Source organism: Mucilaginibacter yixingensis (assembly GCF_041080815.1).
Classification (GTDB): Bacteria; Bacteroidota; Bacteroidia; order Sphingobacteriales; family Sphingobacteriaceae; genus Mucilaginibacter; species Mucilaginibacter yixingensis.
Map to the genome: position 1 here is coordinate 1,384,115 of NZ_CP160205.1, position 57,671 is coordinate 1,441,785.

49 protein-coding genes and 1 riboswitch (2 of these 50 running past the window's edge) are annotated in these 57,671 nt (G+C 46.6%); of the genes, 25 read left to right on the forward strand and 24 right to left on the reverse strand.

The genetic code is table 11. The features are described from left to right. The 3 genes in view from ABZR88_RS05680 to ABZR88_RS05690 are tightly spaced (at most 31 nt apart) and all read left to right on the forward strand, a layout consistent with a single transcriptional unit that may run on beyond the window. Positions 1-1,278 carry the 3' portion of a glycosyl hydrolase 115 family protein gene (locus ABZR88_RS05680; protein WP_245917029.1) on the forward strand. The gene continues 1,605 nt to the left of window position 1, outside the view, so the window shows 1,278 of its 2,883 coding nt (coding positions 1,606-2,883); its start codon lies beyond the left edge, outside the window; it ends in the stop codon at positions 1,276-1,278. Between the two features lie 4 nt (positions 1,279-1,282). Then, a complete protein-coding gene (gene uxuA / locus ABZR88_RS05685; protein WP_107828381.1) occupies positions 1,283-2,479 on the forward strand; it encodes a mannonate dehydratase in 1,197 nt (398 codons plus the stop codon). Between the two features lie 31 nt (positions 2,480-2,510). Next, on the forward strand, positions 2,511-2,975 hold the full coding sequence (locus ABZR88_RS05690) for a hypothetical protein (protein WP_107828380.1): 465 nt from the start codon (positions 2,511-2,513) through the stop codon (positions 2,973-2,975). Positions 2,976-2,997: 22 nt separating this feature from the next. Here the strand turns inward: ABZR88_RS05690 and ABZR88_RS05695 are convergent, their stop codons facing one another. Beyond that, positions 2,998-4,533 (reverse strand): lipase maturation factor family protein, encoded by a 1,536-nt coding sequence (locus tag ABZR88_RS05695; protein WP_107828379.1) that lies wholly within the window; start codon positions 4,531-4,533, stop codon positions 2,998-3,000. Positions 4,534-4,697: 164 nt separating this feature from the next. On the opposite strand from ABZR88_RS05695, the gene ABZR88_RS05700 reads away from it, so the two are divergent. Next, on the forward strand, positions 4,698-7,088 hold the full coding sequence (locus ABZR88_RS05700) for a PAS domain S-box protein (protein ID WP_107828378.1): 2,391 nt from the start codon (positions 4,698-4,700) through the stop codon (positions 7,086-7,088). Between the two features lie 11 nt (positions 7,089-7,099). Here the strand turns inward: ABZR88_RS05700 and ABZR88_RS05705 are convergent, their stop codons facing one another. Continuing rightward, positions 7,100-8,305: a dipeptidase gene (locus ABZR88_RS05705; protein ID WP_107828481.1), complete on the reverse strand. Its 1,206-nt coding sequence runs from the start codon at positions 8,303-8,305 to the stop codon at positions 7,100-7,102. 299 nt (positions 8,306-8,604) lie between these two features. Continuing rightward, complete coding sequence (locus tag ABZR88_RS05710; protein ID WP_107828377.1) at positions 8,605-9,492, reverse strand: dienelactone hydrolase family protein; 888 nt, start codon at positions 9,490-9,492, stop codon at positions 8,605-8,607. Positions 9,493-9,773: 281 nt separating this feature from the next. Between ABZR88_RS05710 and ABZR88_RS05715 the strand changes: the two genes are divergently transcribed. Both ABZR88_RS05715 and ABZR88_RS05720 read left to right on the forward strand, forming a co-directional pair. Then, positions 9,774-10,067, forward strand: coding sequence for a DUF3861 domain-containing protein (locus tag ABZR88_RS05715; protein WP_107828375.1), 294 nt, complete (start codon positions 9,774-9,776; stop codon positions 10,065-10,067). Between the two features lie 10 nt (positions 10,068-10,077). Further along, on the forward strand, positions 10,078-10,317 hold the full coding sequence (locus tag ABZR88_RS05720) for a hypothetical protein (protein ID WP_107828374.1): 240 nt from the start codon (positions 10,078-10,080) through the stop codon (positions 10,315-10,317). A 126-nt stretch (positions 10,318-10,443) separates the two neighbouring features. Here the strand turns inward: ABZR88_RS05720 and ABZR88_RS05725 are convergent, their stop codons facing one another. From ABZR88_RS05725 to ABZR88_RS05745, 5 genes are all read right to left on the reverse strand, one after another. Further along, the gene (locus tag ABZR88_RS05725; protein ID WP_107828373.1) at positions 10,444-11,169 is read right to left on the reverse strand and encodes a LytTR family DNA-binding domain-containing protein; all 726 of its coding nucleotides are present in this window, start codon (positions 11,167-11,169) and stop codon (positions 10,444-10,446) included. Then, positions 11,166-12,233 carry a sensor histidine kinase gene (locus tag ABZR88_RS05730; RefSeq protein ID WP_107828372.1) on the reverse strand — a complete coding sequence of 356 codons (1,068 nt, stop codon included), beginning with the start codon at positions 12,231-12,233 and terminating at the stop codon, positions 11,166-11,168. Before ABZR88_RS05730 ends, ABZR88_RS05725 begins: the two co-directional genes overlap by 4 nt. A gap of 385 nt (positions 12,234-12,618) precedes the next feature. Next, positions 12,619-13,503 (reverse strand): sugar phosphate isomerase/epimerase, encoded by an 885-nt coding sequence (locus ABZR88_RS05735; protein ID WP_211309791.1) that lies wholly within the window; start codon positions 13,501-13,503, stop codon positions 12,619-12,621. A 162-nt stretch (positions 13,504-13,665) separates the two neighbouring features. Then, a complete protein-coding gene (locus ABZR88_RS05740; protein WP_107828371.1) occupies positions 13,666-14,706 on the reverse strand; it encodes a PmoA family protein in 1,041 nt (346 codons plus the stop codon). 11 nt (positions 14,707-14,717) lie between these two features. Continuing rightward, positions 14,718-16,073 (reverse strand): Gfo/Idh/MocA family protein, encoded by a 1,356-nt coding sequence (locus tag ABZR88_RS05745; RefSeq protein WP_107828370.1) that lies wholly within the window; start codon positions 16,071-16,073, stop codon positions 14,718-14,720. Positions 16,074-16,380: 307 nt separating this feature from the next. Next, positions 16,381-16,581: riboswitch (cobalamin riboswitch) on the forward strand. Between the two features lie 104 nt (positions 16,582-16,685). On the opposite strand from ABZR88_RS05745, the gene ABZR88_RS05750 reads away from it, so the two are divergent. Continuing rightward, positions 16,686-18,722, forward strand: coding sequence for a TonB-dependent receptor (locus tag ABZR88_RS05750; RefSeq protein ID WP_211309790.1), 2,037 nt, complete (start codon positions 16,686-16,688; stop codon positions 18,720-18,722). Beyond that, positions 18,719-19,876 (forward strand): YncE family protein, encoded by a 1,158-nt coding sequence (locus tag ABZR88_RS05755; protein WP_107828369.1) that lies wholly within the window; start codon positions 18,719-18,721, stop codon positions 19,874-19,876. The genes ABZR88_RS05750 and ABZR88_RS05755 overlap by 4 nt, the downstream gene beginning before the upstream one ends. A 181-nt stretch (positions 19,877-20,057) precedes the next feature. Here the strand turns inward: ABZR88_RS05755 and ABZR88_RS05760 are convergent, their stop codons facing one another. From ABZR88_RS05760 to ABZR88_RS05800, 9 genes are all read right to left on the reverse strand, one after another. Beyond that, a complete protein-coding gene (locus ABZR88_RS05760) occupies positions 20,058-21,134 on the reverse strand; it encodes a nitronate monooxygenase family protein (protein WP_107828368.1) in 1,077 nt (358 codons plus the stop codon). A 12-nt stretch (positions 21,135-21,146) separates the two neighbouring features. Continuing rightward, entirely contained in the window at positions 21,147-21,521 is a 375-nt protein-coding gene (locus tag ABZR88_RS05765; protein WP_107828367.1) for a nuclear transport factor 2 family protein, read from the reverse strand. 268 nt (positions 21,522-21,789) lie between these two features. Further along, positions 21,790-22,524, reverse strand: a complete 735-nt coding sequence (locus ABZR88_RS05770; RefSeq protein WP_107828366.1) for an SDR family NAD(P)-dependent oxidoreductase — start codon at positions 22,522-22,524, stop codon at positions 21,790-21,792. 5 nt (positions 22,525-22,529) lie between these two features. Beyond that, positions 22,530-22,748 carry a 4-oxalocrotonate tautomerase family protein gene (locus ABZR88_RS05775; protein ID WP_107828365.1) on the reverse strand — a complete coding sequence of 73 codons (219 nt, stop codon included), beginning with the start codon at positions 22,746-22,748 and terminating at the stop codon, positions 22,530-22,532. An 11-nt stretch (positions 22,749-22,759) separates the two neighbouring features. Next, positions 22,760-23,311: a YceI family protein gene (locus ABZR88_RS05780; RefSeq protein ID WP_107828364.1), complete on the reverse strand. Its 552-nt coding sequence runs from the start codon at positions 23,309-23,311 to the stop codon at positions 22,760-22,762. Between the two features lie 297 nt (positions 23,312-23,608). Beyond that, the gene (locus ABZR88_RS05785; protein ID WP_107828363.1) at positions 23,609-24,181 is read right to left on the reverse strand and encodes a Crp/Fnr family transcriptional regulator; all 573 of its coding nucleotides are present in this window, start codon (positions 24,179-24,181) and stop codon (positions 23,609-23,611) included. 66 nt (positions 24,182-24,247) lie between these two features. After that, positions 24,248-24,646, reverse strand: coding sequence for a response regulator (locus ABZR88_RS05790; RefSeq protein ID WP_107828362.1), 399 nt, complete (start codon positions 24,644-24,646; stop codon positions 24,248-24,250). A 266-nt stretch (positions 24,647-24,912) separates the two neighbouring features. Then, positions 24,913-27,255, reverse strand: a complete 2,343-nt coding sequence (locus tag ABZR88_RS05795) for a TonB-dependent receptor (RefSeq protein WP_107828361.1) — start codon at positions 27,253-27,255, stop codon at positions 24,913-24,915. Between the two features lie 277 nt (positions 27,256-27,532). Beyond that, positions 27,533-28,108 carry a hypothetical protein gene (locus tag ABZR88_RS05800; protein ID WP_146166520.1) on the reverse strand — a complete coding sequence of 192 codons (576 nt, stop codon included), beginning with the start codon at positions 28,106-28,108 and terminating at the stop codon, positions 27,533-27,535. Between the two features lie 556 nt (positions 28,109-28,664). Between ABZR88_RS05800 and ABZR88_RS05805 the strand changes: the two genes are divergently transcribed. From ABZR88_RS05805 to ABZR88_RS05865, 13 genes are all read left to right on the forward strand, one after another. Beyond that, complete coding sequence (locus ABZR88_RS05805) at positions 28,665-31,430, forward strand: TonB-dependent receptor (protein WP_107828359.1); 2,766 nt, start codon at positions 28,665-28,667, stop codon at positions 31,428-31,430. A gap of 48 nt (positions 31,431-31,478) precedes the next feature. After that, the gene (locus ABZR88_RS05810) at positions 31,479-33,038 is read left to right on the forward strand and encodes a hypothetical protein (protein WP_107828358.1); all 1,560 of its coding nucleotides are present in this window, start codon (positions 31,479-31,481) and stop codon (positions 33,036-33,038) included. Between the two features lie 101 nt (positions 33,039-33,139). Continuing rightward, positions 33,140-34,144, forward strand: a complete 1,005-nt coding sequence (locus ABZR88_RS05815) for a hypothetical protein (protein ID WP_146166519.1) — start codon at positions 33,140-33,142, stop codon at positions 34,142-34,144. A gap of 30 nt (positions 34,145-34,174) precedes the next feature. After that, entirely contained in the window at positions 34,175-35,347 is a 1,173-nt protein-coding gene (locus tag ABZR88_RS05820; protein WP_107828356.1) for a metallophosphoesterase, read from the forward strand. Between the two features lie 252 nt (positions 35,348-35,599). Further along, positions 35,600-38,722, forward strand: coding sequence for a SusC/RagA family TonB-linked outer membrane protein (locus ABZR88_RS05825; protein WP_211309789.1), 3,123 nt, complete (start codon positions 35,600-35,602; stop codon positions 38,720-38,722). 11 nt (positions 38,723-38,733) lie between these two features. Next, positions 38,734-40,308, forward strand: a complete 1,575-nt coding sequence (locus ABZR88_RS05830) for a SusD/RagB family nutrient-binding outer membrane lipoprotein (RefSeq protein ID WP_107828354.1) — start codon at positions 38,734-38,736, stop codon at positions 40,306-40,308. An 11-nt stretch (positions 40,309-40,319) separates the two neighbouring features. Next, the gene (locus ABZR88_RS05835) at positions 40,320-41,264 is read left to right on the forward strand and encodes a DUF4397 domain-containing protein (RefSeq protein ID WP_107828353.1); all 945 of its coding nucleotides are present in this window, start codon (positions 40,320-40,322) and stop codon (positions 41,262-41,264) included. A 172-nt stretch (positions 41,265-41,436) separates the two neighbouring features. Then, positions 41,437-42,486 carry an aldehyde reductase gene (locus tag ABZR88_RS05840; RefSeq protein ID WP_107828352.1) on the forward strand — a complete coding sequence of 350 codons (1,050 nt, stop codon included), beginning with the start codon at positions 41,437-41,439 and terminating at the stop codon, positions 42,484-42,486. Between the two features lie 18 nt (positions 42,487-42,504). Further along, a complete protein-coding gene (locus tag ABZR88_RS05845) occupies positions 42,505-43,290 on the forward strand; it encodes an AraC family transcriptional regulator (protein ID WP_107828351.1) in 786 nt (261 codons plus the stop codon). Positions 43,291-43,439: 149 nt separating this feature from the next. After that, entirely contained in the window at positions 43,440-44,732 is a 1,293-nt protein-coding gene (locus ABZR88_RS05850; RefSeq protein WP_107828350.1) for a nucleoside hydrolase-like domain-containing protein, read from the forward strand. 179 nt (positions 44,733-44,911) lie between these two features. After that, positions 44,912-45,289: a hypothetical protein gene (locus ABZR88_RS05855; protein WP_107828349.1), complete on the forward strand. Its 378-nt coding sequence runs from the start codon at positions 44,912-44,914 to the stop codon at positions 45,287-45,289. A gap of 93 nt (positions 45,290-45,382) precedes the next feature. After that, positions 45,383-47,845, forward strand: coding sequence for a beta-galactosidase GalB (gene galB, locus ABZR88_RS05860; RefSeq protein ID WP_107828348.1), 2,463 nt, complete (start codon positions 45,383-45,385; stop codon positions 47,843-47,845). An 80-nt stretch (positions 47,846-47,925) separates the two neighbouring features. Then, complete coding sequence (locus ABZR88_RS05865; RefSeq protein WP_107828347.1) at positions 47,926-48,633, forward strand: GDSL-type esterase/lipase family protein; 708 nt, start codon at positions 47,926-47,928, stop codon at positions 48,631-48,633. A 146-nt stretch (positions 48,634-48,779) separates the two neighbouring features. Here the strand turns inward: ABZR88_RS05865 and ABZR88_RS05870 are convergent, their stop codons facing one another. Further along, positions 48,780-49,001 (reverse strand): DUF2905 domain-containing protein, encoded by a 222-nt coding sequence (locus ABZR88_RS05870; protein WP_107828346.1) that lies wholly within the window; start codon positions 48,999-49,001, stop codon positions 48,780-48,782. Positions 49,002-49,145: 144 nt separating this feature from the next. On the opposite strand from ABZR88_RS05870, the gene ABZR88_RS05875 reads away from it, so the two are divergent. Next, positions 49,146-49,544 carry a cupin domain-containing protein gene (locus ABZR88_RS05875; protein WP_107828345.1) on the forward strand — a complete coding sequence of 133 codons (399 nt, stop codon included), beginning with the start codon at positions 49,146-49,148 and terminating at the stop codon, positions 49,542-49,544. Between the two features lie 63 nt (positions 49,545-49,607). On the opposite strand, the gene ABZR88_RS05880 is transcribed toward ABZR88_RS05875, so the two are convergent. Next, positions 49,608-50,768 carry a glycoside hydrolase family 27 protein gene (locus tag ABZR88_RS05880; protein WP_107828344.1) on the reverse strand — a complete coding sequence of 387 codons (1,161 nt, stop codon included), beginning with the start codon at positions 50,766-50,768 and terminating at the stop codon, positions 49,608-49,610. A 300-nt stretch (positions 50,769-51,068) separates the two neighbouring features. Between ABZR88_RS05880 and ABZR88_RS05885 the strand changes: the two genes are divergently transcribed. Continuing rightward, positions 51,069-52,304 (forward strand): carboxypeptidase-like regulatory domain-containing protein, encoded by a 1,236-nt coding sequence (locus ABZR88_RS05885; RefSeq protein ID WP_369434706.1) that lies wholly within the window; start codon positions 51,069-51,071, stop codon positions 52,302-52,304. Positions 52,305-52,816: 512 nt separating this feature from the next. Here the strand turns inward: ABZR88_RS05885 and ABZR88_RS05890 are convergent. The 3 genes from ABZR88_RS05890 to ABZR88_RS05900 form a co-directional block, all read right to left on the reverse strand. Next, positions 52,817-53,311: a hypothetical protein gene (locus ABZR88_RS05890; RefSeq protein ID WP_107828342.1), complete on the reverse strand. Its 495-nt coding sequence runs from the start codon at positions 53,309-53,311 to the stop codon at positions 52,817-52,819. A 168-nt stretch (positions 53,312-53,479) separates the two neighbouring features. Continuing rightward, positions 53,480-53,806 carry a helix-turn-helix domain-containing protein gene (locus ABZR88_RS05895; protein WP_107828341.1) on the reverse strand — a complete coding sequence of 109 codons (327 nt, stop codon included), beginning with the start codon at positions 53,804-53,806 and terminating at the stop codon, positions 53,480-53,482. Between the two features lie 199 nt (positions 53,807-54,005). Continuing rightward, positions 54,006-54,392 carry a hypothetical protein gene (locus tag ABZR88_RS05900; RefSeq protein ID WP_146166518.1) on the reverse strand — a complete coding sequence of 129 codons (387 nt, stop codon included), beginning with the start codon at positions 54,390-54,392 and terminating at the stop codon, positions 54,006-54,008. Positions 54,393-54,619: 227 nt separating this feature from the next. Between ABZR88_RS05900 and ABZR88_RS05905 the strand changes: the two genes are divergently transcribed. Together ABZR88_RS05905 and ABZR88_RS05910 are read left to right on the forward strand one after the other, a co-directional pair. Continuing rightward, entirely contained in the window at positions 54,620-55,939 is a 1,320-nt protein-coding gene (locus ABZR88_RS05905) for an MFS transporter (RefSeq protein ID WP_107828339.1), read from the forward strand. 18 nt (positions 55,940-55,957) lie between these two features. After that, positions 55,958-56,686, forward strand: a complete 729-nt coding sequence (locus ABZR88_RS05910) for a (Fe-S)-binding protein (protein ID WP_107828338.1) — start codon at positions 55,958-55,960, stop codon at positions 56,684-56,686. A 185-nt stretch (positions 56,687-56,871) separates the two neighbouring features. Here the strand turns inward: ABZR88_RS05910 and ABZR88_RS05915 are convergent, their stop codons facing one another. Then, the gene (locus ABZR88_RS05915) at positions 56,872-57,201 is read right to left on the reverse strand and encodes a hypothetical protein (RefSeq protein ID WP_107828337.1); all 330 of its coding nucleotides are present in this window, start codon (positions 57,199-57,201) and stop codon (positions 56,872-56,874) included. 148 nt (positions 57,202-57,349) lie between these two features. Next, a protein-coding gene (locus tag ABZR88_RS05920) for a hypothetical protein (protein ID WP_107828336.1) crosses the window boundary here: on the reverse strand, positions 57,350-57,671 show its 3' portion. The gene runs 275 nt beyond the window's last position; 322 of the gene's 597 nt are visible here — the last part of the coding sequence; its start codon lies off the right edge, out of view; it ends in the stop codon at positions 57,350-57,352.

Genomic DNA, 57,671 nt, shown 5'->3' on the forward strand with positions numbered 1-57,671 from the left:
TTTGGCGATCAGGCTCAGCGCCGGATGGATGCTTTTGAAGCGCTGGAAAAAGAAGTGAAAACGTTGCAGGCTTCCATACCTACCCAAAAGAAAGACTGCTTTTTTCAAACCGTTTATTACCCGGTAGTTTGCGCGTCGGAGATGAGCAAAAAGTTTTTGTATACCGATAAAGCTTTGCTTTACGGCAAGCAAGGCCGCATAAGTGCCGCTTATTATGATACGCTGGCCCGTGGCGCATACAATACCATTGCAGCAGAAACAGATTTTTATAACAAACAAATGAGCAACGGCAAGTGGCGCAACATGATGTCTATGGGTCCACGCAGTTTGCCGGTATATGCTCCTCCGGGTGCAAACCATCCAATAGCCAAACGGACTGATGTTATCGGCGTAAGCACAGAGGGTGGCGCAGTTGATTCACTCGCACATAACTACTCACTATCGTTACCGGGTTTTGATGGCATAGATGGCCAATCGCACTTTATGGATGTTTTTTTAACCCGTGCAGAAAATGTGCATTTCAGTTTAAAAACATCGGTGCCTTGGATAAAATCATCTGTAACAGCGGGCGATTTAGATCCATCGGCTTTAAAAAGTCAGCAGCGCATCTGGATAACGGTTGATCAGGCTAAACTACAGCCGGGCTTAAACAGCGGCGTGATAACTTTGCAAGCTGGCGCCATTAAATACACTATAAATGTTAGCGCAAATAATGCCGGCGCCCCTAAAGGCTTTACCGGATTTGTGGCTGCGGATGGCTATGTTTCTATGAACGCCAAACATTTCCAGGACGTGGGCAATGATGCTTTGCATTATTGGTCGTCAGTTGCAGGCTTAGGCGCAACAGATCAATCGGTAGAAGCATTGCCGCTTAATGCAAAAACCCGTTTAACGGATGACGGGTCTGCCGTTATTAAAAATCCTTCATTAAGTTATCGTTTTTATACACGAAGCGCTGCTCCTGCCGCTATCAATATCGTCACGCTGCCAACCTTTGCCTTAAACAGTAATTACGGCGTAAGGTATGGAGTTAGCATAGATGGTGGCCCGGTAAGCACATTAAACTTTAAAACGTTCGGTCGCAGTGAAGAATGGAAACAGGCTGTACTCAGCAACTCCATAACCCGCACTATTAAGCTGCCACAGCTGGGCGCCGGCGTACATACTTTGAAGATCTTTATGATAGATCCCGGAGTTATTTTAGATAGAATAGTTGTTAACCTGGGTGGTGCCGATGCTTACTACGGACTGTTACCCGAAAGCAAAATGATTAAATAAACAGATGATTAAAGATTTGCAACAAACGTTCCGCTGGTTTGGTCCTAATGATCCGGTGCCGCTGCATGCCATCAGGCAAACGGGCGTAAGCGGTATTGTTACTGCGCTGCACCATATCCCAACCGGCGAGGTATGGCCCATCGCCGAAATTCTGCGTCGAAAGGCTGAGATAGAGGCGCATCAGCTTAAGTGGGCTGTTGTTGAAAGCGTGAACGTGCATGAGGCTATTAAAATTGCCGGTCCGCTAAGGGAGGAGATGATCAAGAATTATCAAACTACTTTGCGCAACCTGGCCGAAGCGGGTATTAAAACCGTGTGCTACAATTTTATGCCTGTGCTTGATTGGACCCGCACGCATTTAGATTATCGTCTGCCCAAAGGCGTATCTGCTTTGCTATTTCATAAACCGGCATTGACTGCTTTTGATTTGTTTATTCTGGAGCGTCCGGAAGCGTTGGCCGAGTATTCTGAAAAAGAACAGGCCGCAGCCAAACAATACCTGAATAGTTTAACTGATGAGGAGAAAGAATTACTCATCAACACCATATTGGCCGGTTTACCCGGAACAGACGAGGTATTTACCATTGCCGAATTCAGGGAGCATTTGCATCGTTATAAAAACATTGGCCGGGATGAGTTGAAGCAAAACCTGGCTTACTTTCTGCAGGCGGTAGTACCTGTGGCAGAAGAGGTGGGCATTAACCTCTGCATTCACCCGGATGATCCGCCGTTTCCTATTCTTGGGCTGCCGAGAATAGCCTGTACAGAAGCTGATTTGAATGATATCATCAACATGTGCCCATCGCCAGCTAATGGTATCACCTTTTGCACCGGTTCTTTAGGCGCCCGGTTAGATAATGATCTCCCGGGGATGGTAGAGCGCTTGGGTAGTCACATTCATTTCCTGCACCTGCGCAATGTAAAGGTTGAAGCCGATGGTAGCTTTTTTGAGGCAGACCATCTGGGCGGCAGCACCAACATGTTTATGGTGATGAAAAATATTATTGCCGAACAGCAAAAACGCTCAGCATCAGGTCGGGCGGATGTAGCCATTCCTATGCGCCCGGATCATGGGCATAAAATCTGGACCGATTATGATTTTAATACCTATCCCGGCTACTCATTAATTGGACGCTTAAAGGGCCTTGCCGAGCTAAAAGGATTGGAAATAGGTATTAAAATGATGACGGCTGACAATTGATGATGGTTTAACGCGCTAAATAAATAAAGGTATGTTTAGTAAGAGGAGAATTGCAGGACAGCAGCCCGCCACCGGCAGGCAGATTGAGAGTATGAAACTTATTGGCGGCCGTTTATGTAATGTGCCATATCAATTGGCAGGTTATGAATTATTACAGTCGGTATCTACCGGGATTGAATATTGGGGATATCACAGCGTTCGCTCATCGGTATTTATACAGCCAAGATTGGGTAGCGCATACCTGGTTAACCTAAACCCTGATGATTTTGCGTTGCTGAAAAAAACACAAAAGCCGGACATGTTGGGCGGTGAGTTAAAAGTGCTATCTAAACATGATGTTGCCTTCGCTATCTCACCGCCAGATTTGCATGAACTGTCATCTATGTTCAACGCCATGAATGATTTTATCAAAAATAATCAAGACCGGTTGCTAACAGATATGCCCGATGTTTTGAACCAAAACCCGCTGGTTAAAGCGCGTTTGGTGATGGCGTGATAGGGTAAAGGCAATGTTTGTCTTATCGCAGCCATCCATTGTATTTTAAAAAATCAGTTAGCTGGGTATTCTTGACAGATAGTGGAGGCATCCACTCGCCAATCCGTTCACGGGTCCAGTATAATCCTTGGGGATTGCCGGGGCGCGCAAATTTGTATCGATACATTACGGCATGGATATAACGCGGCGGCGCGTTAGGGAAGGGGTTGCAGGCAAACAGTGCTAATGTTTGCCGGTCATTATGCAGCAGTTTCCAGGCCAGGTTGTAGGTCCAGGGGTACTGGTCTGCGGTAGACATAGAGGCAAACCACATTTGCCAGTCTAGCCGTAACTGATAGGGGGCAACCTGTGGAGGGCGTTGGTTTAATAATACTGGCAGGCCTTTGTACAAATATGGGCTCCAATGCGCCGTACTATCAGGATTTGGGTCTGATGTGCCTTCAAAAATTACATTGTACCGTTCCTGCCCCACACTGCCGAACGCACCGTAGGTGTTCACCAAATCCAGCGGATCAAAAGAAGTATTCATGATCTGTTGAGACGAAAGCATGTTGAGTGCGGGTTGGATGCTGAGCAAACCAACCACGGCTGTTACCACCCAGGAAGTAACCATCATTGGCCGGGATTCTTCGGCTTGTGCCAGCGCCTGCTCGGCGCTTTGTACCAATCGGGCTGGAAGTAATCGTGCCCAAAAACTATCATCAAAACAAGCCAGCGCAGGTATAATGGTGAGCCAGTTGAGGAAAGATAAGTTGCCACTTACCATAATGCTGAGTTGCAGCAGTATCATTATTGCTCCGGCAATATGTCGCGCCGGTTTAGGTACAAAGGCAAACCAGGGGGCCACTAACTCTGCCAGCCAGTTGAACCACACCCCAAGCTTTAACCAAATGCGCGGTAAAAAGTGGAATCCGCGTGTAAGTGGTCCTGGAATAGGCTGTGTTTCAAAGTAGTAGTATAGGGCGGTGCCCTCGCGCCAAATTCTATCGCCCCGCCATTTAATCATCCCGGCGCCAAACATGATGCGGAAGATAAGCCACCTGAATAAAATGATGATGAGCAACGGCGGCGGCCGTTTAGGAAAGGGCCGCAGATCTAATAGCGGACAAAGAAAAATGGCCAGAAAGCCCGTTTCTGTCAGTTGTATCTCCCAGCCGTAGCCATACCAATCTTGCCCCATGTGCACAATTGACATATACAGAAACCACAGCACGCCCATCAGCGGAGCGTTGGCGTAACCGGCTAAAACCACTAAAGAGAGGATGAACCCCAGCCAGGCCACAGTGAGTAAAGCGGTATCGCTATGCCATAGCCAAAAGATAGAAGGAAGCCGCACAAAGCCCATCCCCGCAGAGCCGAGCGAGTGGGTTACCTGTTTAAGGTAAATATCCAGCGGTAGTAACCCATGCGCACCAATCAGCGGCACTAATTGGTTAATAGCTACCAAAAAAGCTACGGCATAAACCAAACCCAGCAAACGTAAAATAACAAAGCGCGTAAGCCAGTAACTGGGCCTGGCGTCAGGTTGTCTGAATATGGTTGCGGCGCTGTTTATCATGGTTAAACGGGCTCTTATAAACACATCAATCTAACAGATAAAAAGTTGTTTTAAAAAATGTTTAAGCAGCGCAAAAAATCTAAAACAATTGCGCGGCTTGGCGTATTAATGCATATCAGTTAAGTTATTAACTTTAGCGTTTTCTTTTAACTGATCGTCAACCTATGGACCGAAAGTTCAACCGTAATCTGCAGCTGGGCTACGGAATTTCTATTGTTATGTTGCTGTTGGTAGGTGGCATATCTTACCTAACGGTGGTTAGCATGCTGCGCAGTAATGATGCCGTGCGTCATAGCAACAAAATTATCCGGAAGCTGGAAAATGCCATTTCGCTCATGAAGGATGCCGAAACCGGCCAGCGTGGTTACCTGCTCACCGGCAAAAGCGTTTTTCTTACTCCTTACAACGGCGCGCCAAAGGCCGCTTTGAAGCTGATTGACGAAGCAGCGGTACTTACGCGCGATAATCCGCAACAGCAGGCCAATATTGCCGGCATGCGCAGTGTTTTGCTGCAGCGGCTAACCATTCTGCAAGCTATGATTGATAAACGCCAGCGCGGCATGCCTATTAATGCCGCAGATCTTGATGCTGGCAAAGCCGCTATGGATGCGCTACGCAGTGCTACCGATAAAGCCGAGGCCGAAGAGCAGCGCCTGCTTAAACAAAGAACAGAAGTATTGAATCAGTACACTGCGGTAACTCCGCCGGTTATTGTTGTGGCTATTCTGCTGGCGGTAGGTATCGCACTTTCGTCCTATATCAAAGTGATGCGTGATATTGGTATAAAAGAAAGGCTGCGGGATGAATTGCAACTGCGTGAACAGGAGACAGCAGCATTGAACGAGGAGCTAACTGCCGCCAACGAGGAAATTACCGCTGCTAATGAAGAGTTGATGGCCATAAATGAAGAGCTGGAGGAGTCACGGGAAGAGCTGGAAAGCCTCAATGAGTCTTTGGAAATGAAAGTGGCCACGCGCACCAAAGCGCTGGCCGACAGCGAAGAAGAAACAGCCACCTTGAACGAAGAACTGACCTCAACCAACGAGGAATTGGCTGCTACCAATGAAGAGCTGCAGGCAACAAATGAGGAACTGGCCGAAAGTCAGGATCAACTTAAACAGGTTGTTGCCCAACTGACTACGGCTAAAAACCAGGCAGAGAAAAGCGAGCGCTTGTTTGTTACTATTGCCAGAAACATACCGGGCTCGTTAATATTAGTGATGGACCAGGCGCAAAAACTGCTGGCTGCTGAGGGCGATTTGATGGATCGTTTGGGTTTTCGCGAACGGCAGTTGGTGGGCAAGCATCTTTTTGAGGTGGCACCGAGTGATAGATATGCTGCCACCAAACCGTTTTACGACCGGATGCTGGCCGGCGAGCAGTTCAGGATGGAACGTAAAGGATCTGATGGTGCCGATTACCAGGTTGACTTTGTGCCGCTCTACACCGAGCACGACGAAGTTTATGCGGGCATGGTGCTGGCCCAGGACATTACCGATTTAAAAAAGGCCGAGGAGCGTAGTGCCAAGCTGGCCGCCATTGTTGAATCATCAGACGATGCCATTATCGGTAAAACGTTGGAAGGTACCATTACCAGCTGGAACCGTGGCGCCGAGCAGATGTTTGGCTATGACGAAGCTGAAATGGTAGGAGCGTCTATTTTTAAGCTGATACCTGAAGACAGACAGGATGAAGAGCCCGTAATTCTGGGTCGATTGAGCCGCGGCGAAAAGGTAGAACATTATGAAACCAAACGCAAAACCAGCGACGGCAGGCAAATTGACGTATCGCTCACTATGTCGCCCATTCGGGATGCCACCGGTACGGTGACGGGCATATCTAAAATAGCACGCGATATTTCTGAGCAAAAGCGTGATGAGCAGCGCAAGAATGATTTCATTGGGATGGCCAGTCACGAGTTGAAAACGCCTTTAACATCTTTATCAGCATTGATCCAGGTGCTTAACCTCAAGTTGCGCAGTAATGAGGACCCATTTGTGCCATCGGCCTTAGAAAAATCGCTGAACCAGGTGAAAAAGATGACCGGCATGATCAACGGTTTCCTGAATATCTCCAGGTTGGAATCGGGAAAACTACAGATTGATAAACATCCGATGGAACTGAATACGCTGATAGGTGAGATGATTGACGAAGCCCGTTTAACCATCACCTCGCATACCATCGTATTTAAACCAGGAGACAGGCTGATTGTCAATGCCGATAAAGATAAGATAAGTTCGGTGATCTCTAACCTGCTATCCAACGCCGTCAAATATTCGCCACGTGGTAAAATAATCACCGTTAAAGCCGGCCTGGTTGCCGACGTTATCCAGGTAAGCGTAACTGATGAAGGCATGGGCATCAAACCACAAGATATCAGTCGGCTATTTGATCGTTATTATCGCGTTAGCAGCGAGCACACGCGCAACATTTCAGGTTTTGGCATTGGCCTTTACCTGAGTGCTGAGATTGTTGAGCGCCACGGCGGCCGTATTTGGGTAGAGAGCGAAAAAGGTAGGGGATCTACATTTTACTTTACCCTACCCGTAGCCTGATTTGGTCGTCTTTATTTGGTTGCTGCATCAAACACCCGGCAAAAATTGCCGCCACCTATTTTGCCAATTTCATCGGCGTTAAAGCCTGTTTTCAGCAGCGTATCAACCACTGCATAATAAAATCCGGTGGTTTGATCCTGCCATGCACTGTTGGTGCGATCGCCCATTCGGCCACGATTGCCGTTACTATCACGATTGCCGCCTTCGTTGCCGGGACGATTGTTATTATTTCCATTACCATTACGGTCAGCGTTATTGCCGGGACGATAGGCCGGAGTGAGTTTGGTATCGGTACCAATACAAACATGGTCAACTCCAACCACATCTACCAGCGCACGTATGTTTTGTGCATAAGCCAGCGGCGTGTCTGCCAGGTGCGTCCACACGCCAATGATGCCGCCGGCACCAGCTACAATTTTTGCCTGCTCTTTACTAATTAGCCGTGGCCGCATCATGCGGGCCATGTTGGGATTGTTGCCCACCTGTGTATCCAGACCGGTGTGCGAGATCATCACCGGGTGCTGGGCTATTTTAAGCGCACCATCAATGGTTTGTCCATTGGCATGGGCAAGATCTACCAGTATGCCCAGCCGGTTACACTCCTTAAGCACCTGAGCGCCAAATGCCGTGAGGCCACCGTATTGCGGGGTATTGGTGTAAACATCGCCCAGCGGTGTAGAGGCATCGCTATCATGCAATAAAGTAAAATGCCGCAGGCCGCGATTGTAGGCGGTCGTCAGTCGGTCCAACTGCCCTTCCAAAAAATGTCCGCCTTCTACAGATTGAATAACCGTAGGTTGATGCTTTTTATGGGCCGATTTTAAATCGGCCAGGTTCAGCGCCCGTTTCATGTTGTTTTTGGCCAGTTGATGATCCATAGCAGAGAGACCGTTCTGGAAGCGCTCCCAGGCTTCGCCAGGGTTTTGCAGTTTTTGGTAATCAAGCGCAAAGGTCATACAGATGGCAGAGAGGCCCGAGCGTTTCAGTTCGCCGGCCAGGTCAAGATCTGGTCCGGGGATGGCATCGGCCGTTAGCGGCACATCAATGTGGTTATGAGTATCTATGCCAAGGGTTGAGGCCACAATGGCGGCTACCTTTGGGTCAATATCATCATCAATGGCCCAGGCACTTAAGGGGCTTAACATCATGGCAGCGCTGGTGCCGGCAAGGGCGGTTATAAAGTTACGTCTGGACCACGCGGTGGCGGATATTTTCATAGAAGCGTACGGCTGATTTTTATCTGTCAAAAAATAGTTCGGCAATGATACATAACAGCATCAAGGCAAAAACACATAGTGCATTGATGTAATTTTTCATGGTAGATGGTATTTGTAAAATATAATTAACGCACAATTTTATCAGCATAAAAAACGGAATAGACCAAATACTGAAGGACGTAGACCAAGCCGCAAAAATCGTCGACCTTATAAAAACAAAAAGCCCGGTCTTTGTTCAGACCGGGCTTATGTTTTATTTAAAAAAGGTTATTTAGCAATGGCCAAAGCAGGCTTTTGGTTTATTTCAAATACTCGTTAAAGAAATCGATAGTGCGTTTCCATGCCAGCTCAGCCGCTGCTTTGTCATAGCGTGGTGTGGTATCGTTATGGAAACCATGGTTAACGTTTTCGTAAACGTAAGCCTGGTATTTTTTGCCGTTTGCTTTTAACGCGTCCTCATAAGCAGGCCAGCCACCGGTAATGCGCGTATCCAGCGATGCATAATGCAGCAGGAGAGGAGCATGAATTTTAGGTACATCAGCCGCAGGTGGTTGCGCCCCGTAGAAAGGTACTGCCGCAGCCAAATCTGGCAATCTAACAGCCATTTGGTTGGCAATGCCGCCGCCAAAACAGAAACCAACCACACCTACTTTTCCGTTGCAGTCTTTATGATGTTTCAGGTAGTCAAACGCGGCTATAAAATCTTCCAGCATATCAGCGTTGTTGCGTTTGGCTTGTAACTCCCGGCCCGCATCATCATTACCCGGGTAGCCGCCTAGTGGTGTAAGTGCATCGGGTGCCAGGGTAATAAAACCGGCTAAGGCTGCCCTGCGGGCCACATCTTCAATATAAGGGTTTAGTCCGCGGTTTTCATGTACCACTATAATGCCGCCCAGTTTGCCCTTGGCATCTTTGGGTTTTGAGAGCAAGCCTTTGATAGAGCCGCCGCCTTTAGGAGATGAATAGGTAATATAGCCCGACTCCAAACGCGGATCATCCGCCGCCACCTGAATGTTGTTTTTATAATCGGGCATCAAAAAGCTCATCAGCGCGGGTACGGTCATCCCGCCAATGGCAAATACCGATAGTTTTTGCATAAACGCCCGGCGGTCAAGTCGGTTGTGGGCATAATCATCATAAAGGTCAAATACCTCCTGGCTAACGTCTTCTTTTTTTATTTGGCTCATGGTAAATGGTTTTTACCAAATGTAATGAATTAGGGTTGAAGATGATGTGGTTAACTATTACCATAGTGCGCTATGATTGCTGTTTCTGTCGATGGATTTGTGGGTTTGGTCTATTGCGTTTTTTTGCCGGCGATAATAAGCGCTTCTTTGCTTGTACAAATTGCCCCGCCTATGAAAAAGTATTTCAAAGCGCTACTAGCCTTAGTAGTGCTAATGGTTTGTATTGTTGCCGAATTGCTGATAGAATGTTAGCATCAGGGTAACAGAAAGTATTGATGAAGATGGAAAAGAAGACCAACAAATACCACCTCACGTTGCAACTCACCAGCTATGCTGATGGTTCAACGGAGCCGGCCAGGCAACTGGAACTGGATTTTGATAATCATGATGAGGTTTTTGGCATTATTGAACGTATCAAAGAAAAGAATCCCTTTGGCAACGAAGAACAGGCTGCTCAGTTTGCCCTTGGCCTGAAGCTATTTAGCGAGGTGAAATTGAAAAACCGACAGCATCCGCTGTTTGAGGAACTCAACGCAGTGTTCCCCGCATTTATGAAAAAGTTAAAAAGTTTATAATACCCCTGTTGTGATAACAAAAGCAAATCAGCCTGAAACAGAAACCGGCAAACGCCGCAAAATTTGCCAAACGTTTTTTATGCTTCCTGCTCCGGTTGATGCAGAAGCCTTCTGGCTGCAACTTAAAAATGATGGCATGGATGTAAGCCTGGGCCTGGTGCATAACACGCTAACCCTGCTTACAGACTATGGCTTTGCCGAGCGTAGCCGCGATGAGCAGACGAGGATTAGCTATTTCAGGCCGCTTTGATTTTATGCCATGTCATGCTGAGGAACGAAGCATCTCTGGTGCAAATCCAGGAGAATCGTCCTTAGAGATGCTTCGTTCCTCAGCATGACATAATGGTTAAACAGTCTTTGTGTCTTTATTTATCCATTACAACCACTTACTCAAAAACTCCTGCAAAGCCGGTTTGTACTGCTCGCCAATGGTAATCTCGGTTTCGCCTACGCGGATGGTGTGTTTGGTGATGGCGCTAATCTTATCAAGCGCTACAATGAATGAGCGTTGCACCCGCATAAAGCGCTGAGAGGGCAGTTTTTCTTCCAGCGATTTCATGGTCATTAGCGTTAAGATGGCTTTGCCCGTACTGGCCAGATGAATCTTCAGGTAATCTTTCAAGCCTTCTACGTAAAGGATATCATCCAGCGCAATTCGTACCAGTTGATATTCTACCCTAACAAAAATGTAATCTGCCTGAGGTAGTTCGGCAGGTTGCTGGCCGCGCTGACTGTAATAGGTAAGTGCTTTGTTTGCCGCGCGCAAAAAATCCTCATAGTCAAAAGGTTTTAGCAGGTAATCCAGCGCATCTACCCGGTAGCTGTCTACCGCAAACTGGTTGTAGGCAGTGGTAAAGATGATACGCGGCTGTTTAGGTTGATTGGTTTGATGCAGCAGTCGCGCCAGTTCAATGCCGTTCAGGTTGGGCATCTGTATGTCCAGAAAAATCAGTTGGATTTCCTGACTACCCAGTGCCTCCATGGCTTTTACGGCGCTGCTGTAAGTGCCTGCCAGGTTTAAAAAGGGCGTCTGGCTGATAAAGGTACTGATCAGGCCCAGGGCCAGTGGTTCGTCATCTATGGCAATACAATTCAGCTTCATGTAAGCATCAGTCTTAAACGTAAACAATATTCTTTCTTTATTTCATCGCGCTGGATGTTGAGCGAATGCCTGCCTGCGTAAAGCAGATCAAGCCGGCGGCGGGTGTTGGTCATCCCAATGCCTTTGCCCCCCAGTTCCGGTGTACTGTCGCTGCTCACGTGGTTAATCAGTGTGTTTCTGATCTCCAGTTCAACGCCATTCTTTACCTGTTCAATATCAATAGAAATGGTGCTGGGATGGATGTCGTCAACCCCGTGCTTAAAGGCGTTCTCTACAAACGGCAGCAGCAGCATGGGGGCAATGGTCATTTCTTCCACCTTTATCGGCATGGTGAAGTTAACGGTGGTATGGCTGTTAAGCCGCAGCTTCATAATTTCAATATAGTCGGTAATAAAAGCCAGCTCTTTGCTCAGCAGGGTGGTGTTTTGCTCTGTTTCATATAGCAGGTAACGCATCATGCGCGAGAGTTTGTGCAACACCTGGCGCGATGTTTCTACATTAACATAGGTAAGCGCATAAATGCTATTGAGTGTATTGAAAAAGAAATGCGGATGGATCTGTGCCTTTAAGAATGATAGTTCGGCAATGGTGCGCTGGCTTTCAAACTCGCTGCGTAATTGGGCATCATTGCTCCACCGCCGCACCATGGTGATACTGGTACTGATACCGAGGATCATGAGCATGGTAATAAACCCAAAATGATCCATATAAGGACTAGCGAATCGCTTGCGACCGAAGATAGTGGCCATGTGCTCGCCCACGTTTAACCAGATATCTATCCGTGCCAGCAAAAAACTTGATAATAATGATACAACCAGCAGTGTTAAAATAAATAAAGCTGTTTTGCCGCGTACCAGTAGCCGCGGCACCAATACCCCGGCATTAAAATAAAAGGCGACGATCATTAGCGCTATGTGTACGCTTTGTTTTATCCAGAACTCGCGCGGCAGGCTGTGCCCTGCACTGGCCAGCGGCGGAAACATCATCAGCACCATTACCAGCAGGCCCCAGAGCATGAGGTGCAAGAAAATAGTAATCAGTCTGTCTTTTGCGGTGGAAACCATTTTTTAAAGGTACAAAGTATTATAAGGCGGCAGGATGTTTAATCGTCGTTAGCGCTAAAAGTGCCGACAAAATGCCCGGCAGTGGATGGTTTTGTGGGGTTAACAGGAGGGGTTATCAATTTGGTCTATAGATTTTCCCATTCTGTCGATTGCTGTTTCTACCATTGGTCTGTTTTATCATCTTTGAGCAATACCCCGCGAATAACCAAAGTGTTAGCCGCTCCTTGAATAAGAAGTATGCATAAGGGCACGGGGCGCCCTTATGCATTATTTAAAAACAAGATTAATACACATTTATTGCACGTAACTTTTAAGGGAAATAAATTGAAAACGGCCCAGGTGTTTTACCGGGGCCGTTTCTGTTTAATTTAGTTTAATAGGTGCTTTACTTTTTAAGACTGTTGAGGTATTTGATGCTTTGCGGTACCTGCTCTGCAGATGCACTGCTTTCATCTTCAATATAATAATGCTCCACGCCGGCATTGCGCGCAGCTTTTAGTACGGCCGGGATGTTGATTTGCCCGGTACCTAAAACCACATCATTGTTTTGATCTGTCCCGCCGGAGTTATTGCCTGCTACGCCTTTCTTCAGATCTTTCAGGTGTAGTGCTTTAAACCGTTCGCCAAAGGTGTTGAGCAGTTTAGCCGGATCTTGCCCCGGGAAGAAGGCCCATAGAATATCCAGCTCAAAGTTTACATACTTAAAATCGGTGTTTCTGATGATGTAATCAAAATAAGTACCCACCTGCTCTGGGTAAGGCACAAACTCAAAACCATGGTTATGATAAATGAAGTTCAAGCCGTATTTATCTTTCAGTATCTTGCCTGCCTTGTTAAAGTCGGCTACGGCTTGTTTGGCGTTCTCTAACGTAAAGTTACCCTTGGTGTGGGGGATGCCTGCCACGCGGACATATTGCGCACCCAACGCTTTTGCTGCCGCAGCTACCTCGTCGGTTTTAGTGGTCAGGTCTTCATAGCTTACCCCGTAAGATGAGCAATGCAAGCCGCGTTCATCCAATAACTGACGCAGATGTTCCGGCGTTTGTTTAAACAGGCTGGAGAACTCAATATCGGTAATGCCATTGCCTTTTATCATGTCCAACGTTGCGGGCACATCCTTGGCAAACTGATTGCGATAGGTGTAGGATACAATGCCCGGCGCCTGAGGGAACAGTTGGTCTTTTTGCTGCGCTTGCGCACGGGTGGCCCAGGCACCTGATAGTAATGATAAACCGGCAATTAGCAATGCTTTACTTTTTTGTTTTTGCATACCAGATCACTTAATTATTTAGAAGATTGTCATTGCGAGCAGGGCCGTGAGTATGGTTTGAGCGCGAAGCAATCTCGTCGCATGCTCTATACCTGCGACGAGATTGCTTCGTCATCCTTACACTTCCCCTTCATATTCCTCGCAATGACAAAGTTATTACAACTACTTAGTCTTACCAAAGTTAGCTGCCATGGTATTCAACTGTGCAGAACTCAATGTTTTGCCACCATTGCTAATTACCACACGATACCTGAATGTTACTGATTCACCTTTCTTTAATGTTAGGTTTTTGGCTGATTTTCCGTTGGTGAAAATCTTTTCGCCTAGTGGATTGGCCGCAAACAGGCCGTAACCACGAGCGTGCCAGAAGGTAGGGTAGTTAGGGTTTTGCGGATGATCTATAATGGCAATACTCACCGAATCAGCCCCCATTTTACCAAATACTTTACACCAGGTGCCGCGGGTGCTCCATGCATCGTCGCCGGTTTTACCTTCGCTGGTGAGGTAATTGCCATTGGCTACTTTATCGGTGCCGCCTTTTACAATGGTAACATTACCTTTATCGTCTGTAAATTTTTGATCCTGAGCCGCAGGGATTTGCAATTCGTGCGCCAGGCGCAGGCCCAGCAAGCCATCTTTTGCATCGTTAAACACGGCATCCTGATCAGCTTTTAGGGTAGTGATACGATCAATAACACGTTGATTGGCATCGCCGCTAAACTCATAACGAGTGCTTTCTTCCAGTATCACATCTTTAGCCTGGTTGGTCCAGTTGGCGTGGTAAGCCAATACGCCGGTTTTGCCATTCTGGGTTTCGGTGATCTTATCGGTACGCACCCAGCCATATTGACTTTTCTTAGCCGCCGGGATAGCGTAAGAGTTGTTCCAGAAATCGAGCCCGTTCAGGTTCTCAAAATTAAACCACAAACCGATGTGGTGTGGGTGATCGGTGGGGTCGCCGGGTTTCGGGTTCAGCGGAAAACCACGAGTTACCACCGTACCGTTAGCGGTGCTGATAGGATAGAGCACCGGTTTTTCCAAACTATCGGGGTACATAAACGTGGTGAACAGCTTGCCGCCAATCATCACATCAATTTTTTTATCCTTAGCCGATTTTACCAGGTTAACCGTTTGTTGCGCCATTACAGAGGTACTGAGCGCGGCCATGGCAGCCGCGCAGCCTAATATTTTAAATTTGTTCATCGTTATTAAAATCAATATTTAAACACTTTGCCGCCTGCCATTACTTCCTGTGTTTTCTCGTCAAAGGTTGCTTTTTGGCCGGTGTGCACGGCGGCGTTGGTCATAATGGTGGCAATGCTGTGGCTATAGCCAGCCTCAACAGGGGCATGAGGTTGCTGGCGGCTGCGCACGCACTCCATCCAGTTGCGCACGTGGTTAGAGGTTAAAATATCGCCACCGGTATTGGCCGATGCTACTACCGCTTCGTTATTCGGCAGTTTTACTTCGGGCAGCAGGTTGGCTTTCATACCCATGGCTGCAGCCATCTTTTCGGTCAGGCCGCCTTTAGGGGATACAGTATTGGTGTTGAGATTCAGCTCGCCGCCGTTTGAGTAGTAGATCTCTGCCGGATGCTCGTCGCCGTTGTGCATGCGCGAGCCAAAGGTTACCTGAAAACCGCTTGATAGATCGTCCAGCGGACCGTAATCAAACGCGGCAAAAATGGTATCCCAGTTGCGTCGGCCATCTTTCCACTGGTAAATGCCGCCATTGGCAACCACGCTGCGCGGGTGTGCCAGACCGCTAAACCAATGCACGGTATCAATCTGGTGGCTCATCCATTGCCCGGCCAGGCCAGATGAGTACGGCCAGAACAAACGGAACTCCAGGTATTTACGTGGGTCAAAAGCCTCGTAAGGGCGGTTCATTAACCAGCGTTTCCAATCGGTGTCTTCTTCTTTTAATTTATCAAGCAGGTCAGGACGGCGCCAGCGACCGGGTTGATTTACGTTCCAGGTCAGCTCTACCATGGTAATAGGGCCAAATTTGCCCGATTTAATAAAATCTGCAGCGGCATGGTAGTTAGAACCACTGCGGCGCTGCGAGCCGATCTGCACAATCTTACCCGATTCTTTTACCGCTTTGAGTGCGTAGCGGGCATCCTCCATTGTTTCGGCAAACGGTTTTTCTACGTAGGCATCGCAGCCGGCTTTTACGGCTTCGGCGCAATGGCGGGCGTGCTGGAAATCGGCGGTGGAGATGAACACGGCGTCAACCGCTTTACTGTCGTACATTTCTTCATTGTTGCGAAAGGCTTTTACATCGTTCTGCATTTTATCCTTCCACATGGCGGCACCCTGCTCGCGGCGTAGCTTCCAGATGTCTGAAACGCCTACTACCTCAAAATTGAGTTCTTTGGCGTGATTCATAAATGCAGGCATGTGCGAGCTGCGGTGACGGTCTGAAAAACCCACTACACCCACACGCACACGGTCATTAGCACCAATAATGCGTTTGTAGCTTTTTGCGCTGAAGCCATTTTTGGCCAGCATTATACCGGCGCCAGCTAAGGCGGCCTGCCTGATAAATGTACGGCGAGATTGTTCCATCTTCTTTTTGATAGGTTTTAATAGATAATAAAGGAAATTGGTTTATACCGGCTTTAGGACCCCGGCCATTATTGATGAAAATATAGAAATTGAAAATCAATTACAAGCGTAACAATGATGATATAAAGTGGGGTTGAGTTCAGAAGTCTTGATTGCGGCCTAAACTATTGTCATTGCGAGGAGGAACGACGAAGCAATCTCGTCTCACGCTTAATCATGCGACGAGATTGCTTCGTCATCCCATAACACGACCTCCGCTATTCCTCGCAATGACAAAATTGAGATGTCCTTCTATCAACAAAAACCCTATCTTCGCCCTGCTTTTGGTTCCCGGTTTTACGCCCGGGATTAAAAGGGAACACGGTGTAAATCCGCGACTGTCCCGCAGCTGTAAGCTTCTGTTAACCAAGTCCATTCTAATGGTCACTGTGCGCCGCCGGCGCGTGGGAAGACCGGACTACCTGGAGGAAGCAAAGTCAGAAGACCTGCCATAGCTTTAACATTATTCATAGCTTTCGGGGATTGAAGCTGGAATAGCGATACTTTTCGGTGTCTCTTTATTCTTTTGCCTTTTTTCTGCCTGCGGCTATACGCTAAAATCTACCCAAAAAGATGAAGCCTGCCTGGCGCTCTGTGTGTTTATTGCTGCTGTTCCTGCCGATGGGAATTGCCTCTGCGCGTGCCCAAAAACGCGATACTACCAAAACCGATACTCTGCGAAAGCAGCACTTAAAAGAAGTGCAGGTTAAGGGTTTACGCAAAAATCAGGAGAAAGATATGATCCCGGTGCAAACGCTATCAGGGCAACAATTAAAAGATTTGAGCACTCATTCTGTGGCCGATGCTGTGCGCTATTTCTCGGGTGTGCAGGTGAAAGATTATGGCGGCATCGGCGGACTGAAAACCGTAAACGTGCGCAGCCTGGGCACCCAGCATGTGGGCGTTTTTTATGATGGAATTGAATTGGGCAATGCCCAAAATGGGGTGGTTGACCTGGGGCGGTTCTCGCTGGATAATATGGAAGCCATCTCGCTTTACAACGGCCAAAAGAGTGCCATTTTTCAACCGGCAAAAGATTTTTCATCCGCATCGGCTATTTACCTCACTACACGGGTGCCGAAGTTTGAGGACGATAAAAAGGATAACTACCAGTTTGCTTTTAAAACCGGCTCATTCGGGTTGGCTAATCCGTCAGTGCTTTGGGAACACCAATTGCGGGATTCTCTATCCACATCCTTTAACGCTGAGTACCTGTACACCAACGGTCGCTATAAATTTATTTATGCCAAAGCCGGCGGATATGATACCACACAGACCCGTCAAAACGGCGATGTGCGGGCGTTGCGGTTAGAGGGTGGGTTATTCGGTCGTGTTAAAGATGGCGAGTGGAGCACAAAGCTGTATTTCTATAACTCTGGCCGTGGCTATCCCGGTGCGGTGGTGCGTAGCGATACCAACCTGGTTCATCAGGATAGGCAGTGGGATGACAACTTCTTTGTGCAATCAGCATATCAAAAGAAATTCAGTAGCTTATATAGTCTTAGGCTGAGCGCGAAGTATGCTTATGATTACCTGCATTATCTGTCGGACCCACGACTGGATGTAAGTACGCTTTACATCAATAATCATTTCCGGCAGCAGGAGGTTTATCTGTCTGCCGCCAACTTGTTTCAAATTACACCGCATTGGTATGTTAATCTCTCAGAGGATGGCATGTGGAACAAGTTGAATGCCGATCTGGTAGATTTTGTTTACCCCACGCGCTACACTTCTTTAACAGCATTGGCAACTACCATCAATCTCGGTAGAGTACAACTGCAAGGCTCGTTATTGGAAACTTTTGTGCACGAGACTACTCGCGTGGTTAACAGTGCGGCGGGTAATACGCAACAACTCACACCATCGCTTATTGCCGCCTGGCGCCCGCTTGCCGACAGTGCTTTTAGCGTTCGTGCTTTTTACAAACGCATTTTTAGGATGCCTACGTTGAATGATCTTTACTATACTTTCATCGGCAACATTAACCTCAAGCCAGAATATACCACCCAATATGACCTGGGCTTCCGTTGGGAGCGTATGTTTAACGATGGCGCGCTTCGATCAATCGAACTGCAGGTTGATGGCTATTACAACCAGGTACAAAACAAAATCATCGCTGTGCCTACTACCAACCAATACCGGTGGACGATGATTAACCTGGGGTATGTAAAAATCAGGGGGATTGATGTGAGCGCGCAAGGTAACTGGGCTTTATCGGCAAAACTGCTGTTGAGTACGCGACTCAGTTACACCTATCAGCGGGCGCAGGATTTTACCGATGTTGTCAGTCCGTATTACGGCGGACAGATACCTTATGAGCCCTGGAACAGCGGTTCTGTGGTGATGAATCTGTCTTACGGAAAATGGAACGTGAATTACAGCTACATCTATACGGGCGAGCGGTATGATGCCATTGCCAACATCCCCGAAAACTATCATCCACCGTTTTACACGCACGATATTGCTTTGACGCGCACACTGCAACTATCAGGCAAACAATTCAGACTCTCGGCTGAGATCAATAACCTGCTCAACCAGCAATATGAGGTGGTGCAGAGCTACCCCATGCCGGGCACCAACATCAGGCTGATTATCCAAATGAATCTATGAAAAACTTAAATATTGCGGCACTCTGCATTTTAGCGTTTGCCATTATCTCAACCAGTTGCCGCAAAGGCAATGACCCCATACAGCAACCAACCACCACCCAGGTATCTGGTGGGACAGACGATGGTACCATTAAAGGTTTCTTTCTGCTGAACGAAGGCAACATGGGCAGCAACAAAGCCACCATTGACTATTACGATTATCCCAGCGGGAAATATTCCAAAAACATCTATCCATCGCGTAATCCCAACGTGGTGAAAGAGTTGGGCGATGTGGGTAACGATATCCAGATCTATGGCAGTAAGTTGTATGCGGTCATCAACGTATCTAACCTGATCGAGGTGATGGATGTAAAGACCGCCAAACACATTGCTACCATTACGGTACCTAATTGCCGGTATCTGGCTTTTGATAAGGGTTATGCATACGTGAGCTCATACGCTGGTCCGGTGCTGATTGATCCTAACTCGCGGTTGGGTTATGTGGCCCGGATAGATACTGCTACACTGAAGGTGCGCGATACCTGTGTGGTGGGTTATCAGCCGGAGGAAATGGCCATTCGGGATAATAAACTTTATGTGGCTAATTCGGGAGGGTACCGGGTGCCCAATTATGATAACACCGTTTCGGTAATTGATCTGAGTGCTTTTAAGGAGACGAAGAAGATTATTGTCGGCATTAACCTGGATCATATTAAGCCTGACGGACACGGCAATTTGTATGTTACCTCTCGCGGCGATTATAAAACCATTCCTTCAAATACTTACGTCATCAACTCGTCAGACCAGGTATCTGATGTGCTGAACCTGCCCGCCAGCAATCTGACGGTAAGTGGCGACTCTATCTACGTATACAGCACCCAATGGAGTTATGTAACCAATAGCAATGCCATTAGTTATGCCATTATTAACACCCAAAGCAAGACTGTGGTAACGCGCAATTTTATTACAGATGGTACCGATAAGAAGATTGTCATCCCATACGGCATTGCCATCAATCCAGAAACCAAAGAGATTTTTGTGACCGATGCCAAGGATTATATAACCCCTGGTCGTATTTACTGTTTTACGCCGCAGGGCAAGTATAAGTGGGACGCAGAGACGGGCGATATACCGGGGCATATTGTTTTTACACGAACCAGATTGAGCGGGTTCTAAAAAGGAAATTAAAAAACTTGTCATTGCGAGCAGGGCCGCGGGGCAGAACTGAGCGCGAAGCAATCTCTTCGCTTGCATTAGTCCTGCGACGAGATTGCTTCGTCATGCTCTTTCACAAGCCTACGCATTCCTCGCAATGACAAGAGGTATAAATTATTGAACTTATTCGCATTCAAGATTATCAACTACCCATATACTGATTACTTTCTTCAATCAGCGCCTGCATCAATTCTTTAGCCTTAGTATGTTTAAGCAGCGGAGTAATCTGCCCGCCCCAAAATAGCACCATATCATGCTTTTGCTGATCGAGTGCGGCTTTGCGCAGGGGAGACATAAAAGTGGTTTGTAAGGGGAAAGGCAGGATCTGACTTTCTTTACCCACCACATCCTTAGCCATCTGGGTACTTAACCCGCGACCGAGCCTGCCGGTAAACGCCCTGGACAGCATGGTGTATTTAGCGGCCTCAGAGAACAGCGCTTTACGATGCGCCGGCAAAGCACCTGATTCATCACAAGCCAGAAACGCGGTACCCACCTGCACGGCATCGGCACCCAACATTAGCGCCGCTGCTACACCTTTGCCGGTAGCAATACCGCCTGCAGCTATAATTGGGGTTTTGATCTTCTCTTTCAATAGTTGGATCAGCACAAATGTACCCGTTGTTGATTGTTCTGTCGGAGCCATGAACGACGGCCGGTGACCGCCCGCTTCAAAGCCCGAGGCAATGATCATATCCACACCGGTGGCATCCAGCGCCAGGGCCTCATCCAGGGTGGTGGCAGCGCCTACGGTTCTGATGCCCAATCGGCGGCATTGTTCCAGCACATCTTCAGGCAGGGTGCCAAACATAAAGCTGAATACTTTGGGTTTGATATCCAGAATTACCTGTAACTGGTTCTCAAAACGGGTTTTAAACGGAGCCGGTTTTTCTGGCAGGGGGATGCCCACCTCATCAAAATAAGGCTTATAGAGTTGTTTAGCTTGTTCAAACTGCTGGTCGGTAATGATGCCGCCGGGCGCATCGGTGTCTGATACCCAAATGTTAATATTGTAAGGCTTGTCCGTAGCGGCTTTCAGCTGTTTATCTATATCATAAATCTCTTGCGCGCTCAGCGTGTAAGCGCCGTAGCCGCCCAGTCCGCCGGCGTTTGATACCGTAGCCGTCAATTCTATGGTAGAAAGACCGCCACCGAAGGGGCCCTGCATAATGGGGTAATCAATACCCAATAGTTCTGTTGCTTTTGTTTGGTACCACATGGTTTGCTAAGATTAAAGGTTTGTATCGGCTATCATTTTATTTACAATGAGCCATTTGCCATCCAGGCGATGGAAGGATAGGTACTCATGGTAAATAAAATCATACATCTGCACTTTTACTTCGGCAACGGCAATTGAATTGACCACCCTGATATCAATAATCTCCCCTTTAAATGGTTTGCCCGAATCTTTGGGACTTTGACGGTTGGCCACCCCATCAAGGTACTGGCCCAGTGTTTTATAATACGGCTGCCCTTTTACATCTCCAAATAACAGGGTGCCGGGGTGATAAATTTCAATCAGCAAACTCAAATCTCCCTCGTAGATGCCTTTGAAATAACTTTTTTCAAGCACTTGAGCTATAATGGTTTTATCTTGTGTTTCCATGGCGTTAGGTATTTGTGTCCTTCCGGTTTAGTTCAAATTTACAAACCTTAAGGGCGGTTAATATTGATTTTTGAAAGATTAATAGATTAGATCTAGCATACTCAATTTTTAAAACTTTTGTCATTGCGAGGAACGCGAAAGGTAGAGCAAGGGGTGACGAAGCAATCTCGTCGCAGGACAGATGCATGCGACGAGATTGCTTCGCGCTTGACCACGCCCACAGCCCTGCTCGCAATGACAAAATTTTTTAGTAGCTGATTAACAGGTTTTACCCCAAATGATGACCAGCGCCCATACCGCCATCAACGTTAATAATTGCACCCGATACAAAAGTGTTTTTGGCTACGGCGTAAACCATTTGGGCCACTTCATCAACCTCGCCAATACGTTTCAACAGGTGAATACCAGCAGCGGCATCGGCATGCTCACCATGCATTGGTGTACGGATGACGCCTGGTGCGATGGTATTTACACGGATATTGTCTTTCCCAAACTCTGCTGCCAATTGCAATGTCAATGCGTGGATGGCGCCCTTGCTGGATATGGGTGCAGTAGCAGGGGCGCCGCCCAGGGCATGGTAAACAAGCGGAGTGCCGATGTTAATGATGGCACCAGCATGTTGTTTTAGCATTTGCGGGATGATGGCCTGGGTGGTAAAGAAGGTGCCCTTCAAGTTGGTGTTCAGAAACTGATCAAGGTAGGCTTCGTCAACTTCAAGAAATGCCTTGTTGGCAAAGATGCCTGCATTATTGATCAATACGTCTGCCGAGCCGAACTTTTCAATTGCAGTTTTAACCAATTGCTCGCCCGTGCGTTTATCGCTTACGTTACCGGCTACCATGGCCAGGTTAGGGCCTGCACCCAGTTCCTGATAGGTTTGTTCCAGCTTTTCCGGGGTGGCTGAGTTGATAACCACGTTATCACCCTGTGCCAGGAAATAGCTGGCTACTGCTTTGCCGATGCCGCTTGAGGCGCCGGTTACTATTACTGTTTGTGCTTTCATTGTTGTTATTTCCTTTCGGCGGTAATGCCCTTTTCTCTTAGTACTGATGTTTGTTCGCCGGCGTAGCCCCAGTTATCCAATTCAATCTCCTGGATAACTACGTGGGTAAGGTGAGGATCTTTGTTCAGCACCTGGGTAACTACATCGGTTACGCCTTTAATTAATTGCTGTTTTTGCTCGCGGGTAACGCCCTCTTTGGTTACCTCAATTTTTATGTATGGCATGGCTTTAAGTTTTAGGCTAAAGCAGGTTCTGCAACTGCTTTGGCGGTGAGTTTAATATCCAGTTCAAAATCATTGTAAATCAGGGTGTCGCCCAGGTTCAAAAAGAAATTGCCCGAACGGAACTTCATGTTGTAACGTGTACGGTCAATGATGATCTTGCCGGCGGCGGTCAGGTCGCTATCATTGGCATTTACCTCGGCTGCAAAGGTGATGGGATGGGTGATGCCTTTAATAGTCAGGTTGCCGCTTAATTGGTAAGCATTTGGGGCGATAGGCTCCGCGCCGGTAATTATCAGTTTGGCTTCGGGATATTGTTCTGACGAAAAGAAATCGTCTGAAGCCAGGTGACCGGCAAATTGGGCGTTGGTAGCCGGATCTGTAACATCAAGGATGAGGATAGACGTAGTATCAACAATGACTTCGCCACCAGTTAACTGGCCGTTGCTAAAGCTGATGCTGCCGCTTTTAATGCCGATGGTTCCGTTATGTGGGCCGGTTACTTTTCTGCCCGTCCAATCGATGCTGCTCTGAGCAGTTACGATATCGAATTTTTGATTTTCCATTTCTTTTTTGCTTTGTTGTTGATACAAAGTTGCGACGGAAAACCGGGCCGGGCGTGTGACCTAGATCACATTAAAAATGAGAGGGAGGTTATATGATGTAGATCACAATTGATGTATGTTAGGCTGTATTGCGTCTTATTTTGGCCTGCGCGCACCCTTCGACAAGCTCAGGATGACAGCCTTTGCGCACTTAAAGCGTGGGGGCGTAGAGCCACATATTTGTGGCTCACCGGCGATAGTTACATCATACCTGCGGGGAGCCACAAATATGTGGCTCTACATTAAGAAAAATATATTTTACGAATGATAAAGCCTGCTCAGTGTCTCTCTTGATACACCCAAGTAAGCCGCTATCAGGTTCTTCGGGACGATGTTATAAAGTTGCGGGTACATGCGCAGCAATTCTTCATATCGGGATTTGGCATCGTTATTCATGAAAGAGAGCAGGCGCTTTTGCGAGGCTACGTAGCCTTTATTGGTACGCCAGCGGAAGAAATGTTCAACGGCGTGGATCTCGCTGCACAGTTTTTCACGATCTGCATTGTGGAGACAGAGTACCTCGGTATCGGTAATGCAATCAACATTGATGGTGGCACGAGTGTTGGCGTACAGCGCGTTGTAGTCTGACGCCCACCAGGTAGGCATGGCAAACTGCAGGATGTACATTTTAATGTCATCGTTAATATAGAACGATTTGAGGCAGCCTGTCAGTACAAAATACTCGGCATCTACCACATCGCCGGCAGTGATGATGGATTGTCCTTTTTTAAAGGATTGTGGTTTGAAATGCGAAAAAAAATAATCGAACTGATCGTCGGTTAGGCTGATGGTTTTACTGATGTGATCTCGCAGAATTTCTTTAGCGCTCATAGAACACTAAATTAAATAAATTCTTCGGCACAGAGGATTTGGAAAAGGTTGAATGCGAAGCTGACTTTAATTACAATAATCTGCGTGTAACTGCCGCAGTTTGCCGCCCGTCATAGGTTTAACCAGGTAGTTTTTTACAAACGGATAGTTCATACTTCTTTCCTGATCTAACATGCAGATTGACGATGACAGGATATGCACATCAATCTTTTTACCAATTTGTTGATAGATTAACTTTAGGCATTCCAGAAAGTCCCAACCGCTTACCTTGGGCATTTGCAGATCGAGCAAAATAATATCCGGTACGTGGGTAATATTATTCCCGTCAGTTTTAAGGGCATCCAGCAGATCCTGCGCATTTTCTATGTGCTGCATTTTCTGAAAAAGGCCCTCGCGCTCACAGATTCGCTTTACGATCAAATGATCGAGCGCATTATCATCAATCATTACAATTTGTTGCTGCATAGTAATAGCTATTAGGCAAATAGTATGCCTGAGCGTTGTGGTCTGAAGCTGATTTTGCAAGCAAGTTGTAAAATTGATTTTAATTACTAGTCAACGTCTTCAACGCAAAAACAAAAAGCCGTCCTGATTGCACAGAACGGCTTTGCGACAAGTGTGGTGCCTGTCTGGCCCGCACCAACGGCTGGGGCGCGGGTCAGCAGGACTTATCTTGCTTACAAGTTCTTATTTCAATAGCGGTACCGGTTTTTAGTCCCGCTCATATCTGTTTAAAATTTAAATGTTATGCTGGCAATCAGCTGGCGCAACTGCTGCGGATTAGCTGTGAACGATGGCGAGTAATACCGCTTGTTACCCAAATTGCTACCTGAAATGCCAAACCGCCATTTAGCCTGATCATAAAATACTGAGGCGTTAAACAACACGAATGAAGGGATGACGATGGTGTTATTCAGATCATAATAACTTTTTTCTGAATAGTTGGCACCGGCGCCAAAGCCCACATCGGCCAGTGGGTTGCCGGGCTGAAATTTGTAGCTTGCCCAAACGTTAGCCACGTTGCGCGGTGTGCCTGTTACATCTTTACCCACGCCTGATGCCGCGCGGGTATACTGGTTTTTGTTGTAAACATAACCTGCCAGCAGGTTCAGGCCCGGTGCAGGGTTAGCCGTAACGCTGGCTTCTACACCCTGACTTTTCTGTGTGCCATCCTGTAGGGCAAAATTGTTTTCATAACGGACGGAGTTATCAATATTTATCTGGTAGTAGCTTAAACTGGCCGATACCAGTCCGTGTACCACATCCAGCTTAACGCCGCCTTCTAACTGCCGGGCAAACTCTGGTTTTAGCACAACGGTGGTGCCGTCGGGTTGTACTGCCGGGCCGTTGTTGGTAAAGCCGCTCATGTAGTTGCCAAAAAGAGAGATGCGGTCTTTAATAGGCTGATAGATCAATCCAAACTTTGGCGTTACTGATGTTTGGCTGTAGCCATCGGTGCCCTGTAACTGGTAGCGGTCTACACGGGCGCTTAGCAGTACCATCAGGTTATCGGTCAGGTTAACCAGGTCAGACGCATAAGTGGCATACTGATTGACATTGTTAAGGAACATGCCGGGGGTAGATGCCTGTAGCGCTGCGTCGGCAATGGGTTTAGTTACCGGGGTGTAGGGCTTGGTGATGTCTATCAGGTCTACATCGGCAAAATCATAAGTAAAATCGGTACGGGTGTGGGTATAATCCAGTCCCCATACAAAACGGTTGCGCAGGCCGCCTATGTTGAAATCGCCGTGCAGGTTGTGTTGGATATCGCTGTTTATGGTAGTTATAGGGCCGTACAACGCAATGCTTCGGTCAATATGCGTTGCATCTGTAAAAGTAGGGTAGTACTGGTAGCTATGCTCAACACGCTCATTGTTGACCGAGATATTGGTTTGCGAGTACCAGTGCTCGTTAAACTTATAATTGGCCTGGAAATAAGTGCGGAGGGTAGAGGCCACGGCGTTCAGGTCATCATTATACAGTACAGATTTATAATCCAGCGGAATCTGGTTGATGTTTTTTACGTTGAGCGCATTAAACACCAGGTAAGGCGTTTTGGTCAGGTCTTCCTTATAAGCTTCCACATCAAATTGAAGCGTCAACTTGTCGCTGGCCTTGAAGGTAAGGCTGGGGGCGAAGGTGGTGGTATTGTTATGCCCGGTAGTAAGGAAACTTTGCTCGCGGTTAACGGCGGCGTTGGTACGCAGCAATACAGTTTTATCGGCATTAAGCGGTGTATTGATGTCAACAGTGGCTCTACTTAAGCCGAACGTCCCCATAGAGTAATTTACCTCACCTTTAAAAGTATCGAAAGGTTTTTTGGTGACCATGTTGATGGCGCCGCCATAGCTGGATACCACATTGCCGAACAGTACGGCCGATGGCCCTTTCAGTACTTCAAAATGATCGATATTAACCGGATCTACCCCCGAGCGACCAGCACCGATAAACTGTACACCATTACGTGCGGCAACTTCGGCAGTGAAACCACGTAGGGTGATACTGGTGCCGCCAGCCGGGTCTTTAGATGGTACCGCGCCAGGTACGTTAGCTAAAGCTTGCGATATGTTGACCACCTGCTGCTCTTTCATCACATCGCTGGTCACTACGCTGTAGATCTGTGGGTTTTCCAGGTTACTGAGTGGTAATTTGGCTACATCCTGACTGCCTTTGCGGGTAAATTTGTTCACCTTGCCAGATGATACCACTACTTCTTGCAGGCGTTGATTGCTTTCTGTAAGGGTAAAGTTTTCTGTAGATGTATTGCCGGAAGTAACGGTAACCTGGCGGTTCTGTGTGCCCAGCCCGGTAAAGCTGGCTACCAGGGTATAAGTGCCCGGAGCGATGTTGTTTATACTGTAATGGCCGTTTTTGCTAACGGTTGCGCCTTTGGTTGTACCTTGCAAACTGATGTTTACAAACTCGGCAGGCTTGCCGTCTGATGTTTCTACCCGGCCTTTAATGCTGCCGTTTTGTGCGAAGGCGAAGGTTGTTAAAAAGAGGAGCAGGAGGGTAGCTGAAAATTTTGTTGAAAAGAATGAAAGCGGTTTTTTACTGCATAGTAAAGAATCCATAGTTTTGATGCAATGATTAATGGGTTGAAGAATCTGTTAACATGTGCCCGGTGTGATGTTTGGCGACGGATCACCGGGCTTTTTATTGAAGAAGTGTTACATAGGCAATGCGTATTTAGCGCAAAGTAATATGTTATTTAGAATAAATCCAAATAAAAATAAATTCAGATGAAAAATGCCAGATATTGACAACCTCTGCCAAGAAATATGTTCAGCGATTTCTGAAAAAAGGGAAGAAATTAAGTGTTAAAATGAGCTGCAGTTAATAGCACCCTAATCATTTTAGAGGCCATGCACTGTAGTAACTCAGTATTTTATAGTTACCAGCAACCCTGCCAAATACAAAGCCAAATTCAGTTTCTTTACCGTTATCCTGCGTGTAGTGCATGTTTAGTTCATAGAGGGTGCTGCCTTTGTCGGTAGCCTGGCGAAGGCGTTTGTAATAATCCTCGGGTGTGGTTTTATCTATCTGAGAAAGGTTCTCATCTGTGCTGCGCGGTATTAGTTCAACGGCATCTTTAGAGAAAATAACGTCAATGTGTTTTTGTAGTTCGGGGCGATCCATCAGTCCGTCGGCGCGGTTTATATTGGTGTTGCGCAGGTCTTCATTATTCCATTGAGGGAGGGTTTGTACGGGGTAGTTAAACATGCCAGCCAGTTGCGTCAGGTTTCTTTGCTTTACCGTGTTTTTGAATACTACCAGAAACTTTCTAAACAACAACTCATCGTCTGGCATTGCTGATGCGGACGCAATACCCCTCACTGCCGGAGCCTGGTGGCTTTTGTTAGCGCTATAAGCCGACGATAGCATTGATGCCAATGCGGTGATACATATAACGGTTTTAAGATTCATCCGGTTTGTTTTCTTGTATATGGTCGGGGCTATTGCTGTTAGGCGTTTTTCTTATAAGTTAAACAGAGGGGTGTGTAAATAGTTTCAGATTAAACCCTTGCGAGAGGACTGTAGGATGTGTAAATAGTTTGACTGGAAAAGCCCTTGGCGTCATTTAAACGCGGTTAATCCTTATCGCTAGTTTAATCTTTTTGTTAAGTAAGAACCGTAAACATGCCTCGACCGGTTTATGGGCAATTTTTGATAAGCCTTAATTAAAACCCATTAACAAATTAATAAATTTTAAGCTTGTACGCTCATGTTGTCTTAATGTTTGTGGTGCTTGTGTTATCTTTTTAGTAAAAGTTAACGGTGTAAATGATGGGTAGATAACATTTGATTTAATATATGGTAACGTAATGATAATAGATTGTTTTTTGCTAAAGCATTGATGGTTAGATTTTTGAGCTAAAATCAGCTCTTGGTAAGATTAACGGTATGTAATCATTCCATTAAGGTTTTTTAGACGCTTGTTTTCGCCTGAAGTTTCGGGGCATCTTTGCCGAAAATTTAATCCATGCGGAAACCTTTACTCTGTTTATTCGTATTAATCGGTTTTTTCTTTACCGCCTCTGCTCAGTCCAACATTAATGTTAAGGGCATATTAACAGACCGCGCCACCGGCGAGCGTTTGATAGGAGCCACCGTTGCCACAACCGGCGCTGCTGCCAGCACCGGCCTGGATGGTTCATTCAGCCTTCATCTTCATAAAACGGGCAGCTATATCTTCCGCTGCAGCTATATTGGTTACCGTTCGATTGATACTACCATCAATGTTGCAGGCAACATGCGGATGGTAATTCGCCTGAACAGCGCAGCCTCTGAACTGAAAATAGTAAACATTGCCGGCCGCCGCGACCGTGAAAGCGAGGCTTCTGCTAAAACAGATGAGAAAAACGCACCGCAGGTACTTAACGTAGTATCGGCAAAAACAATCCAGCTTTCACCTGATATTATTGTGGCTAACGTGCTGCAGCGTGTTTCTGGCGTATCTATAGAACGCAGCAGCAGCGGCGATGGCCGTTATGCCATCATCCGCGGTATGAACCAGCGTTACAGCTATACCCTGGTAAACGGTATCAAAATTCCTACTACAGACCCTAAAAACCGTTACGTTCCGCTTGATATTTTCCCTGCGGAGCTGGTAGAGCGTATAGAGGTTAGCAAAACGCTTACTCCAAATATGGAAGGTGATGCTGTGGGTGGTGTAGTAAATCTGGTGATGAAAAACGCACCAGACAAACTGTATGTTAATGCAAGCTTATCAACAGGCTACAGCCAGAATCTGTTCAACACGCCTTTCAAATACTTCCCGGTAAGTGCAATTAATAAGCAATCGCCTTATATGGCAAATGGGCCGTTATACCAAGCCAAACCAAGCGATTTTACCCGCGATAACCTGAATTTTACTAACAAAAACTTTACGCCAAATACCCTGGCCAGCCTCTCTATCGGTAACCGTTTCTTTGATAAAAAACTGGGCGTGATGATAGGCGGCTCTTACCAGGATACTTACAAAGGTTATACCTCCATATTCAGCCCGGCAGACCCTGTGGACCAGACAGGTGGAGACAAGCAACTGGCTATACAAATTAAGCATGCCAATTTCCGCACTTACTCTACCCACCTAACCCGTGTGGGTCTGAACGGTAAGGTTGATTATCAGTTAGCGCCTGGCCAAAAGCTGAGTTTAAATGGTTTTTATGCTATGTTGGATGAAGCACAATCGCGCTTAACTACAGATACTATACAAACAGGTATCAACGCCCGCCCAACGGTAGGCTTAGGCCAGGTATGGTATTATGGACGATCAACCTACCAGCGTCAAACCGTGGGCAGCGCTTCCTTGCAGGGCGAACACCGCATTTTGTCAGATTTAAAATTTGACTGGACCGGTGCCTACTCAAAGGCCACTAACAATGCACCAGATTGGGCCGAATATGAATATGACGGCGGCTATTACGCAGATAGCAATAACCCTACACCTTACACTCATCCGGGTGTTTTGCAAAACTACAACCGTATCTGGGAGCGTACCAATGACCGCGACCTGTCTGGTTATGCTAATCTTGCTTACAATAATCATATCGGCGATATTCCGTTCACCATCACTGCCGGTGGCATGTATCGCGATAAAGACCGCGATAACAGCTACCAGAATTATGAATTGCGTCCGGTGCAAACGAGTTCCTCACCACAGGTATGGACCAATATTTATGATTTTCAATGGACCGTGTTCAATCCAGATGGTTCGCCGGGTAATGCCAACACTTATACCGCTACCGAAAAAATTACTGCCGGCTATGGTATGTTAAAATTCAACGTCAATAAGCTGGAAACGATAATTGGCGCAAGGGTAGAAAACACCGAGCAATCTTTTGTTACGCAGTTGCCGCCAACCATTGCAGGTAAAACCGGCAATATTTCTTATAGCGATATGATGCCGAGCGCTCACTTTAAATATGCGCTGAACGACAAAGCAAATCTGCGTTTATCATACTTCGCGTCTATTAACCGCCCATCCTTCTTTGAGTTATTGCCTGTTGGTGATGGGCACCAGGATGCTGATTTTACCGTACAAGGCAACCCTTACCTGAAACACGCCACTGCCGATAACTTTGACCTGCGTTACGAGCTTTTCCCTGGCGGTTCAGAGCAGTTATTGCTGGGCGCATTCTATAAGCATTTAAATAACGCTATTGAGTACGGTTTTACAGATAAGACCTCAGATACTTACACCCCGCAAAACTTTGGCGACGCTGTTAACTACGGCCTGGAGTTTGTGTTTGAAAAATACATCCGCAAGTTTGGTTTCCGTGCAAACTATACCTATACCAACTCCAGCATTACTACTGTAAAGAAAACAACGGTAGATGCAACGGCCGGTACCGTTAATCAAACTCGTCCGCTGCAAGGCCAGTCGGCACATGTGGCCAATGCTGCCCTGTTATATAAAGACACCAAAAACGGACTTGATCTGCAGCTGGCCTGGCAATATACCGGCTCACGCATATCGCTGGTATCGTCATATTATAATTTTGATGAGTGGCAAAAACCGCTGAGCATGTTCGACTTCTCGGCCGAGAAGAAATTTGCTAAAAGATTCTCTGTGTTTGCCAAAGTGCAAAACCTGCTCAACACTGCAGATGAGTTTTATTTCAAAAAAACGGTTGTTAACCCAGTGCCGGTATCATACCAAACTCCGGGAAGTGCTACCACGCTTTCACACCGTAACCAATATGGACAGAACTATCAGTTAGGTCTGCGCTATATCCTTAATTAAGACACACACACATACTGTATAAGTAACAAATCAAAAACAATAATTTTTATGAAAAAAACCTACCTGAAAACATGCCTGCTGGCTCTTGGAGCCTTGGTTGCCTGGTCTTCATGTAAGAAATCAAGTGAGGAGAATGTAGACATCTCTAAACCGCTAACTGTAGTTGGTAAAGCAATTTCTGATACCATTTTGCCTCAGAAAGATGCTAACGGTAACGCTATTCCGTTAAAAGGTACCATGCTGGCTGGTAAAACTTACCACATTATGGCAGACGTTTCTGTAAACGCAGGTGATACGCTGTATGTACAACCTGGTGTTAAAGTATTGATTCATGGCGATGGTAAATCGGTTGCTACTTCGCCAACCATTTACATTAACGGTACTTTTGTGAGCGACGGTTCTAAATCTGCTCCAAACTGGTTTACCGTATTCCCAACCGCTGCTACTCCCAAATCTGGTCAGGCGTTTAAAGACGATCCAACCAACGACCCTGCTTATGCAGGTTACTGGGGTGGTTTTCAGTGTAGCCCGAGCGCCAAATTGCTGGTTCTGCGTTGGACTCACGTAGAATACACCGGTGGTCCATGGGGTGCTAACGCTCCTGATTACGGTGCTAAAGCTGGTGATCCTCGTTTTGCCGTATTTATGGCTAGCGCCGCTGGTGCACCAATGGCCAGCCTGATTTTGGAAGACTCTTGGTTCTACGGTAGTAAAGACGACTGTATTGGTAAATGTCAGAACATCAACGTGTCAATTATGCGTAACGACTTTATCAAAACCGGTGGTACTGGTGGCGAAGGCGTTAACCTGAAAGACGGTTGTATTGGTGATATGGCCTACAACTTCTGTTTCGGTGGTGCTACCAACGGTCTGAAAACTGCTGGTGACGTAGGTAAATTTAACATGGTTAACATCTACAACAACACTGTAGTTCAGTGTGGTTTCCGTCAGCTGAAAGCTACCCGTAACGGTTCTATCAATACTGAAACTAACGCTGGTGGTTATATCTACAATAACATCATCGTTAACTGTAAAGCAGGTTTACGTATCTCTTACTCTTCAGAAAAAGGTAAGCCAAGTGATACTTTGAACACCAAATACAACAATAACCTTACCTGCATTGGTCGCGGTAACCCAATGGGTGGCGATCAGCAATACATGCAGTTCATTGAGCCAGGTCAGTACACCCTGAAACAGTCTAACGACTTTAATGGTTACGTTAACGGTACTATCGTTACCACTGGTGCTGCAGCAGGTACTAACGTTGGTACTAACACTGCAAGCGATTCGCTGAAATACGATCCAACGTTTGTTAACTACAACGTTGCTACCAACAGCATTGGCCGTAACTACCGTACTGCGGAGGTTCCAACCGGTTCAGATTTCCACCTGAAATCAGGTTCAATCGCTATCGGTGCAGGTGTTTACCCTGGTGGTTCTGGCAAAAACGCTATGCCAACCAAACCTTCAGCGCCTAAACTGACTCAGTATGGCATCCCAATGAAAGTTGTTGACACTAAAGCTATCTATGGTGCTACCATTACGCCTCCAAACAAAGATTTGGGTGCGTTCCCAACTGATGGCAGCGGTAACCAGCACACTTATTAATCAATAACATATCTATACCCATGCAAGGCTAAATGGTTTTGCATGGGTATATTATTTTCAGAGAGCAGGCATTTAAGGCCTGTTCTTTTTATACCTTCCTTATGAAAGCATATCTACTTTCAACCCTTGCGGTGGCAGCGCTTTTATCGGCCCAGAGCTGTAAAAAATCTGCCGATGTTATAGCGCCAATCAAGGATACTACCAAGACGGTTACCCCTCCGCCTGTAGATAATCCGCCGCCGGTAAACATTCCGTCGGCTAGTTATAATTTGGCCCTTCTTAGTAATACAACTGCTTTTGAAACTACGCCGGTAGTTTCGGTGATGGCTAATCAAACGCACGATGAGCTTTCTGGCTTGGCCGCCGGGCATAAAAATCCGGGGTTGTTGTACACGCACGAGGATAGCGGTAATGCTAACGAGGTGTATGTAACCAATGCCAAAGGCGATGATTTGGGCAAGATTGTATTAGATGGTGTATATAACCGCGATTGGGAGGATATAGAATGCGGTCCTGGCCCTGATGCCGGCAAGAACTACATCTACGTAGCCGAAATTGGTGATAACGATGCGGCTTATCGTTCGGTATCGGTTTACCGTTTTGAAGAACCTGATCTGACAGGCGCCAACGCCCAAACCGTTGTGCACGTAACACCACAAACCCTGCAGTTTGTATATCCAACCGGTGCCGTAAATGCCGAAACGCTGATGCTCGATCCGCAGACTAAAGATCTTTACATTGCTACCAAACAGCCAAGTAAAAGCACACTTTACGTAGCACGTTATCCGCAATCAACCACTACAACTACTACACTTACGCCGTTGGCCAATTTTCCGTTTGACTTGCTAACCGCCGGCGATATTTCGCCCGATGGCAGCGAGATCTTGCTGCGTAATACTGGTCAGATCTGGTATTGGAAACGGCAGACTGGCGAAGATGTAGTAACCACCCTGCTGCGCAGCCCGCTGGACGCGCCATACGGACAGAATGAGCACCAGGGCGAGAGCGTTTGTTTTGCCAGTGATGCCGGTGGCTATTTCACGGTATCTGAAACCAAAAAGTATCCGGGAGATAAATCCCAGCTTTCTTTCTACAAAAGAAAATAGAACTCGAAACCTATAAAAGCTTATAACACGATGCTAAACCTGAAAAACATTTTAGTACTGGCCGCTGCTGCGCTTTTTGTGCTGCCGGGCTGTAAAAAAAATGATGATAACCAACAGGACGATCAATCGCCTGTGCACATCCTCCTTACTTCTGATGCACATTACGGTATTACCCGCCCGGCTTTCCGTGGCGCTACTACTGTTGATGCGCACACCACCAACGCGGCCATGATTGCCAGTATGAATACATTGCCTGGTGTTACTGTACCAAACGACGGCGGTTTTGAAGCCGGCCAGAAAATTAACTATGTTGACTACATGATCCAGACTGGTGATGTTGCCAACCGTATGGAGGTTAGCGCTAAAGTACAGCTGGCCTCAACCTCATGGGATCAGTTTAATACCGATTACCTGCAAGGCCTTACCGTAAAAGGTAAAGGCGGCAACAAGGCTAATATTTATATAGTGCCGGGTAACCACGATGTATCTAACACCATTGGTTACTATGCTACCATGTCGCCAACAACAGATGCTACCTCTTTAGCCAACCTATATAATAGAGCGTTTTTACCGGCTGTTCCAAAAACTGCGGCTACGCTTAACTATGCTACAGACCGCGTTAACTATTCAAGAGACATTGCCGGTGTTCACTTTTGCTTTATGCAAATGTGGCCAGACTCAACCGTGCGTATCTGGTTAAACAGCGATCTGCAAAAAGTGAGCTCAACTACCCCGGTAGTTTTTGTTTGTCATGACCAGCCTGCAGTTGTTGCTAACCATTTTACCAATCCTAATGGCAACCACGGTATAAACGGCACCGATAAATTTGATAACGTGCTTGATGAAGTTTACAAGGATGGCAAACTTTCTACCGGTGTCTCTACTATCGAGCAGCGTAATATGGTAGCTTTCCTGAAACAACATCCTAACGTTAAAGCCTGGTTGCACGGCCACGTGCATGAGAGCCGTTTCTACACCTATACAGGTGTTGATAACGACGTACAGATTGGTACGGTGAGTATTGACTCGCCAATGAAAGGCCTGGTTTCTGCTGCAGATGAAACTAAACTGTGTTATGATTACGCCGTGCTCGATCCGAAAAGCATGACACTTACTGTGCGTGAGTGTTTCTGGAATACTGTTCCAACTAACCCCAATACAGCTATCCAGTGGGGCGCCCCGTATACCATCAAACTGAAATAACAAACCTTTTCATACTCACAAGCAAGCGCAGCGTAGGGGAACCCACGCTGCGCTTCTTTTTTATAGTGGCCGTTGTAGCTAAATACAATCTTCTTTATTTGATTTTGCTCAATTGGTATTAATCACAAATTAAATTCGTTGTTTTTATATCCTCGTAGGTTTAAAATTTTAATAACGTGTTAATCTCAAAATTTTTTTAAAACAATTTAAACAACAGATTGCTTTACAGATGATTAACTAAACAAACCATATATGAGGAAAAATCTACTCTTTTTCTTCATGCTAACTTGTTGCTGGTGTTTTTACGCTCAGGCACAGGTAACAAGGGTTACCGGTAGGGTAACCGCGGCAGAAGACGGCACACCCATGCCCGGGGTAACCGTAAAAATCAAAGGCACAACAACAGGAACACAAACAGACGGCAACGGTGTTTACCGCATTGCCGCCAAAACAGGGCAGCTAATTGTGTTCTCGTTTATTGGCAGCGTTGCTCAAGAACGCACCGTAGGCACAGAAACCACTATTAACGTTCAGCTAAAAACAGAAGCCCAGAACCTGCAGGAGGTAGTGGTAACTGGTTTTGGCGTTAAGCAGGAAAAACGTGCACTAACATCATCCACCCAAACCATTAGCGGCACGGCGGTTGCCCAAACTCAGCGCGAAAACTTTGTGAACGCTTTGCAGGGGCGCATTGCCGGTGCTAACGTAACCAGTACCAGCGGTAACCCCGGTGCCTCGTCATCCATTGTGTTGCGTGGTATTACGTCTATTGGCGGCAGTAACCAGCCGTTGTTTGTGGTAGATGGTATCCGCGTAAGTAATGATGCGCTGAGCCAGAGCCAACTGGCATCCAACGGTGATAACCGCCGCGAAGATTTTACCAATCGTATTGCCGATATCAATCCTGATGATATCGAAAGCATCACCGTACTGAAAGGCGCAGATGCGGCCGCGGTGTACGGATCAGACGCTGCGGGTGGCGCCATTGTTATCACCACTAAAAAAGGTGCGGCAGGAGCGGGCGCTATATCTTATAACAACACCTTCAGCTTCTCTAATGCTTACCGTTTTCCGCAAATTCAAAAGGTTTACGGACCCGGCACCAACGGCTATCTTGATCCTACGGTTCGCACAGCTTTCGGTCCGGCTTATGCGCCCGGTACGCAGACTTATGACAACCTGAAAAACTATTTCCAGACCGGTATTAGTCAGGTACATGATCTCTCGCTGGAAGGCGGGACCGATCAGGCTACCTATCGTGTATCTACCGAGTATCGCCATACAGGCGGTATTATGCCGGCTGCTTATAATGATAAGTTTTCCCTGCGCTTGGCCGGATCAGCAAAGCTGGCACCTAAGCTAACCAGCAGCGCCAGTTTCAACTATTTCAATATTGATAACCGCAAGCTGAACAAAGGCAACTCGGGTAACTTTATTAACGCCCTCTCATGGCCAACTAATGACGATGTGCGCAATTATGTAAATCCGGATGGTAGCCGCCGTACACTATTGCCAGCCAAGCTAACCAACGTGGTAACCGACGCCACCATTGACTATGACAACCCGATCTGGGATGCCATGAACAACATCAGCAGAGATAAAACCAACCGTGTGCTGGGTAATTTTGATTTGTCTTATGATCCGGTTAAATGGTTAAACTTACGGGCATTGTTTGGGCTGGATTTTTACTCAACCAGCGGCAATAACTTTTTGAGTCAATACAGTTCATCGTATCAAAATGCTATCTCTAATACTTTTGCCTCAACAAATGGTATTTCAACCGGCGGTATTATTGATAATTACGTTGATAACAACCTGGTGCTCAATGGCTCATTCTTCGGTACATTGAAGCATGATTTTGGTGATTTTAAGGCTACCCTGGCACTCGGTACCGAAATCTACTCCGGTAAAGATATTACCAACGGCCAGTACGGAGAGCGTTTCCTTCAGCCCGATTTTAATACCATTAACAACACCACACCAACCACGCAGCGCAACACCAGCTTTTTGTCTGAAACGCGCCGCATTGGCCAGATTGCCCGCCTGAATGTAACCTGGAAAGACATGGTAACCGTAAACGCATCGGCACGGAATGATTATTCATCACGTTTGGCGGGTACTACTAAAGACTCTTATTTCTACCCATCGGCAGGTGTGGGCTTCATCTTTACAGAGTTGCCATCGTTTAAAGAAAGCAAGGTGCTCTCTTACGGTAAGGTGCGCTTCTCTTATGCAGGTGTGGGTAAAGATCCGTTTGCACCCTATAAAATTAAGTCGAGCGTTATACAGCAATCAACCACCGGCGGTGGGTTTGCGTATGATGTTACCGGTAACAATCCAAACCTAAAGCCCGAGAAAGATTACCAGATGGAACTGGGTACCGAACTGCAGTTTTTCGGCGGACGTTTTGGTGCCGAGATTAACTTGTACGAGTATCGAGCCACCAACCAGATCTTTGATCCGCGTATCAGCTACGGCTCGGGTTATGTGCTGGAACTGGTTAACGGCGGCGAGATCAGGAACCGCGGTATTGAGGTGCAGCTAACAGCCACTGCCATTAAAAGCAGAGATTTTAACTGGAAACCTTTCCTCAACTTTACGCTTAACCGCGGCAAGGTGCTCAACCTGGGCGATTTGCCAGAGTATTACAACTCTGATACCTGGTTGTATGCCAACGCCCGCGCCAGCTTGTTCCCCGGCAGCAGCTTAACCAACATTGCAACTTATGATTATGCCCGTAATAACAAAGGCCAGATATTGATTGACCCAACCAGCGGTCTGCCGGTATCTAACGGCACATTTGTAACCGAGGGCGACAGGCAGCCGCAGTTTACCATTGGCCTGGGTAATGATTTTAATTATAAATCGTTCCGTCTGTCGTTCCTGTTGGATATTCGTAAAGGAGGCGATGTGTTTAACGGTAACGAGTTGTTCCTGACCCGTTACGGATTGAGTGCACGCACGCTGAACCGGCAAACACCTGTCATTATTCCGGGAGTGTTAAAAGATGGTAACGAAAATTCGGCCACACCAACGGCCAATACTATACAGGTTACACCTTATTATCAGCAAACGTATTACACCACAGCTATCGAGTCTGATTTTGTGGAGCACAATATCAACTGGATCCGCTTGCGCGATGTAACGCTGAGTTACCAGTTCCCGCAGTCAATACTGGCTAAACAGAAGGTTATCAAATCACTGGGGATTTTTGTTACCGGGACTGATCTGTTCCTGATTACCAATTATTCCGGTGCAGATCCTGATGTGAACGGTAACAACGCCTCTACACGCGGTTCAGGTGCCGCAGGGTTTGATTATGGTACCGCTGCAACGCCACGCACCATATCGTTCGGACTGAGTGTGAAACTATAAAGATTTTGGACATGAAAAAACTCATATACATCTTCATTACACTCCTGGCGATAGGTTTGCTAGGCAGTTGTAAGAAATTTGTGGATGTCAACACCAATCCCAATGCGCCTACGGTTGTTGACGCATCTACGCTGCTGCCGCCTATACAGGCAGGCATGGCGCGCGGCATTTGGTTTGATAGCCGATATATTGGCCAGTACGCACAGATCTGGGGCTCTAACGTTGCCAACAATGTTTGGGACGAGCACGGCTATTTACCCGGTACAGACTCTGGCGGCGAAATGTGGCGTACCATCTATTTTAGTCTTGGTCAAAACATTACGCTGATGGTGCAGGATGCTACCGACCATAGCAAGCCCGATTATATTGCCGTATCCTGGGCCCTTCGTGCCTGGGGCTGGCAGTACGGTTTGGAGCTTTATAACAACATGATTGTTCAGGAAGCTTATGACCCAACCAAGCTGACTTTTGACTATGACACGCCCGACTACGTGAACGCCGAAGTGGTAAAAGACTGTCGCCTGGCGCTGCAGTATTTTGCCCAGGCCAAAGCCGATGGGCAAACCATCTCGCCGGTTCTGGCCAAAGGTGATTATATGTATTACGGCAATCGCGATCAGTGGATTAAATTCGTTTACTCCATTATGGCCCAGAACGCGCTTAACCTAACTAACAAAGCCAGTTTCTCGGCAGATTCTGTAAAGAAATATGTTGATCTTTCTTTTACCAGCAATGCCGATAATGCCAGTGTACAGTGTACCGGCAGTTCCTCTACCGATGCCAACTTCTGGGGGCCTACACGTGGTAACCTGGCCGGTTTCCGCCAGTCAGACTATATCGTTAAACTTTTGGATGGCCGCATCCTGGCAGGCTCAGCCACGCAGGATCTGACTGCCGACCCACGCTTGCCATTATTGTTGATGGTTAGTAAAGACGGTGCTTATCGTGGTGTAATTCCGCCGCTGGGTGATCCAAACTCTGCCGATCCTAATACGTTGATCCCTGCTTTTGTGGGGGCCACCACTGCAAACTCGGGAACGGCATCTGCTAAATATCTCTTTAACGATAATGCACGAGGCGTTTTTATGACCTACCCCGTGCTGCAGTTTATGGCAGCAGAAGCCATGTATAAAAAAGGCGATCTGCAAACAGCCTACAATTACTACCGGAGTGGCGTAGCTGCAGCGTTGGATTTTGCGTCTAATCCACCGATAGGCAACGCGCTGGTGGGCTCGCAGAAATACATCTCGGCCGCTGCGCAAACTGCTTATCTAAATGGTCTGAGCGTAAGGCAGTCGTCCAGCACATTGAAATTGAGCGATATTTTGCAGCAAAAGTTTATCGCCATGTTTTTATGGAACCCGATAGAGGCCTGGTCTGACGAGCGTAGGTATCATTATGATGCTACCGTTTTTCAAGGTTACAACAAGCCGGGGACACTGTATCCGGACAACGCAGGTAAACTGGTTTACCGCATGCGCCCGCGCTATAATTCAGAGTATATCTGGAACATACCGGCATTGAAAGCCATCGGCGCGTTAGACCCCGATTATCATACCAAAGAACCCTGGTTTATCCAACCTTAATTTAAGCAACCATGAAAACATCAACATACATATATTTCGGTTTGCTGTTGACAGTAATGGCAGGCTGTAAAAAAGGTACCATCACGCAGGTGGGCGATCCGGCCGGCGGCGCACTCATCAAGTTTGTGCACGCAGCCCCGGGCTCTCCGGCAATAGATGGTTTTGTAAACAATACCAAAATTACGCCATTGACCAACGTTTCTGTGACTGATAACCAGGTGGCTACATCAATAGCAACGGGTATTTCCTACAGCTACCTTGGTTCAGCCACCACCTATCTTGGCTTATTTCCGTCAAGCAACTATGCGGCTGTGCCGGCTGGCAGCACGGTTATAAAAGTAGTGGTATCCACCCCGGTACCGGCATTGAAAAGTCCGCAAACATCGGCAGTTGGTACCAACACGTCGGTAACGCAGAGCACCACCTCGGGCAGTGCTTATTCGGTCTTTGCCATTGGTTTGCCGGGCTCTGCCACAGCGCCGCTGGGCATTAAAGTGGTAGAAGATAAGTTCCCGGCGGCAGAAAGCGGCAAGGCCTATGTTCGTTTTGCTCATCTGATACCCAACGGTGGCGCGGTGGATGTAAAAGCTTTCCACACTCCTACGGGCGTTACCAAAGTAGATACGGCAGCCACCAATACCAACGTAGCGTACGGAACGGTTACAGATTTTGTTGCCGTTAATGTAAACCCAACCAGTACCACCAATTACACATTTCAGATGTTTCTTACCGGAACAACCACTAAGTTGGGGCCTATATCTGGCGCGGTGCCGTTGGCCCCCGGCAGGTATTATACCATATTGGCCAGAGGGTTGGCGGCTGATTATCCGGTGCCGGGTACAAGTATCACCCTCAAAGCTACCGCAAGGCCAACTTTGCCGGTAACCGACCCAAATACCAAGCTGCCCGAGATTTATTTTAACCCCATCAGCGTGGTTTATTATACCAATAAATAGTAAGAACCCGATCACGATAAACCCAAGGGCCTGTACGCTAATGCGTGCAGGCTTTTTTATGGATTGTTTAGACGTATGTAATAGCGCGACTTTTAAACAAAGTACATTGCGCCTTTTTAACAAAACAGCCGGTCCCTTTTAAGCCGAATTTTGCTTCATCAAACAAATACAGATGAACACAAATTCAAATACCGAAAAATTAGTACTGGTAACCGGCGGTGCAGGTTTTATAGCTGCGCATTGTATCATTCAATTGCTAAACGCGGGTTATAACGTAAGGGCAACACTGCGTAACCTAAACCGCATAGCAGAGGTGAAAGCCATGCTGAAGGAGGGCGGCGCAGTTGCCGATGATGATCGTTTAACCTTCATCCAGGCCGATCTTTCCGCTGATACCAACTGGGCCGAAGCGGTTAGTGGCTGCACTTATGTATTACATGTAGCATCGCCAACACCCATAAAAGATTATAAGCATGAGGACGAAATGATTATCCCCGCCAGAGAAGGTGTATTGCGCGTGTTGCGTGCGGCCAGAGAGGCCGGTGTAAAACGTGTGGTACTCACATCGGCTATTGGTGCCGTGGTTTACGGTCACCCGAATCAAAAAGAGCCTTTTGACGAAACCACGTGGACTAACGTCGATAGTAACGCACCGGCTTACCAAAAATCAAAAACCCTTGCAGAACGGGCCGCCTGGGAGTTTATTGAAAAAGAAGGTAACGGATTAGAACTTGCCGCCGTTAACCCTGTAGGCGTGATGGGCCCGGTTTTAGGCGCTGATTATTCGCATTCTATACACGTTATCAAAAACCTGCTGACCGGCAAAATGGCCGGATGCCCTAAAATAAACTCAGGTTTTGTTGATGTGCGCGATGTGGCCGATCTGCACCTTCGTGCTATGATTAACCCTGCCGCCAGCAGTCAGCGTTTTATTGCCACCGCAGGCGAGAGCATCTGGATGGTAGATGTAGCCCGGATTTTGAAAGAAAACCTGGGTGAGGCTGCTGCTAAAGTGAATGCAAAAGAATTGCCCAGCATGTTGCTGCGTGTTGTTGCTTTAAAAGATCCTACCGTAAAGGCTATCATCCCATTATTGGGTAGGGTGATGAACGTAACCAGTGCCAAAGCTATCAAAACACTGGGTTGGTCGCCGCGTTCTACGGCAGAATCTATTTTGGCAACGGCTGAAAGCCTGATACGCTTGAATCTGCTCGACCAATAATTATTTAACTTTACACCAATGGAAGTAGCCGAAGTATTTGTTTCCTGCAAGAAGGAGGCTCATTATAGCCGCGAACTGGTGCTGGCACAGCCCGCACTGGTGCGGGTGCTCTCTGGCGAGATGAGAATTGTAGCGGCCGACCGCACTTTTCAGTTTTTTGCAGGCGATACCATCTTGCTGCAACGCAATCAATTGGGACGGATGAGCAAACTGCCTTTAAACGGAGAGCCCTGTGTGGCTATATCGTTGCTTTTCCGTAAAGAACGGTTGCAGCACTACTATAGCTCAAACAAAATTACGGTTCAGGCTAATCTGCGTCGCGAGCCCATCATGTTTCAGGAACATCCGTTATTGAAAAGTCTGTTCAATTCATTAACGCCTTATTTTGAGCTGGCTGACAAGCTGCCGCAAGATATTGCCGCTTTTAAAGTTGACGAGGCCATTAGGGTGCTGCGTGCTATTGACCCGGAGGTAGACGGTATACTTGGCCACTTTGAAGAGCCGGGCAAACTGGATCTGGTAGATTTTATGGAGCACAACTATATGTTCAATCTCCCGCTGGAAAAGTTTGGCTACCTGACCGGCAGAAGTTTAACCACCTTTAAGAAAGATTTTAAAACAGCCTTTAAAATTACGCCGGGCAGGTGGCTAACTCAAAAGCGCCTGGAACTAGCGCATTACCAGATTTTTGAGAATAAGAGAAGGCCATCTGAGGTTTACCTGGATACGGGTTTTGAAGATTTATCGCACTTCTCGTTTGCTTTTAAGAAGCATTTTGGGTATAACCCAACTGAACGGGGTTAGGTTAAAACTTTTTTCCATTTCAACTACAAAAAGTTCCGTATTCATCAGGCTAATCAATATTTTTTTCACCCTCATCTAAGGAATTTACCTTTGACGGTTGTCCTATCATCAGTAACCAATTAACTAATTCCTCAAGAATTTATCAGTCTATGAAAAAAATAGCCCTGCTTGCCTTTCTTTTTGCTTTTCCTGCTGCACTGATGGCCCAGAAGCCCGTGCCGGTTAAGCCTCGTATCCTTATCAGTACAGATATTGGCGGTACCGATCCGGATGATAACCAATCGATGGCGCATTTCCTGATGTACAGCAACTTGTTTAATACCGAGGGGTTGGTGTCATCACCATCATACGGCGCCGGCAGCAAGCAGAATATTTTGACGATGATTGATCTGTATGAGAAAGATCTGCCTAAACTGCAGCAGCATGCCAAAGGCTATCCAACGCCCGATGCGTTGCGTGCTATCTGCAAGCAAGGCCGCCATGGTTTGGTTCCTTATGTTGGCTATGCTACCCCCACAGAAGGTTCAGACTGGATTATTAAATGTGCCAAAAAGAAAAGTGATCAGCCGCTATGGGTATTAGTTTGGGGCGGATTGGATGACGTGGCCCAAGCCCTGCATGATGCACCTGAAATTCAGACTAAAATAAAGGTGTACTGGATTGGTGGCCCTAATAAAAAATGGGGGGTGAATGGTTACGCTTACATTGCAAAAAACTTCCCTAAGCTGTGGTTTATAGAAGATAACGGCTCATACAACGGTTTCTTCTCAGACGGCGATGACAAGGAAACACTGCGGGATAAAAACTACTACGATGAATACATCAAGGGTAACGGTTATTTGGGCAAAGACTTTAAAAAGTATTACGGCGGCTCAGTAAAAATGGGCGATACCCCGTCGTTACTGTATATGATGGACGGCGATCCGGCCAATCCGTTTAAAGAGAGTTGGGGCGGCAGCTTTGTGAAGTTTAACCACAGTCCGCGATTTGTGTTTAACCGCAATACTACAACTGCAGATACCGTGACCGTATACTCGGTAATGGAGCTGCATTTTAAAGGCCCGGTGGTAAATAATATCCCGGCAGATTCAGTTTGCTTTACGCTAACCATGCACGCCAAAATTGGCGAGCAGAAATGGCCCGGCTACTACCTGGGCAACGGCCAATACGCCATCAAGTACTCACCTAAACAAACCGAAACATTGAGCTATAAGATCACTTCGCCAATCCCTGGTTTTACAGAACAAAGCGGCGAGTTTGTAGTGAACAACATGTGGCCTGGCAAAAACAGTAAGGACGACTATCAGCTTGGTATCAATTGGTACACAGATCGCCCGGATGCCAGCCTGTTTTACGGCATTCAGCAAGGTGCCCGCACGGTATCAAAATGGCGCTCGGATGTGCTGATGGACTGGGCCAAAAGATGGGCCTGGTTGCAATAGGTGATTTTTTATAGCGTCATTGCGAGGAACGAAGCAATCTCTGTACAGGACAGCCTGAGCGCATATTCGCTTTGCATCCGCAGAGATTGCTTCGTTCCTCGCAATGACGTCTTTGTAAACAATAATTGAATCCCCGGCACAAACATAATAGTTGCAGTGGTTATTTTATCTTTGCCTTTATGACCAGCTTTGAAGTAAAACCCAACGCTTTGCCTCAATCCAATGAGGATATGACCGCCTACCTGAACAACCTGTTCACGCCCGATAGCAAGCCTTATGCTGAGCTGGCTTACGAGGTGCAGCACGAGTTTCGTTACGGTGGCTCGCCTGATGTTAGGCGCATGGTTTTAGATCGGGTAAACTATAATCCGGCAACCGGCGCAGGCAGTTTCCGTGTGGTGCTGGATATTGATTTTGCTTTTTGCTGCGAGGATTTACGCACCGTAAAGCGCGACCAGACATCAGAATGGACTTTTCAGGTTGATGCGGCAAACGCGTCGATCAGTTTCAGCGGCTCTCCTTATGCGGAAGAGCGGAGTACAGGCGACGAGTTCTAAAGGAAAAGCGCAATTCAATAATTGTTTATTTTACAGTAATTGATGTGGTAATTGAGTATTTTCGGGCTCAAACCAAATTTAGAGAACCAATTCATGTTTACCCGAAAACAATCCTTCAAAACGGCTTTATGCTGCCTGCTTATTTTAGGTTGTGCCAGCATTACACAAGCCCAGCGCAAAGAATACCTGCTGCAAAAGGGCTGGAAATTTACCAAAGGCGATCAGCAGAACGCCCAATCATCAGACTATAACGATAACGCCTGGCAACCGGTAACCGTACCGCATGACTGGGCCATTTATGGCCCGTTTGGGTCATCCATCGACCAGCAAAAGGTGCAGGTAGTGCAAAACGGCGAGAAAGAGGCCTCTGTAAAATCTGGCAGAACCGGCGGTTTGCCTTTTATTGGTACCGGCTGGTATCGCCTAAAATTCCGCGCTCCTGAGTTTTCAGAAGGCAAAAATGCTTCCATTGTTTTTGATGGTGCCATGAGCCATGCCCAGGTTTATGTGAACGGGCAGGAGGTAGGCGCCTGGCCTTATGGTTATGATTCGTTTCATTTTGATATTACCAAATACCTGAAACCCGGTGCAGAAAATACCCTGGCCGTGCGATTGGAAAATTTCCCTGAGTCGTCTCGCTGGTACCCGGGTGCGGGTCTTTACCGTAATGTGCATTTGATTATTGCAGAGAACGCGCATATCCCGGTTTGGGGTACTTATGTTACCACACCGGTTATTGAAAAAGAGTTTGCCAAAGTGCACATTAAAACCAATGTGGAGTTTATAAGCGATAAATATCAGCCGTTGAAACTGGTAACCCTGATTAAAGATGCACAGGGCAAACAAGTATCAGAAACATCATCAGACTTGACGCCGACAGATCAAAATGCTTTTGATCAGAACCTGGTAGTTAGCAAGCCGGAACTATGGTCGCCAGAAACACCGGTTCTATATACCGCTGTTTCTAAGTTATACCAAAATGGCAAACAGGTTGATGAATACACCACCCGTTTCGGTTTTCGCACTATTGCTGTCGAACCCGGTAAAGGCTTTATACTGAACGGACAGGTGCGCAAGTTTAAAGGCGTTTGTAATCACCATGATTTAGGTCCGCTGGGTGCAGCTATCAACAAAGCCGCCCTGCGTCGTCAAATCACATTACTGAAAGATATGGGTTGCGATGCTATCCGCACCTCGCACAATATGCCGGCCCCTGAGTTGGTGGAACTGTGCGACGAGATGGGCATTATGCTGATGGTTGAAGCCTTTGACGAATGGAAAACGCCAAAAGTAAAGAACGGTTACAGCAAACTGTTTGATGAGTGGGCCGAAAAAGATGTGGTGAATATGATTCACCGCGATCGTAATCATCCATCGGTAATTATGTGGAGCATCGGCAACGAGGTGCCAGATCAATCGGCTAAAGGAGGTAATAAAATTGCCAAATGGCTCACCTCCATCTGTCACCGTGAAGATCCAACCCGTCCGGTAACCGCCGGTATGGATAGGATTGACGCCGCCATTAATAACAACTTTGCTTCGGTACTGGATATCCCAGGCTTTAACTATAAACCGGCCCGCTATGAGGAGGCTGACGGTAAACTGCCGCAGGGCTTTATTTTGGGTAGCGAAACGGCGTCAACTGTAAGCTCAAGGGGCGTTTACAAGTTCCCGGCAGAACCAGTTAAACAGAAGATGTATGACGATAACCAAAGCTCATCTTATGATGTGGAGTATTGCACCTGGTCAACCCTGCCAGATGATGAGTTTGCCAAGCAAGACGATCTGAAATACGTAATTGGCGAGTTTGTGTGGACCGGATTTGACTACCTGGGCGAGCCAACGCCGTATGATTCTAAATGGCCGTCACACAGTTCGTATTTCGGTATTATTGATCTGGCGGGTATCCCTAAAGATCGTTTCTACCTGTACCGCAGTCGCTGGAATACTAACAGCCCAACGCTGCACATCCTGCCGCATTGGACATGGCCCGGTCGGGAGGGACAGGTTACGCCTGTATACGTGTATACCAGCTACCCAAGCGCCGAGCTGTTTGTTAACGGCAAAAGCATGGGCAAACAAAGCAAAAACCCGGCTGACAGATTGGGGCGTTACCGCCTGATGTGGAACGATGTAAAATATCAGCCAGGATCAATTAAAGTGGTAGCTTATGACGCCAATGGTAAGGCCGTAGCCGATCAGACTGTTAAAACAGCAGGTAAACCAAACCACGTAGAACTTACGGTAGACCGCAAGCAGATTGATGCCGATGGTAAAGACCTGGCTTACGTAACGGCTCGTGTTTGCGATGCGGCCGGTAATACCTGTCCGGATGCAACCAACTTGCTGGAGTTTAAAGTTACCGGTGCGGGCCATTTCAGAGCTATTGCCAATGGCGATGCTACCAACACCCAGTCATTCCAACAGCCACAAATGAACGCATTTAGCGGTATGCTGGTAGGCACAGTGGAGTCTGGTGAAGGTGCGGGTAAAATCCAGGTATCGGTTTCGGGTAAAGGGTTAAAAGCTGGCGTAATAGGTATTGATGCTAAGTAATTAAAATGATATAAAATAAAAAGGGATGGAGCGTTATATTTATCGCGAGATATCTCCATCCCATTTATACCTATACAGTTATGATCAAATCCCTTATTAAATGCTTTATTGGCGTAGCCATGTTAACCAGTACAACCGCCTTTGCGCAAAGTACACCGATGTCTGATAAAAAGCTGAACATCTTAACCCTGGGCGATAGCAACGGTTCGTTCCCGCATAGCTGGCCGGTGCAAATTAAACTGGCGCTGCCAAATTCAGAGGTGTTTAACATCAGTAAATCTGGCCGTACCGTTGGTTTTGTGAACAATGGCGACACCACGCTGAATGCTCTGATGATTATTGACGAGAGCCTGAAAAAAGCCGCCGAGCATACCGGAGATAAACCTTATGATTTTGTGGTAATTGACCTGGGCACTAACGACGGTAAAGCCGTATTTGCCGATAAGCAAAGTGAAGTACCGGCTAATTACGAGAAGCTGATTAAAACCATCCAAGGTAGCATCTATAGCGTAATCAATCATGCTAAGATTGTCATCATTTCGCCAACTCCCTATGGCAGTAAAGCTGAAGGAACCGAGAAATATGCGGGTGGCAGCGCAAGGGTAAAAGCCATGAGCATTGCCTTTGAGAAAATTGCCAAAAAATACCATTGCCTGTTTGTAAACGGACTAAAAATTGAAGGCCTGGATATTGAAAGCCAAACCGCCGACGGCCTGCACCTGGATGCTACTGCATCGCGCAAGCTAATTGAGCCGGTGGTTACTGCCATGCTGGCTGCTAAAAAGTAATAAAATCAGTATAACCTCAAGCTGTCATCCTGAACAATAGTGAAGGATCTTTTCGATTATGTATCCCAACAGGTTCGTTCCGAAAAGATCTCTCCCGTTGGTCGGGATGACAGCTTTCTTATTTGTTGCCTTTTATTGTCCGCCTTTTATTTCAACCACTGCACAATCTTCGAAATCAAAAAGATCAGCAGGTTAAGAAGTATTAGCGTGGTTAGCGGGAAGTAAAAGTTAAAATTTTCGCGCTCGATGCGGATGTCGCCGGGCAGGTGGCCAATCCATTTCAGGTTGTTACCGAAGAAATAGAAAATGATACCGGCCAGCAGTACAACGCCGCCAATAACAATGAGGTATTTGCCAATATCTGTCATGATGTAAGCTTGCGCTAAGAAAGCAAAATATATACAACCGGCAAAGCGAATTATGGTACCGGTAAAGGTTCATTTCAATAAACATCTTGCACACATTTAAGCAAACAATTGTTTAGCTTAGAATGGTAAGTAAACATCAACACTATGGAAATTAAACGCATTGGCACACAGGCTTCAGGCAATGGCCCCGCAGAATATTTTACAGGTTCAGTACGGATTGATCCGCTTAATTCGCCGCCAGATCCGGCTCGTGTGGCTATGGCCCTGGTTACGTTTGAGCCGGGGGCACGTACGGCCTGGCACACACATCCACTAGGTCAAACGCTTATTGTAACCTCGGGTTGCGGTTGGGTACAACGCGAGGGCGGCCCGGTGCAAGAGATTCACCCAGGTGATGTGGTGTGGTTTGAACCGGACGAGAAACACTGGCACGGTGCCACCGCTACCACTGCTATGAGCCACATTGCCGTGCAGGAAAAACAAAACGGCTCGCCGGTTGACTGGCTGGAGCATGTGACAGATGAGCAGTATCATCTGCAATAAGCTATAAATACAAGAGAGGCGCTTTGATTAAAGCGCCTCTCTTGTTTGAAACGGGATACGATATTAAACGGTCTTCAATACTATTATACCATGCTTAGGGATATCAAACCTGCGTAACGCGCCTGCTTTACCCAGTTTTTTATGCAGCCATAAATCGCGCAGCTCTGTGTTATTGCTGAGGCCCGCTTTATCGGCAGAAAAGTCATAAGTGGCATCGTTATCACCACGGTTCATAATGGCTATTGCTTTGGCGTTTTTGCCGGCCAGTTGTTTTACCCAAATTTCTATATTGGCATCTTTTAAAACCCGGGTGGCCTGTTTAAAAGCCTTATCCTGGTTAAGGGCAATCAGTTCCTTGTTAGTCAGTATATCAATAGTTTGGCGACTCATGCTGCGCAGATCATTGCCGGCCAGCAGAGGTGAATTGAGCATACACCACATAGAGAAATGAGTTTTATCTTCATCATAACTCATGCCGCGGCCCACTTGCAGCATATCCATATCATTATAATGCCCGGGCGATGCATATTTGTACAGATCGGCATCCAGATCGATGATGTGCAGGATGGAAGAAAACTTGGCCGAAATATCACCCGATACCCGCCATGAGTCGGCCTGTTTAATGGCCCATTCACCCGGGAACTGCCAGCGGCAAATGTTAAAAACAATGTTGGTGTCAATAGCTTTTACCGCTTTTATAATTGGGGTGTATGCGGTTTGTTCGTCCAGTTTCATGCGTTCGCCGCCGCACCAGTCTACCTTTAAAAAGTCAAAGCCCCATTCTTTAAAAAACAGGTTGCAATCCTGGTCAATATGCCCGTAAATGCCCGAGCCGGTGCCGTTAGGATCCTTGTCATAATAAGAGCCGCAGGTATTGTTGCCGGCATCGGTATAAATGCCTGCTTTTAACTTTTTGCTATGGATGTAATCGGCCAGTGCCTTCATGCCCGAAGGAAACTTGGCGGTGTTTACCAGCAGTTTGCCGTCTTTATCGCGACCGCCAAAATAGCCATCGTCAATATTAACAAAGCGATAGCCTGCAGCATATAAGCCCGATGAAACCATGGCATCGGCCTGTTCCCGCAGCATTTTCTCATCAATATTAACACGGAAGTTGTTCCAACTGCTCCAGCCCATAATGGGGGCTTTTACCTGGGCATGCAAGGTGCTGACAGACAGGATAAGTCCCGTTAAAAGACTTGCAGATAGTTTTAATCTGAACATAGGTTACGTAATGGATTTAAGGTGTATAATTTGGTTCGGCTAAAAATACAACCTGTGGCGTATAGTTATGACATCGCAAAAAAAAGCAATCGATATCATCGCAAAAAAAAGGGCGCTTGTCGCTTATTTTAACGTAATGGTCTATTCCGTTTCGGTACTTGGGTAAAGCTTACTAATTTGAGGGCTTAAACGAGGTATCACGTTCCAGATATTTTCTAACCATAAAAAATTAACCTTACACTCATGTCATCATTGGTCCTCAGTAGGAAATCTGTCATAACCCTTCGCTTTTTTGTTTTTATGGCAATGTTGTGTTTTTGCGCAATAGCTAACGCGCAAACGCAACGTACCATCAAAATAAGCGGTAAAGTCAGCGCGGCTGATGATGGGCAGCCAATTCGCCAGGTTACCATTACCATTGATAAAAAAGGGGTGGGCACATCTACCAATGCCTCAGGCGAGTTTTTGCTGTTTATACCGCTGACTAATTTGAATGATACTTTGCGCATCTCATGCATTGGTTATAAAACCCGTCAGCTGCCTGCCAATAGTTTGAAGGATGGCCAGCACCTTAATCTTTCCCTGGAAAAAAGTGCTACCGATTTAAAAGAGGTGACCATCACTTTTTATGATGCGCACAAAATACTGGCTAAGGCGTTGAGCCGTATTCCGGAAAACTATATCAATCATCCGCATATTTTGCGTGGGTTTTACCGGATGTATAGTTATACCGATACCATTCCGTTGCAACTATCAGAAGCGGTGTTTGATGTATATAACTTTGGCTATGCCGATAAACGCGCCGATGTTTTCAGGCTGATCAAAGCCCGTAACGCCAAGAACGATCGGGATATGGAGTTCTTAGAAGTTGGACAAAAACCCAACTCTATTTTTGCTGATGACGTGATCAATCACCTGTTCTCGGTAGGCTTTCTGAATGAAGAAGGTATTCAGCATCATGATTTTGAGGTACAGGGTGTGGTAGACTATCAAGGCTATCGTGCTTTTCAGATCAACTTTAAAGGAAAAAAAGGGGTAGAGGACGCCACTTATCACGGTAAGATCTATATAGATACAAAGAGTTATGCCTTCATTGGGTTTGATTATGGCTTAAATCTGTCGGCTGCCAATTACCTAGTTCCCGGTAGTCTGATAGCGCAGGCGCTTACCAAAAAGATGGCTTGCGATGTTACGGTAAAGCAAGATCATGTTGAGGTGAACTATCAGCAGGTGGGTAAATCATGGGTTCTGGCCAAGGTAAACACAGAGAACACGCTCGCTATAACAGATTCTGCGTCAAGCTTTCACCTTAAACCACATATCAGGTTTAATTACCAGGTAACTTCGGTTGATACGGTGGCCAAAGAAAGCCTGAGCGGTAAAATGGGCAGGTTTGAAAGTATTAACGAACATGATAGCAGCATCAGTTCATCATTCTGGAATGATTACAACATTCTGCTTTCTGACGAAAATGCCGAAGGGATTTTTCAGAAAATTAAAAAGATAAATACCGAGAGTAAGAAGACGTCGAAGTAAGCCCTATTGAAGGGTATGACGGGTTTGGGACCATAAGCATTCAAACACTTGTCAAATCCCTCCCGAGGGGAGGGGCGTGTAGGGCAAGTGTGACGGCAGGGAGGGGTTTAGCCACTTTGTTAAACCCCTCCCTACACCCTCCCGAGGGTAATAGCCCACAAAAAGGCAGTATTTTATTGACACCAAACGTTCCGCTGGAACGTGCTTTTATTTGTGCCATTTTTCTACCAACCAAACGTCCCTCCGGGACGAAAACGCAGCTTCGTTCCAGCGGAACGTCTCGTCGGTAGCATTATAGACGCTCGTTTTTCACGTTCCAGCGGAACGTTTGGTGAAATCTGCCTTTTGCTGGGCTATTACTCTCCCCAGGGAGGGAAATCGCACATTCCCGGCCCTCATCTTTAAAAGATCCACCAAATAAAAACGGGGCCGACAAATTTTGCCGGCCCCGTTTGTTGCTTATTTCATTAAAGAATTGGAAGCGAAAAACCTTTAGCTTCCCTTTTATAACGCTATTGTTTCCTTAAAAAGTATTGCCTTACAATAATAGTATCAATAGGCTTGTTGTTGAAGGTTGTGGCCAGTACCACGTTGCCATCTATCAGCCATTTATCATTATTGATCTTTTTGCCGCTAATGTGGCCTGATAGGGCTTTAACAGAAACAACATCGCAGCAAGGGCAAACGGTGTTATAGCTAGTGCGGCTTGTTACGTCGGCGTCGCCCAGTTCAAAATTATCAGCTGTGGTATTAATGTTAAAGTAAAGCCTGTTTTGGAGCCCGCAGGGGCTCACATAATTTTGCTGGTATAGAAAGGTAAGCAAACCAGGATTGAGCTGCGGACTGGTAGTAACATAGGCTACCGGGGTATCATAAAACGAGTATTGGCAGCCGGCAGTGGCGGGGCAATCTGTTAATGGGCCGTCTGCTTGTTCGGATTTTTTGCCACAGGCTGCCAGTTGTAATAAAAGTAAAAGCGCTAAGATTGATTTGGTGATGGGTTTCATAATGAATTGATTTACTATTTATTACGGGTGTTTATGCCGAAACGCTACACACTCGACAAGCATGACCGATTATTTTTTGCAGAGATTGAATGACGTAATAGTATTTCAAAAAAATAGCGATGTGTTGAAAACCCATCGCTATAACATTAATTGTTGATTTATGTGGTACTACTTATGGATAGCCTTCAGATACTTCACTTTGGCCCGGGCCGTTTCCAGTACAGACTCAGGGCAGTTATTACGCAAAATTTCGCTCACAATCAGGTCGCTGTAAAACTCACGTTGCACCTCGGCAAGTTTCAGTTTAAAAATGCGAGAGAGCGGTTCCAGCTTTTCTGCATTCAGCTGTTTGATGCCGCATTCAATACGGCTCAGGTGGGCGCGGTCAATCTCCAGCATCAGCGCCAGTGCGGTTTGTGACAGCCGTAATTTTTTACGGTTATGCTGAATAAATTCTCCAAATGATTGGAACGGGGTACGATTATGGTAACTCATTTACAAGCTATTATAGGGGATTCTGTGATGGCTCTTTTTTATCTTTTTCCGCTGGCAACTTAAATCTGTCGATCGCATTAAGTATCCCGATCAATTGCACAGCCATGAAGTGAGGTTGCGCAACTACGCAACAGAAAAAAAAATTAATTAACTAAAAGCGCACAGTAAATGGCGCTAAAATGGATGGAGAAGAAAAAAATCAGATCAGCAGCAGGCAGTGTTGCAGGTATGCAGGCCCGTTGAGCAGGGGTTTGTTTTTAAAAAGCGGATGCACATAAGCAACCCGTTTATGGATCGATGCGATGAATGATAGCAGCGAACATAGAAACAGTACAATAAAAGTAGGCTGCAGTTTTATTTCGCCCAGATATGGCATAGCCAGTTGCCGGTACTTAATAATACTCCAACTCATGTTGCGCACATAGCGCCCTAAATAGTGTTGGGATGAACTGGCTTGACTAGTAGAAATGTGGATGTGGCGGGTAGCGCCTTCGCCATAAAATGACCGCACAACCGGCATCAATGTCATAGTGCTTATTGCAAGCAGCAAAACAATAGCAGCCATGACGTTTCTAAAGCGAGACATTTTTAGTTTTAGCAGAGTTTTATCAACCACAAAGTTTGATACAGGATTTTTAAAGTCAAAACCCCGGATTATATATCAATCGAAAGGTAATAATAATTTAATGTGATTTCAAAATGTGGGAGGTGTGAATTAACTTTTGTACGACAAATGCAGTTTGAACAACAATGATGACACGGCGTTCGTCTCCTTTTTGCATCTTCCAAAAAATACCTACTTTTAAACACCTTATGGAAAATAAGAACAACCCTAAAACCATTAGGGCCTGGGCATTTTTTGACTGGGCCAACTCTGCTTATAACCTGGTAATTACCTCAACCATCTTTCCGGCTTATTATGTGGCGGTTACCAAAAACCCGGCTAATGGAGACCGGGTGAATTTCTTTGGGCACAGCTTTATCAATACGGCGCTTTCAAACTATGCTTATGCGTTTGCCTATTTGGTAATGGCATTGTTGCTGCCCATCCTGTCGTCAATTGCCGATTATCGGGGCAACAAGAAGAACTTTATGAAGGCCTTTACCTGGATGGGCGCCGCTGCCTGTATCTGCTTGTTTTGGTTCGATAAAAGTAATGTCTCTTTCGGCATCATCTGCTCGGCAGTAGCTGCTATTGGCTACAGTGGGGGCTTTGTATTTTATAACTCCTACCTGCCGCAAATTGCCACGGTAGATATGCAAGACAAGGTAAGTGCCAAAGGGTTTACTTATGGATACGTTGGCAGTGTGATTTTACAGATCATCTGCCTGGTATTTGTGCTACAACCTAAATGGTTTGGTATTAACGGTGGTACCGCAGCGCAAATCTCGTTCCTGCTGGTAGGGTTGTGGTGGGCCGGTTTTTCGCAAATTCCGTTCACGGTGCTGCCCAAGGGCGAGCCTAATGGCAAAGGCAATAAATACGGTATCCTGAAAGGTGGATTTATAGAACTGGGCCAGGTATGGAAGAAGGTGATGCACATGCCCTTGCTTAAGCGCTTTTTGCCGGCTTTCTTTTTCTACTCTATGGGGGTACAAACCATTATGCTGGTGGCTGCCGGTTTTGGTGCCAAGGTGCTGAACATGCCGACGAGCGGATTGATCGAGATTATCCTGATTATCCAGTTGGTGGCCATTGGCGGCGCTACGCTGATGTCATACCTGTCGGGCATTTTTGGTAATATCAAGGTTTTGGCGGGTGTTGTGGTTATTTGGATTGGCGCTTGCGTGGGTGCTTATTTTATTACTACTATACCACAATTTTATGGTTTGGCTATAGTTGTGGGGTTAATTATGGGGGGCATTCAGTCGCTTTCGCGCTCAACCTACTCTAAATATTTGCCGCAGGATATTCCGGATACGGCCTCTTATTTCAGCTTTTATGATGTGACCGAAAAACTGGCAATAGTAGGAGGGATGGCCAGTTTTGCCTTTATAGAGGAGTTTACCGGCAGCATGCGCAACTCTGCCCTGGCGCTGTGCGGCTTCTTTATCCTTGGCTTGCTTTTATTGATCTCTTTGCTGGCAACGGAGAAAAAACTGCGCAAAAATTCTGATTTTAGCGGCGTATAACACCAAAAGAAGACACAGATGAAGGTTGAGTTGTTTATTCCCTGTTTTATGGATCAGTTGTATCCGGATACAGCCATGAATACGGTTAAAGTGTTGGAGAAGGCCGGTTGTACAGTACATTACAACCCGGAGCAAACCTGTTGCGGGCAACCGGCATTTAACTCCGGTTTTTGGGACGATGCCAAAGAGATAGGCACTAAGTTTCTGAATGATTTTCCGGAAGAAAGTGTGATCGTTACTCCGTCAGCCTCCTGCACCGGCATGGTGCGTAACTACTATACAGACCTGTTTCTTAATACCATGTTGCACAACAAGTGTCGTACTATACAGGGCAACATCATAGAGCTTTCAGATTTCCTGATCAATATCCTCAAGTTTGATTACTTCGGCGCAGAGCTTGATGGCCGTGCTGTATTTCATGATAGCTGCGCCGGCCTGCGCGAATGCCACCTGCATGGCGAAGCCAAATTACTGTTAGAAAAAGTACATGGCTTGGAGTTGGTGCCCTTAAAAGGTAATGAAACCTGCTGCGGTTTTGGCGGCACCTTCGCCGTTAAGTTTGATGCCATATCAAGCGCCATGGCTCAGCAAAAAGTAGATAACGCGTTGGAGGCAGGAGCCGAATATATCATTAGTACAGATGCTTCATGCCTACTGCATTTGCAGGGGTATATTGATAAAAATCAGTTACCCATAAAATGCATGCACCTGGCCGATGTATTAGCGCACGGTTGGGGAAATGTGTAGAACTTATTGCCAGTTGTAGAAGGCCGTAAGTACCAGTGCGAGTGTTGCCAGGGCTGTTCCCATCCAGGTCCAGAATGGGATGTGGGTATGCGAGCGCACCTTTTCAAAATGATAAAAATCAGTTACCCATAAAATGCATGCACCTGGCCGATGTATTAGCGCACGGTTGGGGAAATGTGTAGAACTTATTGCCAGTTGTAGAAGGCCGTAAGTACCAGTGCGAGTGTTGCCAGGGCTGTTCCCATCCAGGTCCAGAATGGGATGTGGGTATGCGAGCGCACCTTTTCAAAAACTCTTTTTAGCGATCCACGCATGTCTTTGCGCCTGGTTGTCTGTTTGCAGTGGTTACAGAACGAGATCCCCGTTTTGCCCACCGGAAACACCGGAATACCCATTAGCGATATGTATTTCTGAAAGATATGCATGTCCATCGTATGCACGGTATCGCAATGCACACACCGCTCTTCGATAGGTTCAACAATTAACTTTACAGCTTTAATACCGTATAGGGTCATCGGCTAAATTTCTGTATATAAAACAAAAATGCGGCCAATAGCCGTACGCTGTTTTATTTAGTTTAAATAATTGGGTTCTTCTAGTGAATATACACAAAAAAATCAATTATCCAAGCAGAGAGTTAGTCGTCGTCTAAAGCTATGATAGTTAACGTTTAACCAATGCCAATTTGCGGATTAACATGGTATAACCCGTGCTAGTAACAGGCGGACCGTCATACGCGCCATAAACGTTGTCAGGTATCTTAAGTTCCAGTACAATGCTATTGTCGCTAATTGAGGTTACTTTAAATTGAGAGCCAGGATTTGAATTATAGTTAGGGTAATTATAATTTGCTCTCCAATTGGCGGGGTTGTTGGTAGAGGTATCTGATGCCCAGGTTTGGGTAAATAAGCTGCCGGAAGCGTTATAGGCGTAGGTTCCGGTTGCGATGCCGGTTTTAAGAAGACCATTCAAACGGTATGATTGG

What these genes read in the sequence shown, in the direction of transcription:
- ABZR88_RS05815 (WP_146166519.1), top strand. Translation starts at nt 33,140, where the DNA reads ATGAAAGCATATCTACTTTCAACCCTTGCGGTGGCAGCGCTTTTATCG.
- ABZR88_RS05745 (WP_107828370.1), bottom strand. Translation starts at nt 16,073, where the DNA reads ATGGAACAATCTCGCCGTACATTTATCAGGCAGGCCGCCTTAGCTGGC.
- ABZR88_RS05790 (WP_107828362.1), bottom strand. Translation starts at nt 24,646, where the DNA reads ATGCAGCAACAAATTGTAATGATTGATGATAATGCGCTCGATCATTTG.
- ABZR88_RS05755 (WP_107828369.1), top strand. Translation starts at nt 18,719, where the DNA reads ATGAAAAACTTAAATATTGCGGCACTCTGCATTTTAGCGTTTGCCATT.
- ABZR88_RS05850 (WP_107828350.1), top strand. Translation starts at nt 43,440, where the DNA reads ATGAAAAAAATAGCCCTGCTTGCCTTTCTTTTTGCTTTTCCTGCTGCA.
- ABZR88_RS05725 (WP_107828373.1), bottom strand. Translation starts at nt 11,169, where the DNA reads ATGAAGCTGAATTGTATTGCCATAGATGACGAACCACTGGCCCTGGGC.
- ABZR88_RS05740 (WP_107828371.1), bottom strand. Translation starts at nt 14,706, where the DNA reads ATGAACAAATTTAAAATATTAGGCTGCGCGGCTGCCATGGCCGCGCTC.
- ABZR88_RS05690 (WP_107828380.1), top strand. Translation starts at nt 2,511, where the DNA reads ATGTTTAGTAAGAGGAGAATTGCAGGACAGCAGCCCGCCACCGGCAGG.
- ABZR88_RS05880 (WP_107828344.1), bottom strand. Translation starts at nt 50,768, where the DNA reads ATGTTCAGATTAAAACTATCTGCAAGTCTTTTAACGGGACTTATCCTG.
- ABZR88_RS05760 (WP_107828368.1), bottom strand. Translation starts at nt 21,134, where the DNA reads ATGTGGTACCAAACAAAAGCAACAGAACTATTGGGTATTGATTACCCC.
- ABZR88_RS05810 (WP_107828358.1), top strand. Translation starts at nt 31,479, where the DNA reads ATGAAAAAAACCTACCTGAAAACATGCCTGCTGGCTCTTGGAGCCTTG.
- ABZR88_RS05915 (WP_107828337.1), bottom strand. Translation starts at nt 57,201, where the DNA reads ATGACCCTATACGGTATTAAAGCTGTAAAGTTAATTGTTGAACCTATC.
- ABZR88_RS05895 (WP_107828341.1), bottom strand. Translation starts at nt 53,806, where the DNA reads ATGAGTTACCATAATCGTACCCCGTTCCAATCATTTGGAGAATTTATT.
- ABZR88_RS05905 (WP_107828339.1), top strand. Translation starts at nt 54,620, where the DNA reads ATGGAAAATAAGAACAACCCTAAAACCATTAGGGCCTGGGCATTTTTT.
- ABZR88_RS05890 (WP_107828342.1), bottom strand. Translation starts at nt 53,311, where the DNA reads ATGAAACCCATCACCAAATCAATCTTAGCGCTTTTACTTTTATTACAA.
- ABZR88_RS05885 (WP_369434706.1), top strand. Translation starts at nt 51,069, where the DNA reads ATGGCAATGTTGTGTTTTTGCGCAATAGCTAACGCGCAAACGCAACGT.
- ABZR88_RS05875 (WP_107828345.1), top strand. Translation starts at nt 49,146, where the DNA reads ATGGAAATTAAACGCATTGGCACACAGGCTTCAGGCAATGGCCCCGCA.
- ABZR88_RS05840 (WP_107828352.1), top strand. Translation starts at nt 41,437, where the DNA reads ATGAACACAAATTCAAATACCGAAAAATTAGTACTGGTAACCGGCGGT.
- ABZR88_RS05750 (WP_211309790.1), top strand. Translation starts at nt 16,686, where the DNA reads ATGAAGCCTGCCTGGCGCTCTGTGTGTTTATTGCTGCTGTTCCTGCCG.
- ABZR88_RS05765 (WP_107828367.1), bottom strand. Translation starts at nt 21,521, where the DNA reads ATGGAAACACAAGATAAAACCATTATAGCTCAAGTGCTTGAAAAAAGT.
- ABZR88_RS05830 (WP_107828354.1), top strand. Translation starts at nt 38,734, where the DNA reads ATGAAAAAACTCATATACATCTTCATTACACTCCTGGCGATAGGTTTG.
- ABZR88_RS05700 (WP_107828378.1), top strand. Translation starts at nt 4,698, where the DNA reads ATGGACCGAAAGTTCAACCGTAATCTGCAGCTGGGCTACGGAATTTCT.
- ABZR88_RS05735 (WP_211309791.1), bottom strand. Translation starts at nt 13,503, where the DNA reads ATGCAAAAACAAAAAAGTAAAGCATTGCTAATTGCCGGTTTATCATTA.
- ABZR88_RS05910 (WP_107828338.1), top strand. Translation starts at nt 55,958, where the DNA reads ATGAAGGTTGAGTTGTTTATTCCCTGTTTTATGGATCAGTTGTATCCG.
- ABZR88_RS05835 (WP_107828353.1), top strand. Translation starts at nt 40,320, where the DNA reads ATGAAAACATCAACATACATATATTTCGGTTTGCTGTTGACAGTAATG.
- ABZR88_RS05865 (WP_107828347.1), top strand. Translation starts at nt 47,926, where the DNA reads ATGATCAAATCCCTTATTAAATGCTTTATTGGCGTAGCCATGTTAACC.
- galB (WP_107828348.1), top strand. Translation starts at nt 45,383, where the DNA reads ATGTTTACCCGAAAACAATCCTTCAAAACGGCTTTATGCTGCCTGCTT.
- ABZR88_RS05825 (WP_211309789.1), top strand. Translation starts at nt 35,600, where the DNA reads ATGAGGAAAAATCTACTCTTTTTCTTCATGCTAACTTGTTGCTGGTGT.
- ABZR88_RS05805 (WP_107828359.1), top strand. Translation starts at nt 28,665, where the DNA reads ATGCGGAAACCTTTACTCTGTTTATTCGTATTAATCGGTTTTTTCTTT.
- ABZR88_RS05795 (WP_107828361.1), bottom strand. Translation starts at nt 27,255, where the DNA reads ATGGATTCTTTACTATGCAGTAAAAAACCGCTTTCATTCTTTTCAACA.
- ABZR88_RS05870 (WP_107828346.1), bottom strand. Translation starts at nt 49,001, where the DNA reads ATGACAGATATTGGCAAATACCTCATTGTTATTGGCGGCGTTGTACTG.
- ABZR88_RS05900 (WP_146166518.1), bottom strand. Translation starts at nt 54,392, where the DNA reads ATGTCTCGCTTTAGAAACGTCATGGCTGCTATTGTTTTGCTGCTTGCA.
- ABZR88_RS05770 (WP_107828366.1), bottom strand. Translation starts at nt 22,524, where the DNA reads ATGAAAGCACAAACAGTAATAGTAACCGGCGCCTCAAGCGGCATCGGC.
- ABZR88_RS05845 (WP_107828351.1), top strand. Translation starts at nt 42,505, where the DNA reads ATGGAAGTAGCCGAAGTATTTGTTTCCTGCAAGAAGGAGGCTCATTAT.
- ABZR88_RS05730 (WP_107828372.1), bottom strand. Translation starts at nt 12,233, where the DNA reads ATGGTTTCCACCGCAAAAGACAGACTGATTACTATTTTCTTGCACCTC.
- ABZR88_RS05800 (WP_146166520.1), bottom strand. Translation starts at nt 28,108, where the DNA reads ATGAATCTTAAAACCGTTATATGTATCACCGCATTGGCATCAATGCTA.
- ABZR88_RS05710 (WP_107828377.1), bottom strand. Translation starts at nt 9,492, where the DNA reads ATGAGCCAAATAAAAAAAGAAGACGTTAGCCAGGAGGTATTTGACCTT.
- ABZR88_RS05820 (WP_107828356.1), top strand. Translation starts at nt 34,175, where the DNA reads ATGCTAAACCTGAAAAACATTTTAGTACTGGCCGCTGCTGCGCTTTTT.
- ABZR88_RS05785 (WP_107828363.1), bottom strand. Translation starts at nt 24,181, where the DNA reads ATGAGCGCTAAAGAAATTCTGCGAGATCACATCAGTAAAACCATCAGC.
- uxuA (WP_107828381.1), top strand. Translation starts at nt 1,283, where the DNA reads ATGATTAAAGATTTGCAACAAACGTTCCGCTGGTTTGGTCCTAATGAT.
- ABZR88_RS05695 (WP_107828379.1), bottom strand. Translation starts at nt 4,533, where the DNA reads ATGATAAACAGCGCCGCAACCATATTCAGACAACCTGACGCCAGGCCC.
- ABZR88_RS05775 (WP_107828365.1), bottom strand. Translation starts at nt 22,748, where the DNA reads ATGCCATACATAAAAATTGAGGTAACCAAAGAGGGCGTTACCCGCGAG.
- ABZR88_RS05715 (WP_107828375.1), top strand. Translation starts at nt 9,774, where the DNA reads ATGGAAAAGAAGACCAACAAATACCACCTCACGTTGCAACTCACCAGC.
- ABZR88_RS05780 (WP_107828364.1), bottom strand. Translation starts at nt 23,311, where the DNA reads ATGGAAAATCAAAAATTCGATATCGTAACTGCTCAGAGCAGCATCGAT.
- ABZR88_RS05705 (WP_107828481.1), bottom strand. Translation starts at nt 8,305, where the DNA reads ATGAAAATATCCGCCACCGCGTGGTCCAGACGTAACTTTATAACCGCC.
- ABZR88_RS05855 (WP_107828349.1), top strand. Translation starts at nt 44,912, where the DNA reads ATGACCAGCTTTGAAGTAAAACCCAACGCTTTGCCTCAATCCAATGAG.